We start from the raw sequence: 57,671 nt of genomic DNA on the forward strand, positions 1-57,671 counted from the left end.
TATTTCCTACGCCGATTACGATCTCAAGTTTCTTCAGAATCAGAATAGTGGCTACAACGTGGTAAATTTCGCCTACTTTTGGGGCGCGACCGAAGATGGTATCGACAAGATCTTTGGGGGACACGCGACGACCCTGTTGAAGTCCGATCCTCTCAATGATGAGATCATTATCAACAACCCGGCTCCTTTCACGGCAGGCGATAATCCCGAAACTCATCCGGTACAGCGGATCGATTTTATGGGAGGAACGGATGTGATGGCCGTTGATTTCTCTGCGGAGTATGGGGGGCGGCAGGTCTGGGGAGTGGCCGGCTTTGCGACCGTGGTCGCTCCGGATGTGAATCCCGAAGGCAGTGGCACGCCGACGACCTGGACGATCTCCGGCGACCAAGTCATTAATACCAATGGTTCTTATCTTACGGTCGAAGCACCGATTTCCGGGAGTGGACGGCTGATCAAAACGGATTCTGGCGACGCCGATGGGACACTCGTTCTGAAAAGCGGAGTCGGCGGTCTCGCAGATCCCTACACCTTTACTGGAGGTGTGCTGGTCGATGCCGGAACCTTGTCGGTGCTGTCCGATGCGGCAAATCCTGTTGGGACTGGCAATGCCGAGATCAGTGGCGGATTTTTGGAATTTGCTCCCGACGGCTCCGGTGAAAACTTGACGCTCGCTCTGGCGGGCGATGCCGGATCCACCTTCAGCTTCACCGGAGGGGGTGGGCTCGTTGTCGATAAGGGCGATCATCTCTCGGTGGAGTTGATTCTGGGTGGGAATACCGACGGAACGACCTCGAACTTTGTCCGCGGCGAACAGGGGGGCCTCATGTTGCTCCCCGCTTCGGGGATTGCCGAGTTGGGGAAGAGTGAGCGTATCCGCGTTGCGGGCACGGGAGGAAACCTGCCCCAGATGACAAACGGGATCGTCAACCCTCACGTGGTTGGTGCCGATCCGACGCAGTCTTTCGATGGATCGTTTCTTTCCTATGACGGCACGCGCGGCTTTGAAGCGCACACCGGTACGAATACGTCGGGAACGCCGCTGGGCTCGATGGGGGCGACGGATGTTGCCGATGTGACAACGAATCAGACGGTGAGCGGTTCGCAGATCATCTACGCGCTTCGGGTCGGGGACGGGGTAGAGGTCGGCGGAAGCGGAACCCTCAATGTCGGTAGCGGCACGACCGGAAGCTCCGGAGGCGTCATTCTGAACGGAGGTCGCCTCGCAAACGCCGAAACTCGTTTCGGGCAAGGCCAGGGCGTGGTCTACACCAGCTCGCGGGGAGGGCAAATTGATTCGACGATTACAACGGCCGACGGCGTTCTCTATTATGGACCGGGCATGGTGAATGTCACGGCGGCAAACACGTACTCGGGGGGGACGCTGGTTCAGGACGGTCACCTGCAGGTGAGAAATTCTTCCGGATCGGCGACGGGAACAGAGGCCGTTCTGATCAGTCGCAATGGGGTCGTTTCCGGGGATGGGTCGATTGCGGGCTCTGTTGAAGTGGAAGGGATTGTCGTTCCCGGAGTTTTTGGAACAACGGGAGATCTGACCCCTTCGACGCTCACCGTCGGAGGCGATGTATTTTTCGCAACTGATAGCATCCTCGACTGGACGCTGGTCAGCCTTACCGATGATTCACTCGGAGGAGCGGCTGGCGCAGACTGGGGATTCCTCTCCGTCGGAGGGGCACTGTCGTTTGACGAAGACAGTACTCTACGGCTGAACTTTGAGGGGGTCGCTGGGCCGGAATCCGGAAATGCCTTCTGGGCCACCCAGCGTCTCTGGAGCTTTATTTCGTTTGGCACGCTGACTGGTTTGGACAATTTGGAGATCTTTGGAAGTAAACTCGAATACGGAGATTTTCAGCTGGTTGAGGATTCGGAGGACAGTGTCGTGCAGTTGGCTTATGTTCCGAACGGGGGACTGGTGATTCCCGAACCTGCCGCCTATCCGTTGATCGCAGCATTTCTGGCGTTGGCGGCCGTGGTTTCCCGCCGGAAGCGGAGGGAGTAAAACGGGGCGTAGTGCGTGGGTATAAAACGCGGGAGTGGAACCACAGAAAGCACGGAATTCACAAAAGAGATACCTGGGTAGATTTGCGTAGGACTAGGTTCGTTGTACTGACTTTAGCCAGCACGTTGGCTGGGAAGTTGGAATTCGCGGGGCCTCTCGAAATGGCTCTTCCATGCTTCGCTTCATCCGCTTCGGAGGACTCGGCGCCTCTCCGCTGGGGAGGGGAGGAGGATGCCGGAACGGAACCGTTTGGGAATCGCACGACTAAAGTCATGCGCGTACGTTGGAGGAGTCGGTATTTCTCGACGGATCCCTCGAAATGGCTGTCGCCCTTCCGCTCGGGATGGTTTTGTCGATTGGAGAGGAACAACGAGAGTCGTTTCTACGAATCTGCGGAAGAAGTTGAATGCATCGATACCTCGAAATGGCGATCGCCATTCCGCTCCGGAGAGAGAAGGGTGAGGGCGGATCGGGAACCATAGGGGAGCGGTGATTTTTTTCGACATTCTTGCCCCGAGCGGAGAACCTATTATGCTTCTTCTTGATGCCACAGGGCCGAACAGAATACATCGAGAAATCTTCCCCTGTCATCATGCGTCAGGTTTGGAAGGATCTGCTCTTCTTGCATTGGCGGTTTGATCCTGAATGCATCGCGGCGACCTTGCCTCCCGGTCTGAAGGTGGAGACTTTTGATGGATCGGCATGGGTAGGGATTGTGCCGTTTCGAATGGAAAAGATCCGGGTGTTTGGGATTCCTTTGCCACCGGGGTTGCGTGCTTTCCCCGAGATCAATCTGCGTACCTATGTCCGGGACGAGGAGGGGCGGTCAGGGGTGTGGTTTTATTCGCTCGATGCGGCTGATCGTTTGGCGGTTTGGGGCGCGAGGACGTTCTTTCATCTCAATTATCGCTTTGCTCATATGGAGGTGACACGGGTAGGGGAGGAGATCGTCTATGCCTCCCGCCGGGACCGTGAACCTGTGGAGAAGACCGATCGCTTCCGGTGGAAGGCGCCGGAAGTCGGGCTCATGGAGGCTCGAGAGGGGTCTTTAGAACATTTTCTCCTCGAACGGTATCGTTTGTTCTCCGCGAAGAAGCAGGGCAATCAGCTCTACACGGGAACGGTTTCCCATGAGCCGTACCGATATAAGGAGGCCGAGGTCTCGGAGTGGAGTGCCCACCTATTTTCCCTCAATCAGTTCGCTCCAATGACCCGCCCACCGGATTCCTGCTTGGCATCTCCTGGATTCCCTGTCGCCATTCATCCGTTGCGCCGGGTGCGGTAAGCCGGAGGGTCGCCTGCAGAAAGGGTGAGAGCGAAACAAAATGCATGTGTGTGATGGGTAGGGGAGGATGAGGTCATTGGGATGAATTGAACTGATGGAACACCTTTAGGTTCGTAAAGTTTGTTGTAGACAAGCCACCGAATTGAATCCTAGGGTCGGTTTCCGGCTTTGCTCTGGCTTCCGTCTGTTTCTATTGGTATATGTTTTTCCTGATTCTTTTTGTCATCGCAGCTGCGGTTCTGTTTTATTTTTACCGTCGGAATCGAGACGGGGCCGAATCTTCAAGATCCGGTGTCAGTGGCAATGAGAATAGGCCATTGACGATCCAGAATGTTCGGTCCGGGGGAGTGATTCAGTTGGAGGGTGTTGGCGAAGGTCTTGAAGACTTCGACGTAGTCGTTAAATCCAGGCATCTTTACGAGGAAGACGGCTTTGTCTGGTATGAACTGGAGGGTGAAAAAGGTATTGATCCGGTTTGGATAGAGATTGAGGAAGATGACGAACTCGAGTTGAGCATATGTTTGAATAAGCTGAAGCTCAGCGAGATTGGAGTTACGGGTTCCGACATCAATGAGATTGGTGATCAGGGAAAAGGATTTATTGATTTCGATGGCATGAAGTTTATCTTTGAAGAGTCGGGAAAAGCCCGGTTTTTTCGAAACGGTGATCGTTCTTCGGGGGGGGAGAAATTTCGATATTGGGATTTTGAAACGAAGGACGGAATGCGGTATCTTAGTGTCGAACGTTGGGGAGCAGAGGAATACGTCGCTTATATCTCGGAGCCGCTCCGTTTGGGGCAAATTAAAATATTTTCTCTCTCTTGAAGGGCAAATGGCCCACTTTTTTTCTCCTAGTTCTTTAGACTCCCCACTTTTATGAGCCCATTTTTGATAGATTTTTTGACTGGAGCGAGCTTCCTAGCACTAGCCTTGGTCATCGTCATGGCGGCGAAACTCATCAATGACTTCTTTATTCCTTACTTGATTGATGTCCAACTCGCCCGGCATGACAATACCGCCCTTGCCGTTAGCTTTGCAGGTTACCTGCTCGGGGTAATCATTATTTTTATTGGTGCTTTTGTCGGACCAAGTTATGGGCTGGTCGGAGATCTCCTGCGGGTTGGTGGATGGTCTCTGGGTGGGGTTTTCTTGTTGAACCTGTCAAGAGTTATCAATGACAAGTTGATTCTCTACAAATTCTCCAACGTTAAAGAAATTATCGATGATCGGAATGTGGGGACCGGTGTTGTTCAAGCGGGCTCGTACCTCGCCTCCGGCTTCATGGTGGCTGGCGCGATCAATGGGGAGGGGGGAGGAATTTTGACAGCTCTCGCCTTCTTCTTCGCTGGGCAGACTGTACTGGTTCTATTTGGTCTTCTTTACGAGAAAATGGTTCCCTATGAGGTTCAACAGGCAATTGAAGACGATAATGTGGCGGCAGGTCTAGCATTTGCTGGCGCCCTGGTAGCCATCGGGATTGTTCTTGCTCATGCTTCAGGAGGGGCCTTTGTCGGATGGGGCGATAATTTTGTGACCTTTCTACGAGAAGCGGCTCTTGTCATCATTCTTTTTCCTTTTGTGCGGTTTTGTTTCGATAAGATTGTTCTCGCTAAGATCGATCTGAACCGTGAGATTTCAGAAGATGGCAATGTGGGTGCCGCTATTTTGGAAGCCTCATCGATGGTCGCATTTGCAACCGTTCTCGTCTTCATATTCGGCTAAATCTATCTGATCTATTATCATGCCCACACGAAGTGAATTTCGTTCCAATCACATCGATCCCGATATCGAGAGTTCCAGTCGTGGATTAACTCCCTACTCCATGGTTTTGATCGGGTTTTCCATGCTTTGTTTTCTTGGGGCTTTCTATATGAGTTTAGGGGCGGGTGCCGTCCAAAGCTTTACTTTCAATCCAGGTGAAGAGAAGCAAATTGAGCAGTTGAATGTCAAAGAACCCAATACTGTATTCCTTGTCGATGTATCGCAATCGACATCAGGGCTTACAAATAATAAGGGGTGGAGTGATGTCTCTGTGAATGTTGGGAGCCCGGAAGGTTCGAACTTGATGGCGTTCGGGAGTGATTTCTGGCGTGCGAGCGGTTACGATGACGGCCCTTGGAGTGAGAAGAAAAATAGCTTCGATATGAAAGTCACTTTTCCGATTGTCGGTAAATATCCGGTGAGTATCGAGAGTGCCAGTTCTCCTCCCAACTACAACAAGCCCGTCTTAGTGAGATTTGAGCCGAAGCGGGGAAGCACGATTCCGTTTTTTGTTTTCGGAGTCGTCGCGCTGTTGGTTGGGATTGTAATGGGGTATTACGCTAATCGGGAAGCGGTTAACACTGCCATCGCTAATAGTATTGAGTAATTTCTAAAATGTCCAAGAACGCTAAGCTTATCCTATTCAGTTGTTGCCTTCTTGCCCTTTTCGGATTGGCTTGGCTTGCTGGAGTCCGAGGATGGGGCTATGCTGGCTACGGAACTGAACGTAATGAGTCAGGTCATTACTACGGGCACCGCGGGCCGAGCTTCTTTTATTTTGGAGGAGCACGTTATTATCCGACATCGTCAGCGCGAGGCGGCAGTGTTGGGGGTCCGGGGTCGGCCGGATTGGGACCCGGTGCCGGGAAGTGAGATGTCCGTTTGCCGAGTAATTCAGCGACCGCATGGCAGAAATTGAATCAGGGAGGGACGATCCCGAGGTTTTCCCATCCCGCTTGGCGAAGCATAAGGAGACCTCTGTCCTCATTATCGCCGTCTTCGTTGCGGGACTTTGTTCAATCGTCTATCAGTTGCTGATCAGTGCGACGTCGTCGTATTTTCTCGGTGACAGTGTCAAGCAGTTCTCGCTCACAATAGGTCTTTATATGGCCTCGATGGGTTGTGGTGCATGGCTGTCGCGATTCGTTCAGTTCAATCTCATCCGGAATTTCATTTTTCTCGAAATTGGACTTGGTTTTCTCGGTGGAGCAAGCGTTCCGCTACTCTATCTTTGTTACGCGGCTTTCCCAGATGCTTACATCTATGTCATGATCTCTCTATCTCTCGCCATCGGTTTACTGATCGGCTTTGAGATTCCCCTGCTTACCCGGATTCTGGAACGCTATTATAGTTTGAAACTCAATGTTTCTAATGTTTTGAGCATTGACTATCTGGGGGCGTTGATTGCGACCTTGCTTTTCCCATTTGTACTTCTCCCGTTCTTCGGTACCTTCCGTAGTTCTTTGATTGTTGGGCTGATCAATCTCGGGCTCGGAGTGCTTATGCTGGTATTTTTCGGACGGAAGGAGTGCAGGAGCAGCTCTTCCGTTCTGGCTGTTCTCAATGGTGTCACTGCTATCGTGTTGGTGATCCTTCTCGTTGCCGCCAATATGCTTATTGGTCTGTGGTCGCAGAGCTTGTATTCAGATCGGATCATTTTTGATCAACAGAGTCGTTATCAGAAAATTGTGTTAACGCGATATGCCGACGATATTCGTCTTTTTTTGAACGGAAATCTTCAGTTCTCCTCTAGGGATGAATATCGCTATCACGAGTCTTTGGTGCATGTGCCCATGGCTGCATCTCGAGGTCATTCGCAGATTCTACTCCTCGGCGGAGGAGACGGTATGGCGGTCCGTGAGCTTTTGAAATACCCGGATGTTTCTAGGATAACGGTCGTTGATCTAGATCCTGCCGTAACCAGCTTGGCTAGAAAAAATCCATTGCTTCGCGTGCTGAACGAAGATGCTTTCGAAGATCCAAAAGTCAAAATAGTGCATCAGGACGCCATGCGTTTTTTGCAGGATTCGGTTCCAGCGAGCTATGATGTGATCTTGGCGGATCTACCCGACCCTAATAACCTTTCCCTTTGTCGGCTCTATAGTCGGGAGTTCTTTAATCTGGTAGCATCTCGCTTGACCGCCAGCGGTGTTTTCGTAACGCAGTCCACTAGCCCATATTTTGCCCGCCAAGCCTTCTGGACCATTGAGCGCACCCTCAAAGAATCAGATTTTTCACAAGTTCTTCCTTACCACGTCCATGTTCCATCTTTCGGTGATTGGGGCTTCAATCTCGCCGCGAAGTTTCCAGTTTTGCCGGATTTGATTCGAATGCCGGATGTCTCAACACGCTTTCTCGACGGAGAACTTCTTGCTCGATTGTTCCATTTTCCTTCCGATATCGACAGGCCGAAGAGAGAGGTGCAGGTCAGCACGCTTGATGACCCGAAACTTATGCACGCCTACTTGAAAGGCTGGAATTACTGGCGCTGAACTACGGAGCTATTTCGGTACACACCATGTTGCTTCTCATTATTAACAAGTTCTTTCCTCCGTCTTCTTCCCTCAGGAGACTGGCCTTTGTGCTGTTTTGGACGTTTTGCCTCAATTTTGTCTTTGGGGCAGCCTTCTACTTTGCCGAACGAAATGTACAAGAGGGATTATCATTAGCCGACAGTATATGGTGGTCCATGGTGACAATGACCACAGTCGGCTACGGTGATTTTTACGCGCAAACTAGTTTCGGTCGATTTCTGGTATCTTATCCGACGTTTCTCCTCGGTATTGGGTTGCTTGGTTATTTTCTTGGTTCGGTAGCCGATGCAGTGATTAAAGGGGCTTCGGCGCGACGAAGGGGACTTGTAACTATTATGAAACACAATCATTTTCTCATTTGTGGTCATCCATCTACTTCGAAGGTTTTACAAATAATACGTGAGCTTCGGGTGCTCGATGCATATCGCGGTGCAAGCTTCGTGCTCGTCGCGAATTCGATAGAAGAATTGCCTGGAGAATTGGCTTCTGAAGGGGTGCTTTTTGTTAGAGGGCGCCCCCAGTCGGAAGACATTCTCCGCAAAGCAGGTGTGGAGAAGTGCGATGGTGTTTTCGTCCTTGCTGAGAATCGAGATTCTGAAGATGCCGATGCACAGACTTTTGCTACTAGCGCCATCATCGAGAGTATTTCCCGCGAATGCGGTCGGGATATTCGAGTCGTTTCGGAATTGATAGGTCGTCAGAATATGAGGATGATGCAAAGAGCTGGCGGGGATGGAATTGTGGCTCATGAAGGAATCACCGATTGTCTTCTCGTGCAGGAATTTCTAAGCCCCGGTATGAATGAGATTTTTCATCAAATCATCACCAATCGTATCGGTTCCCAATTTCACATACTCAAAACACGTTTGGTAGGGAAAAAGGTTCGGGATATACAGGTCGCCGCCATTAAGCATCCTAATAGCATGCAAATTATTGGCCTTATCCAAAATGGGAATTTCATTCTAAATCCATCGAATCGGCATGTTATCGGAGTTAATGAAAGGTTGATTATCCTTGCTGAAAAAGCGGCGAACTTTGAAGATGTTGAAAATTCAATTCTCGCGAACGACCCTCCATCCTCATGATGGTTGTAAGAAAATAACCCATCAAGATTCTCTCAAAATACCAGAATTATGAACGGACCTATTATCCACACCACGCGCACTGACGGCTTGATCGATTTTCTTCAATTGCAGGGGATGGAAGTCGAAGCCCTTGAATCGCCGATTTATCGTGTAGTTCGTGATGGCGAGCTTCCTGTATACCTTAACATTGGGGAAGAGGTGCTCACGTTTGAAGTGGATCTTGGCGGGGTCTGCGAGATTGCATGCGAAGAGCTATATAGGGCGTTGCTCGACGCGAATACCGAGATCCAGCCGGTTTCGTTTGGGCTTGATAGCTCGAATCCCGAGGATCCTCGATTGGTTCTCGAGGAAAGCAGAGTGATCGGGGATCTGTCTGATCGCGAGATCCTCAGTGTTTTCGACGCTCTTGAACTCGCTGCCGACAAGGCTGAACAAATTCTCGCACCTTTCCTCAAGTAAATTATAAGCGGAACCCAGGAGACCCAAACCATGAGTATTTTTTCACGCATCTTCAAAATTGGCCAAGCCCACGCTAACCGGACTATCGATAAGTTCGAAAAGCCCGAGGTAATGTTGAATCAAGCTATCGAGGATAAGGATAAGCAGATCCGTGAAGCCAAGCGGTCGATACAGAGCTGCATCGCGACAGAGCGAGAAACCAAGAAGCAGTTGGAAAATGAGAAGGCTGAAAAATTCTCCTGGGAACAAAAGGCTCAAGCCGCGCTTCGAGCGGGTAAGGAAGAGCTCGCGGTCAAAGCTCTCCAGCGGGCGACGGAACACGAGCAAAAGGCAACGGCTTTGCAAAGTAATTGGCAGCAACAAAGAGACGCTGTCGACGATCTGAAGAAAGACGTATTCAAGATGGAGGATGAGCTTGCCGAGTTCCGTCGGAATAAAGATTTTATTATTGCCCAAAGTAAGGCCGCCGATGTGAAAAAGGGCATTTATGAGGCCAAGGCCAAAATTAGCAAAAAAGGACGTGGGGCCGATGATCTCATGGCCCGAATGAAAGCCAAAGCAGAAAGGACCTCGCTCGAAGCCGATGCCGCTCAGGAGCTCGCCGACACTTTCGAAGGGAAGGATTCTTTGGAGACGGAGTTTGAGGAACTCGGAAGTGGAGCGAGCAGTCCGGATATTCAGGCTAAACTCGAAGCGATGAAAGCTGAGATGAAAGGGGCGAAAAGCTCATAAATTTCTAGAGTCCTGGTTTCGTAGTTTATTGAGATGTCAACTGGATGGAAATCCTCATCCGTTGTTCCAGAAATGATATTGGGACATCACCTCCTTTTGGATTTGAGGGGATGTGCATCAGAGAAACTCGATTCGGTGTCCGTTGTGGAAGAATTGCTTCGAGAGGCGGCGGATACTGCAGGTGCTACTATTGTTGAGGCGACATTTCACCATTTTGCACCGCAAGGAGTTAGTGGTGTTCTCGTCATCGCGGAAAGTCACATTGCCGCTCACACTTGGCCAGAGTATGGGTATGCGGCAATCGATTGCTTCACTTGTGGTCAGTCTGAGATTCTTGAGCGCATCGCTATGTTGATCGCCAAAGGTTTTAGAGCTTCCAATTGTTCACGTAGGCTTCTGGCGCGAGGACCGTTGTCTTCGGAGGCGGATTTTTGCGATGCGACTGACCTTTCGGGAAAATGCTGAGGTCCTGGATTAGACCCTATTTTCGGCTTCGGACGTTTGTTACCTGAGAATCGGTGTCTTATGCCAAGAGCTGTTGTCGAATATTGCCTCTCTCCCGCTTTGCGAGCGTCCCCCTCTGAAAGGGAGAGCGTGGCAATCGATACGCTGGAAACTCGTTTTGAAATCTTCTTTGCATTGTTTCTCGGTGGGAGAATGGATGGCCGATGGGGAACGAAGGAGTCAGAATTAGAATCAGAAGTGGCTCGTCAATTGGGTTGGTCTAAGACTGACCGAAAATTGCTCACTTCAAGGCTCGACCATTTGGTTTCCTACGATTTGAGCCTTTTTAAAAACGCCGCCAGATGCCGTCCTCTCGGTCAAACAATCTATCGCTTGGCTTTCTGCGCCGCTGCGATTGACGGTGTGCCAAATACCGACGAGCGGCGCTTTCTCGGAAATCTGGTGCAGCGACTGTTAGGGGCTTCCGATTCTGAAGCCGAGTCGCAAATTTTATCGAAGTTAGCCGATGCATCTTACTTTGGCTCATCTGGATTGGAGCTAGGGCAGTCTAGTATAGAAGAAGATTCGAGGAGTTCCGTCTTTGGAGGATTGGGTCAAGGTGCTCCTCATCCGATTCGACAGCCTCTCAATGAAGTGATGTCCGAACTGGATGGTTTGATTGGTTTAGAGGGGGTTAAAACGGAGATTAAACGTTTGGCGAGTTTTCTTGAAATCCAGAAAAAACGTTCAGCTGCCTCTTTGCAGGTTGCCGATATCTCTCTTCACATAGTGTTTTCTGGTGCACCGGGAACAGGAAAGACTAGTGTCGCTCGCATTATCTCCAAAATATATCATAGCCTCGAATTTTTGGAAAAAGGGCATCTCGTGGAAACGGATCGTTCTGGTTTGGTCGGACAGTATGTTGGGCATACTGCTCAAAAAACAAATGAAGCCGTTGATCGTGCTCTTGGTGGAGTCCTTTTCATCGATGAAGCCTATGGACTGTCCCGATCAGAGGGTGAGAGCGATTTTGGTGGTGAAGCCGTCGATACACTGGTGAAGAGGATGGAGGATGAACGTCATCGACTTGTGGTTATCGTTGCTGGATATCCAGAAGAAATGCAGGGGTTTCTCGACTCGAACCCCGGTTTGCGTTCTCGATTTAACACTCATTTGCACTTCGAGAATTATTCCGCTGCCGAACTCTGCAAGATCTTCAAAATTTTTTGTGATAATAATGATTATCGTTTGAGCGCGAAAGCAGAGACGAAGCTGTTTGAAATTTTCAAAAAAGAGACCGAACGGGCTGGGAAAGGTTTTGGAAATGGTCGATTTGCGAGGAACTTATTCGAGCAGATTATTCGCAATCACGCTTTTCGCTTGAGTCTCAGAGAGGGACCTTTGGATCGAGAGACCTTGGAAACATTGGCCTTGGAGGATATCGCAGAGTAGACTAGGCCCGCACGCCGGCGTAAGGATTTAGATGGGCTTCCGGTCGTTCTCTATGTTGTTCGTTCGGAACTAAGTTCTATCTTTACCTTTTTTAAGGGAGAACGATTGAGGCGCGCTAAGCCCCTATTCAGCTTACCCCGATCTGATCAAACCTTGCCACCTGTCGAATGCGGTGAGTAGCGTCGGATCCATGGGGAGACATGCCACCGGAGAATTCAGGGAGAGAATTTCGCATTTTTGTTGCGGGAGGGCGTTGCTTCGGCTTTCGGGTCCAAGGACTTGGCTGTGTCTGCTGGCGACCTTGGGGATCGGTTCGACTCTTTGGGCAGAGGATGTTGATCCAGAGGATTGGATTCCACCAGCGGCCCGGGAAAACCCCAAATACGACTGGATGCAGCTGACTTCGGGGGAATGGCTCAAAGGGGAATTCTCCCATATGTATGAGGACTCGGTCGTTTTCGACAGCGACATTTTAGGTGAACTGACGATCGGTTGGGGAGGTGTGAAACGGGTGCGTTTTCGGAACCCCATGGGGGTTCGCTTGGATGATCGGACGGTCCATTACGATACCATCCGCATGCTCGATGGGGATATCACTTTGGAAAGCTCCGAGGAGACTGTGCCCAAGAGTCAGGTTGTTTCGATCACTCCGGTTTATAAGACCGAGTGGAGCCGTTGGAAGTTGGAGGGAAAGGTCGCGTTCGATTTTCAGTCGGGGAACACGGACGAGACCCGCTACACCACAACCCTATCCGCCACTCGGCGAACGGTCAGCACCCGTTTCAATGGCGACTATATCGGGAATTACACCAAAACCGATGGGGACGAGACGGCGAATAATCATCGGGCCAGTTCCAACTTCGATTACTTTTTCGATGAGCGTCTGTTCATTCGCGCGATCGACGCGGAATACTACCGAGACCGGTTCCAGAACATCAATACGCAGGTGACGGTGGGTGCCGGTGTCGGTTATAAGTTTATCGATACGAGTAAGTTGGACTGGGAAATCCAGTTCGGCCCCGCTTATCAATATACTGAATTTGCTCAGGTTCCCGCAGGGTCCGATCGGACGGTCAGCAGTCCTGCAATCGTCCTGTCCTCGACCTTGGGGTGGGATATTACCGCAGACCTTGACTATACGCTCAATTATCAGGGCACGTTGACGAACCGGGAATCCGGGCTCTATTCACAGCATATCGTCTCGTCGCTGGATTATGAACTGACCAGCGTCTTTGACGTCTTCCTGATGCTACAGCTCGACCGGGTGGAGGAGCCTCAGCAACGTGCCGACGGTAGCACCCCGAGAAAGAACGATCTGACCGTCTCCGTCGGTCTCGGGATTGACATTTAGGTCTCGATTTCCGGTAGACTAGTCGAAATGGCTGTCGCCCTTCCGCTCCGGGGATTTGGATTGCTGGAGAGGAACGACGAAAGTCGTTTCTATGACCTGCGGGTGAATTTCGGTCTTTCCGCTTGCTGAGAGAATCGGCGTTTGCGAGGAGGTTGTCTTGGGGCGGAAGCTTTTCCCTGCAGAGGAAATCGCACGACTAAAGTCATGCGAGAACGATGGAGAGAACGGTGATGTCCGTTTCTACGACTTCGCCGAGCGGTGACCTTTGCCGTTGAGGCCCTTGAGGTGCTCCACTTCGGAGAGGTCGGCGGAGATGGAGTAGGCGCGACCGAATCCGAGGACCAAACGTCCATTAGCCGGTTCGAGGCGGATGAGATGGAAGTCCTCCATGTCCTTGAGATGCTTCACGACGCGGCCAAACTTTTCTTCAAAGCGTCCAAGCATCGCCTCCCAGGCGGGAGTGCCTCGTTCGATGGTGGAGGCTTGGGCGGAGAAGGAAATGCGTTTGCGGGCGAAGATTTGGTGCGCCGCTGACTCGTCCTCAATGATCATGAAAGAGGCCTTTCCGGTCTCAAGGAGGTTCTCCGTGTGGTCGGCGATCTCACTGACGTAGATGTAGACGTTGCGATTTTCGTCCAAAACTGCCGGCGAATAGCTCGCAGTGGGTTTTCCCGCGGCGTCGACCGTCGCCAGCTGAATGCTCTGGAGGGCGCCGAGCATCTGCTCGTATTCCTCCTGAATTTTGGCGAGGTCGTTGGCTGGAGGGGTTGGCATTTCTTGAGTTTGAGTCATAATCTCAATAGGGTTTAGGGAAGTTGGCGCAGTTTGGAAAGGATTAGTTTTGGGGAAGAAGCATTTTGCTCCGAGGAGGGGAGGGGGGCCTTTGGTTCCAATCGGGAGTCTCGGGTCGATTTTGTTGATACCAGATTCTCCGGTTTATTTACCACGAAATGCTAGGGTTGAAACTTTTGTTCAGGTGGATGTCTATGGGATCCTTTCTGGGCCGTGGCGTTCTGATCTTTTTTGTTCAGTCGAGGCGTTTGGAATATGAATATAGAGAAATCTACCCCGCCCCCCAGTTCTGAAGCTGGCCTTCCTGGAAGAGTGATACGTCATCTTTCTTCGGAAAGCAGGCAATATATTGGGTCTCCAAGTCTGGCGGTCCTGCCGGATGGTAGTTATGTGGCCTCGCACGATGTTTTTGGCCCCGGAACGGAGGAGATGGACTCTGGCAAAACCCTTATCTACGAAAGTTCCGATTGCGGAGAAACGTGGGAGGAAATTGCCGTGGTTAGATCCGCGTTCTGGTCCAATCTCTTTGTTCACGAGGGTTGCTTGTATTTGATGGGGACGACTCATCATCACGGTCTTGTCGTGATTCGCCGCAGCGATGACGGCGGGCACACTTGGTCGATTCCAGCAACGCCTGAGACCGGACTGCTGACGCCCTACGGACAATTTCACACGGCTCCGGTTCCGATGCTGATTCATCGAGGACGGATTTGGCGATCCATAGAAGATGCTACGGCGAGCACGAGTTGGGGGGTGCGGTACAACCCGATGATTATGTCGGCACCCTTGGGGGCGGATTTGCTCCGTCAGGATAGCTGGTCGTTCAGTCAGATTTTCCGTCAGGAGTCTGACTGGTTGAAGGGGAGTTTTGGTGGTTGGCTCGAGGGGAATGTCCTGGCTTTGCCGGATGGTCGGATCGCCAACCTACTTCGTGTGGATATTGATCAAGGAGGAGTGGCAGCTTTGGTAACCTTGGGTTCGGACGGAAAGAGTCTGAGATTCGATCCGGATCGGGATTTCGTAGATTTCCCCGGAGGCGCTACCAAATTTACGGTGCGAAAAGATCCTGTCACTGGAAGCTACTGGGGTCTCGTGAATGCAGTCCCTTCTCATCATGCAAAGGATCTGCCCCGTCATACTTTTATCCGAAATACTCTCTCCCTTCTCTATTCCGAGGATGGGCGTCAATGGGAGTTGCGTTCGACCGTCCTCTATCACCCGGAAGCGAAGCGACACGGATTTCAATATGTGGATTGGCTCTTCGAGGGAGAAGACATTCTGGCCGTAAGTCGAACCGCCTGGGATGACGCGAGCGGTGGGGCTCCCAACCAGCATGATGCCAATTTTCTGACCTTTCATCGCATTCGTGATTTTCGTTCACTGAATCCCGAGAACGATTCGGAAATATTTTCGACCAACGGAGATTCGTCGAAATCCATTTGCATCTGATTTACGTCCGCGATCTCCAAGATTTGAATTCACCTAACCTCCTATTCCCCTATGCATTTTCCATCTCTTCCCCGTCTCTCGTTTTCTGCTTTTGCCGTGTTGATCTCTCTTGGCGGTGCGACCCTACTTTTCGGAGACAATCCGGCCATTGAGCCTGCCCCGCGCAATACCTGGATGGACCAGCATAATCGCTTGTTGCAAGTGGTGGAGCGAACTCCTGAGGCGCCTCTGATCTTTGTGGGGGATTCGATCACGCGAAATTGGAACAGTCGTGGGAGAGATGTTTGGAAAGAGCGCTACGCCGATCTCCCCGCGATCAATCTGGGGATCAGTGGGGATAAGACAGAAAATATTCTTTGGCGTCTTCAGCACGGGGCTTTGGAGGGTTTGAGTCCCAAGGCGGTCGTGGTGATGGCGGGGACGAATAATATTCATCGGGACGATGCTGAACAAATAGCGGAAGGTGTGGAGGCAATCGTAGACGAAATTCTAGAGCGTTGTCCGGACGGTCACATTCTTCTTATCGGGATTTTCCCCCGCAGCTCGAACCCTCGGGCTCCAGAGCGTGTTAAAATCAAGGAGGTCAATTCGACGATTGCGGGGTTGGCGGCCGAGCCTCGGGTCGAGTTTCTCGATATCGGAGACTTGCTGCTGAATGAGGACGGATCGATGGACCGGGAACTTTTTCCAGATTCACTGCATCCGTTGAGTGAAGGGTATGTGATTTGGGCGAATGCGATGGCTCCACAATTGGACGAATGGATCGGTCAGCCGTAGTCTGAGAATTTGTAGGGTTGGCGGTAGGAGAGGATTGGAATTTCTCGCGGGAAATCCATTGAAGGTTTTGGATCGGAGCATTCGCAGTTTTCTTTGTCTCTGTGGGGCTTCGGAAGATGCAAAGGACGAGCACTGGAGACTTGCTCTCTTCGAAGAAAGAACGAGAATAGTATGAGCGGAGATCGGAAAACGGGTCCGGCCGATTCTGTCCGTTTATGTATGGAATCGCTGGAATCACTTTGTGGCAGATTTGGAGGCAAGTTCAGTCGCCAGCGAGGTGCTTGGCCTTCGACTTCGCGTGACTACTGGCTGATTTTTGAGGCACTCCACCCGATTTCAGTCGGGTATGTGAGTCGAAGTTCGCAAATTCACAGTAGCTGGGGAATGCGGTGGCATTTTGAAAATCGGAAAATGCGTAGTTTGGACTACTATTCCTTGATTTTCATCACCCGTGGACGCGGGCTCTACTACGATCATCACACCGAGACGGATTTGGAGGTTTCTGCGGGGGATTTGATCTGTGTTTTTCCCAGCAAATCCCATGCCTATGGTCCTCGCCCTGGAGAATCCTGGGATGAAATCAATGTGGAGTTTGTCGGTCCGGTTTTCGACAGTTGGATGGGCGTCGGTCTTTTGGATCCTTCGCAGCCGATTCGCTCTTTGGCCGCTTCCGATTCTCCGGAGAATATTGATTACTGGCTTCAGCGTTTCTATGAGGTCGTTTTGCCGATCGTGGAGACCAACACCTTTGAACCCACGTTGAGCGACACGGGGAGAATGGTGGCCCTGATTGCCGAAATGAGCGACACTTGGCAGACGGGTACCTGCGACACGGATCTGACTTGGATGAATGAGGCAAAGAGACGCCTCAAGGAACTTCCCTTGAAAGAAAAGCCGGACTACGAATGGTTGGCAGGTTCCTTCTGTATAGGAGAGCAAGCGTTTCGTAAAAAGTTCAAACGACTCAGTGGGCTAACTCCGTCAGAGTATCGATCTCGTCTCCAGATCGAAGCGGCTTGTCACCTGTTGATTTCCGAAAAGCCGATTAAAGAGATTGGCTACGATTTGGGATTCGGAAGTTATTATTATTTCTCCCGACGTTTCAAGCAGCTTACGGGCATGACCCCGGGACAGTACCGCAAGAATGTGACGGCTTGATGGTTGTGCTTCCACGGGAGAGCATTCGGGGTGAAATGTCTTTGGATTGTGGGTGCTAATTTCGGTGTGCTGCTCGATACCAATTAAGACAATATAGATATTGAATTGTGTGGGGGATGGAATTTGCGGAAGAGTGAATTCTTTAGATGATGGAGGGTATGAATCGCTCCCCACGCCCTTGGGTCAAGGTTTGCCCCATCCCAAGAATTTTTCCCCTTAGGTCCTCTTTGTCTAGAGATGGATTTACCTTAATCGAGCTCCTCGCTGTAATCGCAATACTGGGTGTTTTGACGTCCATACTGATCCCTGCGATCGGCTCAATTCGTAGCGGAGCAAAGAGTTCCCAGTGTAGGTCCAATCTTCGTCAGATCCATGGTGGTGTCATTCTTTATGCGACGGAGAATGAAGGTTGGCTGCCTCCGAATGAAGACGATAGAGGCCATGGAGCTTGGTGGAAGCAGATCTATCCCGCCTATATCGATGGACCGGGAGTATTTCTCTGTCCGGCTGATGAGACGGAAGGCATCTCAGATGAGAATGCAGATCTGGCTTGGAATGGGAAACTTTCATACGGAGCCATGGGGAACGATGACCCTTACGCCAAACAGGGCGTCATGGATAAGAAGTTAAGCATGTTTTCCGAGCCGAGCATTTCCGTAATGTTGGTGGACGCTCATCGAGAGGGGCGGCAGCTCGCCAAGAGTTGGTTCTACAATTGGCCCCGTTACTCTCCTGACATTGTTCCGGCCCATGGAGACAAAGTCAATCTGGCCTTCGTCGACGGTCACGTGGAGGACCTTTCGGTCGAGGAGATTGAGCAACGGTTCGATGAGGACCGTATCCGGATTTCTTACGGGGGAATGCCCTCAAGAACTGAAAAACTAACCCGTTAATCTTAGAACCCCAAAATATCATGAATGCGACTTATACTTATTTCTCGGTGGTAATGCTCTCAGTGTTGTCTCTCCAGGCCGCCGACTTTTCCTGGACGAACGGCTCCGTGGGAGGAAACTGGAGCGATGGAACGAATTGGAACCAGAGCGGCTCGGTCCCAGGTAGTTCCGATAATGTTGTGGCTCCGACCGCTTTCGGCCAGGTTGCTATCGACACGGATGTGGAGATTCAAAACTTCACTTATGCGACCGGAGGCAGTAGCTGGTCTCTGGTCAACATCGGAGCCGATCATACCATGTCGGTGAACCAACTCTATAAGGCGGGTGGATTGTCTCTCTACTTTACCTCGAATTCCGCCACCGAAAAACTCTCTTTGGAGGTAGGAGAGTTGGTGGCGAGAGACGGGATTCTGAATTTGGGAGGAGTCAATTCCTGGCAAGCGAATGCTCTGGGAAGTCTTTCCGTGTCCGGTACTACCCATGTGTATGGCAATTTGAACGTGAATGCGGATAATGCCTCCCTCGGGTTAATTCATTTTCGCGAAGCGGGGGGGACCTTGGCGATAGCTTCATACCGGACGGGAGGTAATGCGACGAGGTCGGTTTCTTCCAGCGGTTTGACAGGAGATGCAGGGTCCCTGTACGTAACTTCCGCAAACCTTCAGAGTTCGTCGGCCAGTCTGGAAGGTCAGTTAACCGTCAATACAGATACGGATTATTCCTATTCCGGAGAGCTTGTTGATCGTGGAGGGTCCGGGACGGTTGGGGATGTCACACTTTCGTTGATCAAGGCGGGAGTCGGAACCCAAAGTCTCAACGGGTCCAACACATATAGTGGAACGACGACCGTGAACGGAGGGACTCTTCTCGTCAATGGGACGCATTCGAATGCCGGTTCGTATCAATTGAATGGCGGAACATTGGGCGGTAGCGGAACCATTTCGACCACAGACGCAGACGTAACGGTCGCCAATTGTGCTGGATTGACCCCCGGCGATAACGGTGTTGGCGTGTTGAGTCTTAACTTGGGAACCGGGACCCTCGATTTGTCTGCGGCCCTTGAGTCTCAGGACGTCTTGGCCTATGAACTCGATTCGATTGGAGCCAGTGATCGGATTGATTTGACCGGAATCTTGAACATCGGCTCGGGCGTTCTGGATCTGAGCAGCTTCTCTTTCGATTTTCTCAGCGGGGTTGAAGAGGGAAGTTACACCTTGATCAGCTCCTCTGAAATCATTGCGGGAACCTTGGGAACCAATTTGAGTGGCACACAAGATGGCTGGGAGTTGGATCTCTATCTTTCTGGAGACAATCAGAAGGTAATGATGGATGTTTCGGCGATTCCAGAAGTTTCTTCTACGGGACTGTTGATGGGAGTCGGTGTTCTTCTGTTCCTCGGTTCTAAGCGGAAGCGTTAGAAATGATCTATTCTTGTTTCGCCATTTGCGACTCTTATTGGGTGAGACGCTCGATCCCTATGTTTACTCGAATCATGTATTCATTCCGAAAAACATCTCGCATCTATCTCTCCGTTCTCGCTTTGGGTGTGGTCGGATTTGTTTCCCACACTTTTGGCAAGGAAGAGAAGCCGGACACTTCGACGGAAGTGAGAAACCTGCGAATGGGAGTCTGCACACACTTCATTCAGAAAAAGGGAATGAAGCACTGGGATCCAGAAACCTATATGCCTCTCGTTGCCAATCTGGGAGTCGGTTGGATACGCGACGAGATACTCTGGGGCCAGGTGGAACGGGAAGAAGGTGTCTACCAATTGCGGGATCACGATCGCGCCTGGATCGATCTCGTAAATGAGTACAACCTCAACGTATGCCTGACGCTGGCGGGAGGGAACTCCCTGTACGAAAATCAGTTCGATCCCGAAGCATTCGGGCGATTTGCGGCCTATGTGGCTCAGGAGCTGGATGGGAAGGTTCAGGCTCTCGAGATTCAGAACGAACCTTTTAACTGGTACGCGCGCTACTTCAACGAAGGGACTAGTCGTGGCGGGGACTGGTATGGCCTGTCGGTGGAAACGGGAGAAGTGCAGAGCTGGGTCGATCGCTACCGGGTTCTTCTCAACACGGCTGCCGATGCGATTAAAGAGGCGAATCCGGAGATGGAGGTTATCGGATTGGGGTCCTTTCCCGCGATCAATTACCGTCAGATCGAAGGCGGCTTATCTCCTTCGGTTGACGGGATCACGGCTCACCCCTACAGCTATCGAACGGTTCCGGAACTGGTCCCTTACGCCTCGAGTCCAGAAAAGTTTGAGCTTAATGGAGGGCGTGATGTCGCCGACAACGAGGGCACATTTGCTTCCTTCATTCGGATGATTCGGGAGTTTTCGGAGGAGCACGGAGGCCCCTCGCAGATTTGGTTGACCGAGTGGGGATACAGTGATTTTCGGGTCAGAGGAGGGTCGAATGGAAACTATTGGGGATTTACCCCCAGTGCGGTGGCTGCCTATGCGCAACGTCGATTTGTTGAGGGGCTGGGGTTGGATATCGAGATGAGCGCAATCTATTCCCTTATTGATGATCGATATAATCGGGATGATCGGTTGAAGGCTGAGACGAATGCCGAAAATCATTTTGGTCTTCTGCGCTCGGACGGTTCTCCCAAGCCTGTTTACGATGCGGTCCGGAGGGTTGCGATTGCTACGAATGGATTCGTTCCGAGCGATCAGATCGACTACGAGGTGACCGCCACTTCTTCGCGAAAGGACACTGCACCGATTGATTGGTGGGATGGAACTACGCTGACTGTCACGGATGACATCGCATCTTATCAGTTTGAGGATGAGAATGGGGGTATCGTCATCGCCCTGTGGTCCATGGAGCGGATATCGGATTTCTCGGCACGTTCTGCCCGCGTCTCTATCGGGATTCCTTTCGGTCAGGGTGAATCGATTCGTGTAGAAGATCTGATGACCGGAGAGGAATATTCTCCCGTTACAGAAGAGGACGGTAAAGGAAATGTGCTGATTCCGGATTTGGGAGTTCCTCCGCACCCAGTTCTCATTTATCTGGATTCATCGGAGGCTTGATCGCGTATTGATCGGGTGTGCCCCGGAATGGCTTCCCGAACGCGCGACGCTGACCCGAACCTTTTTCGGGCATGAAATTTCAGGAAAACCGCACGGGTACGACCACTCTCGGGAGATGGAGGATGGTCGAACGGGTACGGTCTCGTTCGGTGACCTTGAGAGCCCAGAGTGAGGCGGCGAAGCGGTTTCTCTGCCCGGTCTTGGCGAAGATGTTGCGGATGTGCTCTTTGACGGTTTCGAGGGAGATGGTCAGGGAACTTGCGGTCTCCTGGTTGGAGAGTCCGTCGGCGAGGAGGGTGAGGACGTCGGCTTCCCGGTAGGTAAGACCTGCACGGACGAGGGCGGCGGGATTAGCCTTGCGGCTAATGAGCTTGTCTCGCTCAAGGGCGAGCCGCCGGGCGCTCCCGAGGAGAGTCTGGGCGAAGCAGAGAAAGGCTCGATCGGATTCGTTAAAGTCCGGCCCTCCTTTGCGCTCGATGCCAAAGAAGGAGATCTCGTCGTTTCCGGCGGGAACGTAGACGGCGCAGTGGTTGTCGACCCCGAGAGGTTTTAGGGTGAGGCAGTAGGGGGCCGTCTGGCGAAAGTCCCTTTCACTGTAGAAATCGCTTCGCTGAAACGGACGGCCCCGGTTGACGCTGGGGTCCCAGTTGAAGAGTTTGAATCGGCCCATGACCTGGCCTAGGCCGGTCATGGCCTCGTTGAAACGGGGCAGATATTGGTTTGCACCGATATCGAGGGTCTGCTTCCTAAGGTGAAGGGTGCCGAAGGCAATAAATTCGTTGGGGACGAGATCGCTCAGGAAACGGTAGGCGTGTTCGGCATAATTGGCTTTGCCCAGATTCATCTGGGAAAACCGATTCGAAGCCGATTGAAATTGAAGAATCTGTTGTTCGTTCAGGAACACGCAGCGATTGTCTCGGGAGAAGAGAGTCTTATTCAGGAAATCCCTTGATCGCGGTAGGGCAAGGGGAAAGCGGGTTAGCGTGGACTTTGGTCTGGCGAAACGAGTGGGACTGCTCTTTCCCCGGCGCGTAATGACCTGATCTGGAGCGCAAGAGAATCGATGTCGAAAATGACTCCCCCCGGAAGTGGGGGTGTTCATGGGATCTCTAATTGTTAAAATTAGGTCATCTCATCGGGGGTGCGGGCAACGGTTTCCAGTCCGTTTCCGTCGCTCGGGTTCATTCATCCACGCGCAATCTCATGAAATATCTTCTCTTCCTGATCCTTCTTCCGTCGATCGGCTTTGCAGCTGCGTTTGTTCCGGACGATCCGTATTTTGATCCCTTCACTTACGACGGGGGCGAACTCTACGCCGGACAGTGGCACTTGCTCAATCAGGCGCCGGTCACCGGAGACAGTGCCGGACTTGACGTCAACATTTGGGAGGCGTGGAGTAATGGCTTTACGGGAGCCGGGGTGATCATTGGGATCGTTGACGATGGAACTCAGGGGAATCATCCAGACCTGATTGATAATTTTGAGAACGATTACAGCTGGGGTTTTGGCAAGGATGCGGCTACCAATCTCGGGGAAAGTTATCGGGGAGGTCCGGTTCGCTCTGGATTGGGGAGTGATGGAGATAGTCACGGCACCTCGGTGGCGGGTGTGTCGGCGGCGCGGGGCGACAACGGAATCGGGATGACCGGAGCCGCTCCTTATTCTGGGATCGCTGGTTTGCGGCTTATTAACGCAGAGGATCCGAGCGGGCGCAGTTTCGGGGAAATCGAGGCCGCGGCGATTCTATACCAGGGGCAGACGGACGGCAGTGGAAATTCCAACCCTTTCGTCGCCCCCTCCTGGGATTCCGTTCCGGTGCGGGTGAAGAATCATAGCTACGGGCCTCAAGAAGGTTTTCAGCTTTATCCCGGTTTTGATAAGGTTGTGAATGCTCTGGAGGAAAGCGCGAGCCATGGGGTCATTCACGTTTGGGCATCGGGCAACCAGAGGATGACAGAGAGAAACCCTTGGCCGACGGCGGATGCCAGTAAGTCGCTCTCCGGAGCTCTGCCTGAGAATATCATTGTGGCCGCCTTGGGCAGTGACGGGAAATATTCTTCCTACAGTAGTTATGGATCGAGTGTCTTCGTCACGGCACCCTCCAGTGGGATCGATGGATACGGCATAGCGACTACCGACAGGACCGGTTCTTCGGAAGGCTACAACAAAGTTCCGTCCGACCCCGATCAAGCCCTCGATTCGCCAGACGGTTATAATTATACCAGCCGTTTCGGTGGCACCTCTTCCGCCTCCCCCTTGGTCGCCGGGGTTATGGCTCTCGGTGTGGCGGCTAACCCGGATATGGACCATCGCATGGCAAAACACATTCTCGTCTCCACCAGCCGGGTTGTGGACGCGGGAGATTCCTCGTCCACCGGTCGATGGATTGTCAACGGGGCCGGAAATGCCTTCAATAATAATTACGGATTCGGCTTGGTAGACGCCGGCGCCTTCACTGAAACCGCCACCCGGGTCGATCGCGTTACCGAACAGACTTTCTACTCGACCGGTGAACAAGTCGTGAATCGATCATTTGCCTCTGAGGGAGATGATGAGATCTCCGAGTCATTTGTCGTCGCGGTGGATCCCGCCGAGAAGCAGGCGCTCGAGTATGTCATGGTCGAAATGACGATCATCGGTCTCGAGACTGATTGGAATACCTATGAAGGGGGATCGGGAGTATCATGGGGGACTTTTCTGCCTGGCTTACCTCTCCCTTTGGGACTCGCAATGAGCTGTTCTTCAACGATCGAGCCATGCCGGAGGCCGATTGGGAATTGCGTCGGGATTATCATGACGACGAGTTGGATTGGCAATTTGTCAGCAACGCGTATTGGGGCGAAGATGTTGAAGGCACTTGGATCCTGGAACTCTACAATGATACGGGCAATGACCTTACTGGCACTCTGCAGGATTACGAATTTACCGCAGCCATGGGCGAGCTCCTCCTCGTTCCAGAGCCGTCGGCCTATGCCTTTCTGATGGCTCTTGCCGTGATTCCCGTATTGCTCTCCCGGAGACGGCAGTAAATCTACCCGGTCAGCAAGGTAGAACAGGCTGCCAGTCGGTTCTTCCGCGGAATCTTTCCACAAAAAAGCTCCGCCGGACTCGCAGTCGGCGGAGCTTGGGTTTCTGGAAAAACTACAGAAATTTAGCCCTTGATGACTTCGGCGTGGAAATCTTGCCAGTCTTCGAGGTTGTTGAGGCTCACGGCATCGAGGATGCTGCCGTCGTCTTCGATTCCTGCGGCGCTGAGGATGCCCTTGCGGGTCTCATCGTCGTGGTTGTATCCGAGGATGCCGTTATTGAGTTCTTCTACCGCTGCGGAGTCGAGGGAGCCGCCTTTTTCGGAGAGGATCCAGGCTTCCAGCTGTGGGTAGGTGGGCTTACTTGCCATGAACTTGAGGAAGGATTCGTTGTCGATACCGAGGCCTTCGAGGACCATCTGGTCGAATCCGTTGCCGATGGCTGGATACTCACTGTGGAGCTTCCCGGCGATGTCGAGTGAGACCTTTTGCCAGAGGCGGGGAAGGTGGAGGACGCCGAGAGGTCCGCGTGTGCCGGAACTGATGAGAGGAATGATTTGAGTCATGATAGGATTTCTTTGGTTCTGAGGTTTTTGGGTGAGATCGCCGACCAGAGTCGGTGGCGATAAATGCTTTGGAATTAGCTGCGACCGCGGAAGGTGAGCTCGGAGACGGCGGACTTGTCCATCTGCCCCTTGCCTAGCTCGACAAGTTTGTCGTACTGGCCTTTGGTGCTGTCGTTGAGCGGGAGGGAGAGTCCGGCCTCGTCGGCCAGAGCCTTGGCGATCCCACTGTCCTTGGCGGCGTGTTCGGCCATGAACCAAGCTTCGTGGTCACGAGCGATCATGTCCTCGGCGTCGGTTTCCAGAACTCGGCTGTTGGCACCGGTCTGGGCAAAGACTTCGCAGATCATCTCAAGATCCAGCCCGAGAGCGTCCGCGAGCCCCAGCCCCTCGGCGAGGGCGGCCGTGTTGATGTTCATGACCATGTTGACCAAGGCCTTCACTTGGGAAGCCTTGCCGACGGGGCCGACGTGCTTCAAGTTGACGCTCATTTGCTCGAGAATCGGGCGGGCTTTCTCAAAAGCCTTTTCGTCGCCTCCGATCATGAGGAATAGTTTTCCCTCACGCGCTTGGCTGATGCTCGAGGCCATGCTCCCCTCAATAGCCATCGCACCGGCTTCCTTCGCCGCTGCTTCGATTTTCTGTTGGACGCTGGGAGTCAGGGTGGCGCAGTTGACGAAGAGCTTCCCGGAGGCGTCGGTTAGCAGGTTGTCGCCTTCGCCGGTGAAAATCTGGCGCATGGCGTCGTCGTTGGTAACCACCGTGAAAATAACGTCGGCCGAGGCCGTCACTTCGGCGAGGCTCGTGCAGTGCTTGGCGCCAATCTCTTTCGCGAGGGAGGCGGCTTGGTCGTGGTTGACGTCGTTGACGGCCGTGACGTTGTAGCCGCAGTCTTTGAGGCGACGGGCCATGTTCGCGCCCATCCGGCCAATACCGACAAATGCAATTTTTTCTGAGTTTTGGGTTTCTGTCTTCATAGGATTGAGTGGGTTTGAGAAATGAAATCGTAATCTATAAATCGAGAATTGTCGATTCGTTTGGCGGGAAAGAATTTCGGTCGCTTAGAGGGTTAGTTGTAACTGGCTGAGATAGGTCCGCACCGTAGCGTCGTTGCGGCGGTAATAGGTCCATTTGCCGATGCGGGTTGCGATGACCAGATCGCAGCGCTGGAGGATCGCCATGTAGTGGGAGACTGTCGATTGCGACAATCCACACTTCTCTTGAATCACGGCGACACAAACGCCGTCGGAGAAATCCTTGCCATCCTTGTGCGGACGAAAATTCGTCTCCGGATCGCGCAGCCACCGGACGATGTCGAATCGCATCTCGTTGGCGAGCGCCTTGGTGATCTCGACTAAGTTCATGACCTCAACCAAGGAGGGAAGCTCCATTTTGTCAATCGATGTATCGAGAAATGTCGATTTAAAGTGTTGTTAATTGATCTTCGTTCTTCGGTCTCTGCGACCTTTGGTGATGGCTCTCTGGAAGGTTCCAGTGCCAAATTCAGGTTGCCGTGATGTTGGAGTCCTTTACTCCGAAAGGGTCGCACGACTGCATTCGACGAGCTCATGCCAGAAAAGTCATGCGCGAACGGAAGGCTGGACCGCGGTGGGAGCGGTGGATGCGGCGAGATGATTTTGAGTGTTTTGCTCTGGATTCGAATGGGTGCTTTTCTATAGGGTATCCTGCTCTTGCTTTTCTTTTCTGCGGTTTATTATGCGAAGCGTTTACTCCCTTAAGTGGCTGATACTGATTTGGGTTTCGGGATGTTTTCTGGCGCCCATTGCCGGATGGGGAGGCGGACCACCGACTTCGCTCGTGAAGGCGGACGGATCAGTGGTTTCTGGAGAAGTGCGGGACGTAGAAGGCTCGGAAGTGTTGGTCGCTACCGGCCCGAGCGAAACCGAGAGGTTTCCTTTGGTAGATCTTGCTGAAGATTCCCGGGAGGAGGTTCTGCTATGGGCTCTTCCGTTGATTCTCGAGAATGACAACGCCTTTCAGGTTCGCTTCTATCGAAAGATAGAATCTTCTGTCGAAGATCCCGAAGTCGGAACCTTTGAGGTCGCGGTGAATAACCGGTCCCAACTGGATCTTCCTGAGGACCTTCATCTTGAGTTTGTCATTCACCGGTTGGATTTCCTCCCCCTCTGGGGATTAGATGATTCGAAGAAGTATCGGATGACCGAGGCGAGGAACGAGAAGATGGAGATTCCGTTCGACGGAATTCCGAGCGGGGAAGAGCGGTCTTATGGGATGGAGGCGGTAGAGCTTTCGGACGCCGATTTGAGTCTGCCATGGAGTGAAATTCTCGGTGAGGAGAAGAAAGAAGATCAGAGAGCCGAGATTTTGACGAAAGTCTTCCTGGAGGTGCGGTTGTTCGTGGGAGACCAGTTGGTAGGATCTTTTCCCGAGTCGGTAGCGGCGTCTGAATTGTTGGCGGAGAAGGGGTTGGGGGGTAGTCAGAAACTGCGGAGAGGAAGGCAGGGGGCGGCCCCGGTTCGTTACGCACCCAGGGCAGGTCCCAGCATCGAGATTCCTCTCGAAACCCTTGTCATTATTGACGCTGACTTTTCGACCGGCAGCGGATTCCTCGCCAAGATCAAAGGGAAACCATTTTTGGTCACCAACGCTCACGTGTTGGCGGGGGCTCAAAGTATCAAAGCTCGAACCGTGGGAGGGCGTTCCATTGCCATCCCCGATTTCTGCTACCTGGCCGGCGATCGAGACTTGGCCTTGATTCCCGTGAAGGATGAGGGAGATTTTCTGGTGGTCTCCGAGGATATCGCAAAGACGGCTGCGATTGGGGATCCCATCACTGTATTTGGCAATGAGGCGGGAGCGGCGGTCGCAACGGAGCTGCGAGGCAATGTTCGCGGGATCGGGCCGAAGCAGGTTGAGATCGACGCCTTGATTGTGGAAGGAAACAGCGGAAGTCCTGTGATTCACGATAAATCGCAAGAAACTGTCGGGGTCGTCGCGTATTATATTGAGTATGAGGTCCCGCGGGCCGACGAAGCTCGCTGGCGGTCTGAGCGGGGGATTCCGAATGCTGACCCGCGTTCGGATCTGCCACCGGAAGTCTTGGAAAATCTCCCTCCCGAGGTTCGTCGCAATCTGCCGGGGCGGGGGCCTACGGTCATACGGCGGCGATTCGCCGAGCGTTTGGACAATGCGGACTCTTGGGAGCAGATCAGCTTTGTTGACTTGTCACGCGAAGGCACGGCCTTCGAAGAATATCAAGAATTGGTGACTGGAGTTGCAGAGATTGCCGTCCAGATTATGCGCACGGGCACCCTTCCTAACGGCGGCTACGATTCGAGAGAACTGCAGCGACTCGTTCGTCGTTTTCATCGCCAGTTTGACGACGATAATCGGCCAGGATCCGCCGAGAACGAGAGGGCCCTGAATAGTCTGCGGTATCAACTGTTCTCGCTGATGGATTCCCGAAAACGAGAAACCCGGGGAAAAATCTCAACCGCCTATTTCCAGGGAGAGTTTGATCGTCTGAGTGTCTTCGGCGGTAAGGTGAGGACCTTCTGGGAAGGTTTGGAGGTCTACTAGATTCTCCGTGAGTTGGTGAGAGTCGCTCTCCCCTCGACCTCTATCTTCCCCGAGGTTGAATTTCGGGTTCTTTGGTTGGGCATCATTGCCGACTGGGATTTTTCGTTTCAGAGACTTCTCTTGCCAATTGCTCGACTCCGGAGATGAGGGGCAGGTTCCGGTGCTCCGAAAGGTGCGTGTGTGAGATGAAGTGAACGAAGAGATACTTTGCTTTGATTGGGGTGAGGAATGTCTCCGCGAATTCGTCATTGTGAACTCAAAGTGCCCTCAGGCGGGAGAAATCTTTTGCGACCCCCTGGATCGCCGAGGTTGTAAAACTGCGGTGACAGCATTGTTACCTTTGCTCGATTGACGATGTGGCGGTGAGGCGGGCTAGTCTGGTGACGCCGTAATTCAACGGAGGTTTCCTATGATTCGTCACTCTTCGCCAACACACATGCGGGCTTCTGCCCGCGAAACGCTCGGTCGCGGGTTCACGTTGATCGAGCTCCTAACCGTTATCGCAATTCTCGGTGTGCTTGCTGCGATTATTATTCCATCGTTGCGGGCGGTTCGTCTCCATTCGGTGAGGACGGCCAGCGCCAGCAATCTCCGTCAATGGTCTTCTGCCTTTCTTCTCTATTCGAGCGAAAATGGGCAGAGGATTCCCTACGAGGGTTCTTACGATCAACCTTCCTGGTCTCAGGTTCGGACTCCCAAGGAATCCAACGCGTGGTTTAACGTCCTTCCTCCTCTTGTAGAGGCTCCGGCTCTCAATGAGATGCGCTCGGGTGATGAGCGGGCCGCGATGATCAATGGTCTAACGATTCACAGCGGGCCCGGGCTCGAGGTCGACGCGAGAGAAAACCGGCGTCGGCCTTTCTTTTCCTACATGATGAACTCCCAGATCTACAGTGATGAGGACGGCGCTCCGGGGAACTCAGGGGATGCGTTGATTCGGCTCGTGTTAATCCCAAATCCATCAAAGACGATATTTCTCACCGAGACTCGCAGCTCGATTGAAGAAGGTGCTCCGAATGAAGATGAGAGTCGAGTGGGTCGGGCGAAAGGAAGAAATAACAGTATAAGCTTCCGCTACGATGACCGGAGCAATGTTGCCTTTCTCGACGGTCACGTAGCGACGGTAGATAGCGAGACACTTTATAATGCCGGGAGGGATCCATCTGTCCCCGGTGGGCAACTCGATGACTTTGTCTGGTATCCTTGGTAGAGCCGGAGACCCCAGTGAAACTTTCCTTTTTGTTCTTTTCCATCCACGGACATCTTTTTCCATGAAGCAGAAACTTATTCTACTATCTTATCTGATTTGCACAATTTGTGCCTCGGCCGGGTCTGTTCTTTTAAATGAATACAATGCGGTTGCGGACGGTAATCTACTTGATGACGGGAGTGGCAGCGATTCGTTTTTCGGAACGGTCGCTGGCAATGGGGGCGATTGGATCGAACTCGTCGTCGTTGGAGACGGAACCTCTTCATCGACTGTGGATATGCGAGGTTGGACGATCGAGCTCTTTGATGGTGACGGTGGAGCGAGCCAGGTGGTGCTTTCTCAGGACTCCTATTGGTCGAACGTCTCGGCTGGAACCATTCTCACTTTTATCGAAAACGATTCCTCGAGTGGAGGGTCGGACACCGAGTTTGAACGGATTAATCGATTGAACTCGGAGGGTTGGGCATGGACCAATGTCTATCTGGGGGATCCGGCATTAATCGATGCAGCCAACAGCAATCTCAATATCCATGTATCCAACAGCGATACCGATGTCACCGTAAAGGACTCTTCCGACAACGTGATCTTTGGTCCGGCGGGAGAGAGTATCTCCGAAGAGGGGGTCAACTCCGAGGAAGTTTTTGCGCTGCAAGCGAATCCCTCTCCTTCGATCGCTCCGACGGATGGGGCTTACAACGATATTTCGAACTCCTCCTTTGGAGGGCCCAACATCATGGAGGACGGCTCCTCCGTTCAGAGTTTTCTGCCGTTCCGCACACCGGGGTCGGCTCCGACTTTTACCATCCCGATCGCGGATGCCGAGTTGGTGGCGGGGAATGAGTTCGTCGTATCGACGGCAGCTGCCGATGACAATGGAGGAAACTTGACCTTTACTCTGAAAGAGGCACCAGAGTGGCTGAGCCTCGATGATCATGGGGATGGAACGGCGGAGATTTCGGGAATCCCGAGTGACATGGATGCCGGTATTTATTCGGTCGAACTTTTGGTGGAGGACGATCCTTCGGACGGTTCGGACTCGATGACGTTTCAGGTTCGGGTTTTTCCGAGTTCGTCTCCGGTCATCTTGAATGAATACGATGGTGGAGGGGAATGGGTAGAACTGGTGGTGGTCGGCGATGGCACGCCGGGTGCGATGGTTGACCTCCGTGGGTGGATTGTCCGCATCTCGGAAGAAGAGGAAAGTGGTATCATCGAGTTTTCGGAAGATGATGTCTGGTCTTCGGTGCAAGCTGGTACGATACTGCTTTTCAGTGAAGAGAACGCGGCGAGTGGTGGATTCGATACCGATTTAAATGCAGCCGATTACCTCGCCGATTCGGGTTGGGGATCAATCCACGTCTGGATCGGAGATGAAATCTACTTGAATGCGGCCACCACCGCTGACTCCTTGCCAGTCTCAAACGACGATTGCCAGATTGCGGTTGAGGATGATCAAGGGAATACGGTTTTTGGTCCAGCTGGCGAAGGGATCGCTTCTGAAGGAGGAGTGAACGACGAAGAACGCTTTCAGTTGAGGATCGATCCCGCTCCCTCTGTTTCTCCGATTGGCGGAAACTATGGAGATTCCGACTCGTCGACTCCGGGTGAGCCGAATGAAGTTGCTGGAGGTTCAGTTCAGAACTTTGAAGCGTTTGCGACCGGATCCGATCCGAACTCGCCGCCGTATTTTACCACCGAGCCGACGGAACTCGCGGATTACACGGTGGATATCCCGAACGAATATTTTCGCATTGTCGAAACCGATGACCCCAACCCGTCGGATAGCCTAACTCTCACGCTGATCGAGGGGCCGGATTGGTTGGAGCTCGACGACTATGGAGATGGAACTGCCGATCTTTTCGGGTCTCCGTCGGAGGCGGACGCAGGGGCTTCTACGGTGACCGTTGAAGTGTCGGATGGATCCTTTACGGCGATCCAAACCTTCGTACTTTTCGCCTTCAACGAAACCAGTCCGGTGATCGTAAACGAATTCAACGCTGTCGAGGAAGATACCCTCCTGGATTCTGGGGAGAGTGAAGATTCTTTCTGGGGAGCCGTTGAGGGCAACGGTGGAGACTGGCTGGAACTGGTCGTCGTGGGAGATGGCACCGCCGAATCGACGGTCGATATGAGGGGATGGATAATTGAGATCGCCGAAGGCTCGGAAACTCCGGAGAAGATCGTCCTTTCGCAGAATGTCTACTGGCAATCGGTGCGGGCCGGAACCATCCTCACGTTTGGAGATAGAGGATTCGACGAAGGGGGGCTCGATAGTGGAGTCTATCGCGTTTCCCGATTCACTGACGAAGGATGGGGGTGGACTCATGTTCTTGTCTCGGACTCGATTTTCGTAGATCCCGAAGGTAGTAACTTTGGGAGTGGATTTTCGGTGGGGAGCAGTGACACGCGAATTACCCTGAAGGATCCTTCGGGATCCGTCCGATTTGGTCCTGATGGTGAGGAATTTCTCGCCGCGGGAGGTGCGGGATCGGATGAGGTCTACAAGTTGGAACAAGATCCCCTCCCGACGAATGCTTCCCCACTGCTCGCGAATTATACCGATGGCTCCAGTAGTACCTTTGGTGCGCCAAACGTATGGGACAGTGGGAGCAATGAGCAGGATTTTTCCCACTATCAATCAGCGACAACACCCAATGCTGAGCCTTACTTTACTTTCATCTCGCCGCAATTTGCGAGACGAGGGGATGGCTTTGAAGCGGGAATCTCCGCCAGTGATTTTGATGGGATCAGTGGCTTGACTTTGACCTTGGTGGACGGCCCTTCCTGGCTCTCGTTGAGCGATCAGGGCGAAGGTGTAGGAAATCTAGTGGGCATTCCTCCAGAGTCCGCATCTCTGGGGATTCAGTCGATCACCGTATCGGTCTCGGATGGGCAGGCAATCGTGGAAAAAGATTTTTCGATCTTCGTTATGACGAGTTCTTCTCCGGTATTGGTGAACGAGTACAACGCGGTCGATTCGGACAATTTTCTCAATGGAGGCGTTCTGGCCCAGGATGATGACGGGGGCGTCAGTTCCGATCCCGTATTCGGTCGGGTCGAAGGGAATGGGGGAGACTGGATCGAACTGGTCGTCGTGGGAGATGGTGGCCCGGGCTCAGTAGACCTCCGGGGTTGGACGATCGCGCTTGCCGACAATGCTTCCTCTCCGTTTGTTGCGGAAGAGAAGATCGTCCTCTCGCAGGATTCGTTCTGGTCTGCGGTTCCTTCGGGCAGTATTCTCACCTTCACTGAAAAAAGAGCGAGTGAAGGAGGGTTCGATACCAATCTTGATGCTTTCGATCAAAGTGATGCAGAGGGATGGCGCTGGTCCAATATTTGGATTGGCGACGGTTCTCTCATCCAGTTCTCCGATGAGTTGACCAACGGATACTCGCGGGATTCCGAGACTGGTGAAGTAAGCGGGGTCTCTTTTTCAGCGAATGATAGTTGGATTGTCCTTTACAATTCGGACGGCGAACCGGTATTCGGTCCGGTGGGAGAAGGAATTGCTCCGGAGTCTGGTGTCGGCGGAACCGAAGTATTCGAACTCGAAGGAGATCCCACTCCGTTTACTTCTCCGCTCGTTCAGGCGGAGGATGCACCACAGATCGTCCAGGGCTACGACGATGGGTCGACCAGTTCATTCGGACGTCCGAATCGATGGGATGGAGATTCGGTCATTCAGGACTTCACCCCCTTCATTCCAGGATCAAGTGGGCCGGATCCGCTCAGCGTTTACTTGAGTGGTTTTGGCCTATCCGGCAACGATCTTTTGCCGAACTCGGACTCCGATGGGGATGGCGCCGTGCAGATCGAAGAGTTTGCCTTTGGCACCGATCCGACATCCGGTGGTTCCTCTCCGCAGCTGCTCGAGAGTGCGGAGATGGAAGAGGAAGCTTTCTTCCTGCGCTTGACCTTTCTCCGGAGGACGGGCGGATCTGTCGAGGGAGATAGTTACTGGGCCGATGGCATTGCCTACACCGTCTTGGGATCGTTGGATCTCAACTCTTGGAATGAGCGAGTGAAGGTGACGACCAATCCAGTCGATTTGCCGGAACCTCCTGCGAATTATGAGTGGTCGACTTACCAGCTCAGTGAGCCGATCTCGGTGGACAGTATCTCGTCGGCGGGCTTTCTTCGAGTCCTCGTCGGAGCAGAACCGGACTCATTGTGACGGGTTTGTTGAATGTGAAGGATTTGTAACGAGAGGTCCGTTGACCTAGGCTTTCAGAGCCTTTGAAACCAGTTCTGAAAGCCATTCGTAGTGGCTGAATAATCGTTGAACCAGAAAATTAAAAATACTGTCATGAAAAATGAACTACTGATTTCCGCTGCTCTGTGTGTTGCAGCGACGACTGCCTCCGCTCAGCTTGTCATTACCGAAGTTATGTCCAACTCCAGCCATCCTGGTGGGCCTGCCAATGGAGATTGGTGGGAGCTGACGAATACCGGAGGATCCTCCGTCGATCTGATGAACTATTATTGGGATGATAGCGGTCCCAATGGGGATGATGGAGCGCTTTTCCCGAGCATCACAATTGCTGCCGGAGAATCCATTGTCATTGTCGATGAAAATTCCGATAATATTGCGGGATTTGTCGCTGCCTGGGGCGGTGGATTCACGGCTTACTCGAAGGACGACTTCAGTGGAAATAATACGTTTTCCGGACTCTCTGCGGGTGGTGATCAGATCCAACTGTGGGATGCTGATCCGAATGTGGGGAGCGCCAACTTGGTTGCGGAAGTGGTTTTTGGCGAATCGACCGATGGGCACAGCTTTGTCTGGGGCACCAACGGGGATTACTTGGGGATCAGCCAGAATAATGTCGGCGGAGCCTTCGTCGCTCCCGGCAATGGAGCCGGGGGTGCGGGTACCGATGTTGGCTCGCCCGGATTTGCCGCAGTGCCGGAGCCGGAATTCTTCGGAGCACTCGCAGGTCTCATGGTCTTTGGTTTCGCCGCTCTCCGGCGCCGCCGGAAATAGAGTGATGTGATCTTCGGTTCTTTTAGGGAACCTTGATAAGGGTCGCCGTTAGGCGGCCCTTTTTGCGTCCCGAGTTTTATTTGAAGTCTTTTCTTTCTCGGTGGATGGCTGTTTTTGTGATCTGCCGGAGTCGGAGAGGAACGACGATGCACCATCATGATCAAACCTTCCTAAATTCGGTATAAGAACTTGTCTTGGTTAAGGGGAGATGGTTCTTCATGATTCTTTTCTCGGATGATGGATACCCTGTTGGAAAAGAATCGAAGTTTCTATGAGTCACTCTGGCGCAGAGCACGCTTGGTGACTCCTGACCGCTTCAACACTTGGCCATTGATTCAGAAAGTTGCGGAGGATGCGCCGATGCGGCTGGAAGTCGGGCCGGGCATGCGCCCACGGCTTCCGATCGCGGGCACACATTTCGTTGATATCAGCCGCGCGGCGCTGGGAGAACTGGAGAGGGCTGGCGGAGCTGTCCATGAGGCCGGAATCCATCAGCTGCCGTTCCCGGATGATCACTTCGATCTGGTCTCGGCTCTCGACATCGTGGAGCACGTCGATGCGGATGGGGATGCGGTTCAGGAACTCTGCCGAGTCGCAAAAACCGGGGCCATTCTACTCCTCTCCATGCCACTGTATATGGACTGCTGGACCCCCTTCGACGAACTAGTGGGGCACCGCCGGCGCTACGAGATCGACGAACTCAAGGACTTGCTGGATCGGCACCAGCTCGTCGTCGAACAAAGTTGCGTCTACGGCATGCAGCCAAAATCGAGCCGGGTAGTCGACTGGGCCATGAATTATCTCAAGAAGAATCCGGAACGGGCCTTCTGGTATTACAACAAGATCTTTATGCCTATTGGGCTAAGGCTGCAAAAACCACTGCGCTGGGAAAAAGGATGGTGTGATTTGAAAGGCGCCGACGAAATCTTCCTCGTTTGCCGATTGCAGAGGCAGGGCAGAATGTCTCGGTAGCATCGGCGCTTCGCCGATGACGAGGAGGGTGGAGGTCTTGTCGGGAGGCTGAATTGGGGTGAATGCGGATCATCGAGCAAGGCTCGATGCTACGGCGGTGCTCGGTAGCATCGGCGCTTCGCCGATGACGGGGAGGGTAGAGGTCTTGCCGGGAGGCTGGATTGGGGTGAATGCGGCTCATCGAGCAAGGCTCGATGCTACGGCGGGCTCCCCGGCTCCTCAACGACCCTAGCCTAGGCGGCGCCAGCCTAGGCGACGCCGGCCTTCTCTTTCGCGAGCCAGCGTTCAATGCGGGCTACGGCATCGGGGCGTTTGGGATCGTCGCGCTTCATTCGATTGAGGATGTTGAGAGCGGTTTCGGCGTAGTCGATGGCGGTGGCGCTGAAAATCTTGTCGAGTTCGGCGTGGTTGATTTCCCCTTCGCGGATCATCTTCTTCGCGTCGGCTTCGATCTCCATGGAGGCTCCTCCGGGGGCCATGGCTTCTCCTTTGCCTTTGGGAGCTCCTCCTCCTCCGCCGCCTCCTCCGGAACCGCTTTGGGATCCGTCGTTCTCTACCCGTTGGCTCCCGCCGCGGGGCTCACGTTCGATCGCGGACGGGTATTGCTTGCCATCTTTGCCGGTGACCTGACGTTGGCTCTCAATCCGGTCTTCTTTCTCCATCTGGTTGCGGCAGCGGCGCACGAGGTCCGGCGATACTTTGCAAAGCTCGGCGATCACCGAATTGGACATTTCCGGCCACTCTTCGAGAGCAATTTCGGTCGCGTTGCGTTTGTCAGCGTTGGAACGGTAGATCCCGTTGGTCGCGTTCGCCCCGAGCGAGTGACGGAGGGCATCGGTTCGCGATCCTTCCCGGACCTCCGCCGAAATGCTGTCATACTCATTGCGTTGGGCAGCGAGATAGCGGTGAAATCCGTCGGCCAGCCAGAATTTGCTGCCGTCATAAAAGGTGATGACCGGGGGGAATTGCGCCCCTTCTTCCATGGCCTCCGCATAAGCGGAAATCGCCTCATCATTGGTGGCCACCCGCGCCTGGGTGCCCCCGTAAATATCAATTTGTTTGAGCTGTAGATCGGTAACTTGCATGAGAAGCCGGATGTTCTGATCGATGACTCGCCCGATGACAACGGGAGAATGCGTTTGCAGTCATTTTTGAACCTAAAGGGACGGATTCTGCCTTGGATCCGGTGGGCAAATTTGAATCCCAACTCTGGGAATCTCGTCAGGATCAGGGCCCTGGGAACCGACATTTCGTAACCTCAGTCCAGTAGGCCGAAGCCGCCGATTGGCCGAAAAAAAGTTCGAATATCTTCCTGCTTTGAGTGGATTCGTTCCGCCTTGGTACGGTGGGAGGGCAATCGTCCCGACGGCGGCGCCTTTTGAGTCAGCGCTGCTGTTCCGGTTCTCGTGCCGCCTTCTTTTTGTCGGGCTAAGATTTTTCTTGCTAAACTTTCAGTAATTACTGAAAGTTAGGGAATGAAAGATGAAGATTTTCAGGCATTGCGAAATGAATTCATTGCTCAGTGGGGGACCTTGGGTGGGGGATGGGGGATCAACCGGACCATGGCCCAAATCCATGCGCTGTTGATGGTGAGCGTGGATCCCTTGGATACGAATGTGATCATGACGCGGCTGAAAATCAGCCGGGGTAATGCGAACGCCAATCTACGGGATTTGGTCGGCTGGGGGTTGATTCGCCGGGTGACTTATCCCGGCGACCGGAAGGAGTATTTTGAAGCGGAGAAGGATGTCTGGACGATCTTCTGCACCATTGCTCGGGAGCGGAAGCGCCGGGAAATCGATCCCGCCTTGAATCTTCTGCGTGAATCCTCATCGCAATCCTTCGAGGAGAAGGACCGGGAGCAGCAGCTCTTTGGGGAGCAGACCCGGGCGCTGGCCGACTTCCTCTCAACCGCGGATCAAATCATGGGACGGGTTGCCCGATCTGAGAAGAACAAGGTGATCCCGTTTTTGCTCAAACGATTCAAATAAACGAAAGGAAAAATGATCATGAATGGAACAATCTTAGTCGCATACTTGCTCTACATCACTCTTACGGTTGGCATGACCATCTGGGTCGCGCAGACCTTGCATCGCAACGGTCAGATCTTCTTGGTGGAGGCCTTCCATGGAAACGAGGAGATGGCCCAAGCGGTGAACCACCTGCTCCGGGTTGGATTTTACCTGGTGAACTTGGGATTCGTCTTGATGTTTCTCAAACACGGCACGCGTCCAGAGACCACCGTTGAGGCGATCGAATACGTCGCCACCAAGGTGGGGATTGTACTGATCGTTCTGGGGCTGATGCACTTCTTCAACATGTTCAACTTCGACAAGATGCGGAAGAAAGGCCGCCGGGGCGTAGTGGAGGCATAGGGTTTTTCTCTGTCTTGAATGTAACTCGATGAAGAACCTGTGAATGCTAGACAACCACCCCATCCGGCTCTGCATAGGCACGCAGGGACACGCCCGCTGTCGCGGGTCCCACCCCTTTCTTTTCCTAGCAAACTCCTCCCTTGCTTGTTTAAACCTTGAGCTTGTCGATAGGCAGGGGAGGGGGACCAGCGCCAGCTGGTGGAGGGGGTTCGACCAGTAGGGTTCATCCATCAGTCATCTAGTAGAGAAGGTTAAACTAGTTTCATCCATACTGCCCCCTTCGGATATCATCGTCATGAAAGCGCAGAGCTTGAATCACCCGGCCCTCGTCAAATCCCTCCGGAAAGCCTACTCGGCGGAGAAGGCTGCGGCCTTCGCCTACATCGGCCATGCATCTTCGCTAAAGGAGGAGAAGGAGCGGACGAGAATTCGCGAAATCGAGAACGACGAGTGGGAGCATCGACGGGAGGTCGGTGTTCTCCTCGATCACTATGGGATCCCCCGCTCGAGGTTCTACGAATGGAAATATCATCTCATCGGGAAATGCATCGGTCTCAGCTGCCATCTCATCGGACGGTTCATGCCGTATTTTTTCGCCGGTAAGTTGGAGAGTGGAAACGTCTGCGAATACTTTGTCATGATTCGCTATTTCCACGAGCTTGGGATTCACGATCACGACGATGTGCTGCATGCGATGGGCATCAAAGAAAAGGAACACGAGGTCTATTTTCTGGAACTCATCGCGGATGAGCCTTGGCTGCCCTGGTTTGAGAAGGTCTTCGAATGGGGGAAGAAAAAGACCCTGAATGATGTCGATTTGGCTGATCCGTTGCCTCCAGGGGAGGGGGATCAGTATTGCCGTTCGAGAGGCAACGGCGTTGCCGTCTCGAAAAAGCCAGAACGGCGGTGACGATCCTACCGCCCGAGTTGCGGGACGATTTGGGGAAGAAAGCGGTCGCGAGGTTTTGTCCTCTTTTGATCTTTTTGCGCTTTCTGTGGCTCGCCCGCAGTGGGTCCCGAATGGTGAACTGAGAAGGAGAAGTTGCTGGCGGGAGAATTCAGTCAAGAATCAAGCCAGCTGACGTAGCTTCGGTGTGCCTTTTGTGGGATCTTTTTATTTTCGTCATGATCTCCATTCCTTGCTGAGGATTGCGTACTGTCGTGTATCTACGAAGATGGGACTTCCATCACTGTCCTTCTCGAAGGAAACGTACTCTTTGAAGGTGCCTTCATGGCGCATTCCGAGTTTCTCGCACACGCGTTGTGAAGCGATGTTGTCTTCCTCGGCATAGGCGTAGAGTCGGCGAGCGTTCTTTGTGGAAAAAAGAAAATCAAACAATTTGTGGGCTGCTTCGGTGGCCAATCCGGCCCCTTCGAATCGCGCATTGAAGTTCCAGCCAACGGAGAATGTATCCTGCTCCTCTCCACGGGTCGCGAACAGGTCACCGATAAGCTCGTTTGTGCTCTTCAGACAGACTGCGATGTTGTCTTCATTCTGGCTGCGCTTACTGGCCTCCCGTTGTGCAGCGGCGCTGTCCTCGAGCTTGAGAGAAAGAAAACAGCTTACTCTGGGCTCATGCAGGTAGTCGAATAGAGCGGACGCATCTTCGGGCACGAAGTTCCTGAGCAAGAGCCGTTTTGTTTCGATTGTATTCATGGGGGATTAGGGGAAGAGCCAAAATCTTTCGCAAAAAGGATGGAGAGTCTCCATGCGCTGCTGATTGGTTTATGATAGTCAGTTGATATTGGTGTCAATAGCACCCATTGGAGGTCTCGATTTTCGTGCGGATTTCTAGATTTCGATTTCTTCGAGTCTGCTCATCTCCATGTATTTTTCTGGGATCGGATCAGTATTGCCGTTCGAGAGGCCACGACGTTGTCGTCTCGAAAAAGCCAGAATGAGGGTGACGGTTGCGGGAATAGATGTAATTGGAGCTCTTATCAATTCTCCTAAGGTATTTTGAGCGTCAGTTGTTTAGGGAGTGTGGCAATTTGTGTGCGCGAACTATCTGACTGAGCTCTATTGTGTCCTGAGGGAGCTCAACTTGTCGATGGTTCGGCCTGCGGCAGATGGAGTGGGTGATTGTCCGTTATCGAGAACCGATTATCTACGCTTTTGATGAGTCGACTTTTTGGGGTGGAGTGCCTGTGGACTCCTTTGGAAATAGTTCAGCCTTGAGTTTTATACCCTTGAGGGGCGAATCGGGATTCTTAAAACGGTTTTTGAGCACTTCCACTACGGCTTCTCCCCACGCGTCATCCTGTGCTCCGGCCTCGGTAACCGATGGGACTAACAGGGAATTCTGCTCATGCCTGCCAAATGAGGCTAGACTGCAGTCTTTGGGGATCGATAGACCGTGATTATGTAGGGCGCGCATGGCACCTACGACACCCGCGGAACTGGCGCAGATGAGTGCCGTGAAATCGACTTTCCCCTTTGTTTTTTGTAAGTGTTTTTCGAGTCCTTCTTTTGCCTTCACGGTGCTGCTTTCTCCGTACTCCGTGTCGCAGGGGATGATGATGCCAGGTTCGAGTTCGAGCATATCAAGCATCGTTTGGAAAATATCGCAGCGATTGTGCATATTAATGGAAGCAGGTTCGTTCACCAGGAAAGCGATATTGCGGTGTTTCAAGGCTTTGAGGTGTTTGATCAGCAAGCTGAGATAATGATGTTCGTCACCGGTAACGTACTCCAATTGGTATGGACTCCCCTCTCGGCCGTAGAGCACCGTTGGTTTCCCGCTCTCCAGAATGCTGTTTAGCCATCTGGGCGTCGATGCGACTAGGCTCGAAAGGACAACGTGAGCATGGGCCTCTTTGTTTGGAGTGATGTCCAAGCTGCTGTTTCCGCTATGATAGTTTTGGACGATAGTGCTCCATCCAGCTTTTCCTAATGCTTTGGCCAGAGAAGCTTCTTTGGTGTCAATTGAGACCTTCGGGTAGAGATCTCGGTGAAATTCTATATATCGAGTGCCTTTCTGCGAGTTGACGAAGACTCCGCTGCCGTGACGTATGGTGACCAGCCCTTCTGATTCCAGTTCGCGCAGGGCTATGTTTAGCGAATGCAAGCTTGTTTGAAACTGCCGGATTAGGGTTCGGATCGAAGGAAGTTTTTGGCCTGGCGGGAGAGTTTCGATCTTTGAGCGTAGGCCCTGAATGAGAAATTCTGACTTTTTCATAACTGTTCGATACACTTTGTATGGAAATCTGTAAAATATATTTGACTGTTTCTTTTGTATTTTTTCTTCTGAGGCATGAAAAATATCCCAGCCTCCTCTCGTTCTATACTCTCAACCATCTGTGTGATTCTGACTTTAGCTTTAGTTTCCTCAGCATCAGTTTGTGCGCAAACTCCTCTGGCATGGTGGGGGTTTGAAGGTAACACCACAGGCACCAATGGTTACGATTTGACCCCGGTCGGCACTTCAGCCAGCGCGTTCGATCCTCCTGCCTCCATGAGCTATGAGACTGCCTCGGGGATTAATGCGGAGAATTCAGGTAGTCAGACCATCGGCTTTGACGGTTCCAGTGTTTTAAAAACCAATGACCCGGCTCTCCGTCTTGGGGGATCTCAAACATTCTGGCTTCGTGTAAATCTCGAGACCATGCCCGCCAACATAGCCTTGATGACTCGCTCGCGTGCTCTAAACGGGAGCCGGGGCATCTCCTTGCAGTTAGTGAATGGAAAGGCTGCCGCCTATGTTTCCTCCGATGGTGATAGTTACGAAGTGGCACTGACCGATAATAGCTACACCTTGCAAACCGGTACATGGTATGACATTTCGCTAGTCTATGATGCGTCGAATAGTGTGGCGCTGTCGATCTATAGCCCCGAGACGGGGAATCTGATCAGCGCAGCTGAGACGACTTCCGATGTGCCCGCATCTATCTCGACGACGAACAATATCGGTAGCGGATATTTTCAAGTCGGAGCCATCAATAATGGTAGTGCCGGAAGCACATGGGCTGTTCCGGACGGAACACAGATTGAATCAGCGGGTGTGTGGGATTCTGCTTTGAGTGGGACGGATATCGCCCGGCTTTCTTCCATTCCTGAACCTGCCAGTTTTGGTCTGCTGATAGGAGTGTTGGGGGCCGCATGGTGTGTTCGCAGACGCTAGCTTGCTCACGTTAGCTCAACCGGACCCCACCTCATCCCTCCATGAAATATTTCCTTCTAGGATTCGTCCGGCTGGCTGCGATATTTTCAATAAGCCCTCTCTGCGCTACGACTTATTATGTAGATGGAGTAGTAGGCGACGACAGCCTCGACGGTCTTGATCGCCGTCAAAGTCTTCGATCCATTCAGGAGGCCGCAAGTCGGGCTGTGCCAGGTGACGAGATATTGGTTGCAAAAGGGGTATATTATGGCCCTATCGAACTCGGAATTAAGGGCACAGTCGATCAGCCGATCAAACTGACTGCGGAGAGTCGGGAAGAGGGGGCTGTTGTCATTACCAGTGCGGATTATGACCTCCGAGAGGGCCTAGAGCGATGGAACCTGGTCGACGAGAAACTGGGGCTTTATCAAGCGGGGTTAAACCGGCCAACTTGCCGGGTTCTGTATTCGGGTGTAGATTTGCAGCCCTATCATTCGTTGGATGGCTTGGAATCCTTTGTCACGAAAGAAGGAGATCCGGGGCCGAGGCACGGATATTTCTACGACGAAGCCTCTGAGAAAATCTATGTTCGGCTCCATGCTTCCGGGGAATATGGTTCGACTGACCCGAATGAGCATACCATGGCAGTGGGACCAAGGACGGGTGGGGGATTTGCAGGGAATGCCTACAATGGGCCACTGTTCTACAATCTGGGACTTTTGGAGCGAGGAGAGAATCACGTTATTATCGATGGATTCACCTTCGAGACGCCGGGTTTTACCGGAGTCTACTGTAATGGTAGTCACGTGACGGTAAGGCATAGCTGGTTTTTGGGTTGTCGCAGTGGTGTCTCCGGGAGGAAAGAGTCTTCGGACGCTACTACCACCTCTAACTACATTACGATTGAGTATTGCGATTACTCGCAATACCCGGCCTTTGAAGATGCCTTGGAGCTGATGCGCTCGGCGAAAAAAGGTAGCTCAAAGTCGCTTCCGATCTATTGGTGGTCTCGCAAGGGGAATGGTGCCGGGAGTAATATGACTTACGAAACAGGCATGACGAATCTCACTGGAAAGGGCTGGGTTCTGCGCAATAACTACATCCATGATGCTTTTGAGGGATTGTCCACCTGGGCCGTTCGTTGGAGCATGGATCTGGAGATTTACGAGAACGTATTCGAAAGGTTGGTAGACAATGCCATTGAGAGTGAGGATCACGCCTCGGGTATGGTTGTTCGAGACAACTTAATTGTGAACGTAATTGAGCCGCTTTCCTGGCAGCCTCTGGGTGGTAAGCCGTGGCCAGGACCTGTCTTCATTTTTCGTAATGTCATTCGTTCCGATGCATGGTTGAATGAATTGGTTGTGAACTCTTCGGGCTGGACCCCTGGTTGGTTTAAGGCTGGAGCCCCTTCCGGTAATTGGGAGGCTCCATGGAATGATCATATGAAAGGGCTCTCACGCGATTCGGTTCGTGCCGCTGGAGAAGGGGTAGTGGTTTTTAACAACAATGTTTTCTTTCCTCTGGGCTATTTCCTGACTCGGGTTCAGCCATCAAGTAGACAGTTCGAGAACTTCTTCTTTTATAACAATCTTGTTCTGGCTAGTGCTTTTGGCAAAGCGCCTGATGAGACGATGCCCGTTGCGGAGTTCATGCACAATGTTTGGATTGAGTATATACCTAGTGATGAGGCAGGGGAGAGCTCAGTGCAGGGCAGTGTATTCTCGGGCGAGGGAGGGATCGCCTTGAGTTGCGTTGGGAAGAGTTGTCGGGAGTCTTACGAGCAAAAGTATTTTCTCAACGGTTCCTGTTGGGTGGGGCTGAGCGGGTCTCCGGTGCCTCAGGCCGCATTGGTCTATCCAGGTGCCGATTCGATTCACGAGATTGGCGCATCATTTGATGGCAAATCTTGGGAGTCACCTGTCGTTGGACCTCAGTGGTAGATCGTGATGGACTATTTTGCATCTTCCAATCAGATCCACCGAACCAGCGGGAAAATGAGGCGGAAAAACGGCTTCTCGTTAGTTGAATTGCTTGTCGTGATGGCGGTTGTCGGGCTGTTGGTGGCTATCACTGTCCCTGTTATTCATTCCATGCGTAAACGCTCAGAAAATACGGAGTGTGCTTCGAAGCTTCGTACTCTCGGTCTCGCTGGTTTGAGTTGGATTAACGAGAACAACGGGAACATGCTTGATTCCATGTTTTGGCGTGCTCCCGTAGAGACGAATTCTGGAACGCTGTTGCCCTATCTCGGTTTTACCAATGACCAACTGGGAACGGAACAACCCACTCCGCTTTCATGCCCTGCCTCTTTCGCAGAGGTTGGTCCGAATCCTGATTGGAATCGGAGTTATTCGATCAATATTTACGCTTGCGCATCGGAAAATAATAAGCGCAAGGAAGATGGGCTCTACAGCCGTAATGTGACTAACATTTTTCAGATTGAGCAGCCCTCTAGAATGGCATTCTTTATGGATGGAAACTTTCTTGCCTCGGGAGCCGCCGAACGTAAGGCCGGAGTTCAGAGCGTGTCCATCCCTTGGAACGAAAACACTAAGACGGGGTTCTACAACCAGCACCCAGGGAATACATTCAATGTTGTTTTCATGGACGGGCACGTGGATTCTCTGACTTTAGAAGATTTGCCTACGGGCTCCGACGTTGAGAAACGCACAAGTCCTTTCTTTGGGAGTCTGAGGTAGGTGGGGTTACTGCCACTCCTCTACACTTACCGGCGGTGGCGATCCTACCGCTCGAGTTGTGGGACGATATTGGGGAGAAAACGGTCGCGATCGTAGGGTAGGTCTTCTTTGGGAGGGATGTCCTCGATCCATTCGCTTCGGAACTCCTCATCGGCGTAGTAGCGTAGGTAGCACTCGGGCAGATCCGTGTCCTCGTCGCTGAATTCGCAGATCGAGAAACGGCAGTTCCATCCGGCACTGACGGGTAAATCGACCGTATTCGAGCGAAGCACCTTTTCGACGAGAGTTCGGTAAAGCTCCTCGTCCGAAAGGTGGTCGGTGTCGTAGATAAAGACCCGCATTGAGGCCAAGGTGAAAAGAAGGAGCCATAGATTCTCGGAGAGATCGATGGGGTTCGACAGGCGGCTCAGAGGAGCCGGGGTAAAATTGCGGTGTTCTTTCAGCAGATCGGCCAGGGGAAACTGGGGGCCGGATTCGATATTCTCAAGATGCTGGAGATGGGCGTCCGGCGAATCGTCGGGTAGATCCTCCGCCGTGTGCTCGGCAATGGGCTTCCCGGTCAGCTCCGCCAGCTCCATCTGCAGCTGAACAATACGAAGAGCTTTTACGATTCCCGATGCGAGTTCGGGGGAGTCGGGTTCCGATTCTTCGCTCATGGGTTTGGAAAGACTGGGAGAATGGGAGTAAGCATCCAATGAAAATGCATGATCCGTCTCTATAGTCCGAAGGAAGCTCTGACAATGTTAAATCGCTCTGATAATGGATCGGTCGGAGTCGGGCTTGCTGGGTGGGAGGGGCACTTGATTCGGCGACCCTCAAGACCATGGGTTCGGGAAATGCCTTATTTCATGCGGCGGCGGTGAGCGAGTGTGAGAACGAGAGCGGCCAAGCCAGCGATCGCCCCGAAGGTCGAAGGTTCGGGGACGGCTCCGACTTCGAGGATAAAGCTGTCAGTGGAGTACCCCGGGTTGCCCGTAAAGGTGCCGTCGCCCGAACTCCAGAGTCCAGCGCTGACAAAGCCTGAGGTGGAGTTCAGCACCAGAGAGCCGGTCTCCTCGGGCGTCGTATAACTAAACCCCACAAAATAGGCCTCGGAGGAATCGTAGTAGGCACTGTCGGCCACAAACGAAGTTCCGCCAACTGTTCCCGAAATCCCTTCATCCCCGACCACGGCAATAAAGATGGCGTGCACCTCATTCGCGAAGCTTAAATCATATCCCCAATCCCAGTCGAAGGCGATCAGCGAACCTCGGTTGCTTCCCGGCCCCGCGGCGGTGCCGGAAATCGCGTAAGCCCCGGTGCTATTGTTGTATTCCAACGTAATGGCTGCCCCAGCGCTGGAACAGAAGAGACCTAAAGATGCGAGTCTGAAGGCAACGGACGTTTTCATTGCGATCATTTTGTCTAAGCCTCGATATTTGCCAAGCTAATATACGATTTTTAGAGGCCTAATCAGGTCTATTCGGTGAACGGCTCTACGGATGGCTCAAGCATCAGCATCTTCTCGGCGTAGCGCTGTCCGAGGAGGATCATGCTGTCGTGGTCGAAGTGCCATCGGTCCATGGCGGTCAGGCCTTGATTGGAGACGACGGCGGTGTGCTCCACTACACTGGGTAGCTGGAGGATCAGCTGATTGAAGAGGTAGTCGCCGGAGGTGTTGATCTGTCCGGCAATGAAGGGAATCTCGGGGGCATCCAGGTCTTCACGGAAATTGCGGATGAGCTGGCTGATTTTGTCGAGATAGGCGGGGTCGTTGGCGTTGGCCTCGCCTTGATGCCAGAGGATTCCTCGAAGCGTGCCATCTTTCAGTGCGATCTTGGTCCGGCGAAGGGCTTCCTGGTAGTATTCACTGTCGCGGGACCATTCTTCTATTTTACTCCCTCCGCGAGCATTCACGACCAGCCCCAGTTCTCGTTCAGGTTGGGCCTCCCTCATTGCCAGAGAGAAGCTGTATCCGGGGTTCATTTTTTGCATGCTTAGATCCTTGCGGATCGTTGAGTAGCGGTTCAGGGGGTTGCTGGCTGGTTCCCATAGGTCTTCGCTATCCAAGAGAAAGACACCGGGGATTTCATGTGCATCAACTGGCGTATACGGTGCACGTCCAGCCATGTTCGATTGACCGATCAGCAAATAGAGATCGAGTTCCTTGGCGGTAACACTCGCGAGCGGGAGGAGGGCGATGAGGAGGATTTTGAATGATTTCACAGCGATTTTGATTCGGTGGGGTTTTCCGGGTCAGAATCCGATTTCGCGCAACCAGCGTTCTGCCAGTGCCCTCCATTGTTCGACGGCGCCTTGCCGCCGAAAGTCGAGGGAGCAAATGCCCAGACCGTGAGAACCTTTGGGAAATACGTGAGCTTCGTGGGGGATTCCTTTCTCCTGGAGTCTTAGGGCCATGCGATAAGCGTTCTCGACAGGCACTGTGGCGTCTTCTTGCGTGTGCCAGATGAATGTGTCCGGGGCTTTCGAGTGGATCCTTTCGGGCCAATTGAGCTCCTCGGAGATAGAGGAGTTGGCGAACCCATTCCCGAGCAGGTTGTGCATGCTTCCCCGGTGGGCAAAGGGGCCCTGGGTATTTAGGACGGCATAGGCCAGGATGCAGGCGTCCGGTCGGGCCGGTATGGTTTGCAACGTCTGATCAGGATCGAGGAGCCAATCTTCTCGATCGAAGCCATTCGCGGTGCAGGCCGCGAGGTGCCCACCCGCGGAGAACCCAATGACTCCGATTTTCGATTCGTCGAGATTCAGATTCTCCGCTTGCTGGCGAAGCCACCGAAGCGTGTAGAGAGCCTGTTGTTGGGGGGCGGGATAGATCGTTTGATTCCGGTTCCCGCGGCTGACCGTGTAATCCAAAACAACGGCGGAGATCCCGATCGAGTTCAGCCAGGCGGCGACCGGAGGTCCTTCCGAGTGAACGACATCCTCATATCCTCCGCCGGGTAAAACGAGAAAGCAGGGAAAGCGCTCCCCATCCTCGAGGAGATGAAGGCCCAGGCGTGCCTGCGAGAGCACGAGATCGTCGGGGTGGAGTTTGTGAGAAGACTCGTTAGACACTGGTGGCAAGCTCGGGGAAGTTTGTGGAGAGAGGGGGATAGAGTGTATTATTCCGGATGACTTCGGAATACCAAATCGCACTCAGCTTGGGAGTCCGTTTGAGCGTTTCGTAGTCCATGTGGATGATGCCGAAGCGGATGCCGTAGCCCTCACCCCATTCAAAGTTGTCCATGAAGGACCAAAGGAAGTAGCCTCGCACGTCGATGCCGTCTTGGATGGCGCGGTGAAGTTCCTTCAAGTAGCTGCGGACCAAGTCGCGACGCTGTAGATCGAGGCACTCGCCGTTCTCGTTGAGGGGTTCGTCGTGGTAGCCGCATCCGCTTTCGGCGATGTAGATCTTTTGGTCCCCGTAGACGTCGCGGATGTGTCGCGGCCCCCAGTAGAGGGACTCGGGCGTGATCTTGAGCCAGTCGACGGAAGCGGTGGGATAGTCCGGAGGGAACGGAACTCGTTCCCGCTGGCCATCCGCGCCGGCTCGAACGTAGTAGCCCCAGTAGATATTCAGGCCGATGAAATCACACTCCGCGGTAATGAGCTCGAAGTCGCGTTCTTGCACGGTGGGGACGTTCTCCTCCCCAAATTTTTCGATGTACTCGGTCGAATATTCGCCCCGGTAAATTGGATTGAGAACGCGCATGCTATCTTCAATGAAGCAGGCCTGGGCGGCGTCGATGTCCCCTTGCGATTCGCTGAGGGGAATCGGGACGAGTGGGTTGTCCACCAAACCGACAATACTGCCTTCCTGGCCGTATTCGCGAACGGACCGCACCGCGTGGCCGTGGCAGAGAAGGGCATGGTGGAAGGTCTGATTGACGGTCTTAAGATCACAAACGATTCCGGGGGCGTTGCGTTCCATCCCGTAAGCGCGCTGCGTGAAGGCCACGATTTCGTTTAAGGTGAACCAGTGCTTTACGCGACTGCTGAAGGCCTTCACCACCGTTTCGGCGTAGCGGGCGAAGGCGTTGACGGTTTCGCGGGACCGCCAGCCTCCGAATCGTGCTTCCAGCGACTGGGGAAGGTCCCAGTGAAACAGGGTAACCCAAGGGGTGATGCCATTGGCCTCCATTGAGTCAAAGAGGCGGTGATAGTAATCGAGCCCGGCCTGGTTGACGTCGCCATCTCCCTCGGGGTAGATGCGGGGCCAGGAAATGGAGAGACGATAGTGCTCAATCCCAAGCTGGCGCATCAACGCGAAGTCCTCCGGGAAGCGATGATAGTGATCGCAGGCAACGTCCAGATTGTCTCCATTCTTAATCTTTCCCGGCACTTTCGCATAAGAGTCCCATACGGATTCGCCCTTACCGTCCGCATAGGCGCCTCCTTCGATCTGGGCGGCGGCGGCGGCGACTCCCCATTGAAAGGTTTCGGGAAAAGCGTATCGTGTAGCGTGGTGGGTGTTTGCGGTCATATCGATGAGGGGATGGGTTATTGGTCGTTGGATGCGACTTTGGGCTCGGGAGCGGGAAGGGTGGCGGCATGCGGCAGCACACTTCCGTCCCAGGTGGTGATGTGATAGTTTGGGAGGCCGATGTACGCAGAGGCTTCCTGATCCGCTGACCGGGAGTTCAACTCCAAACGGACGCGATAGGAGGCTTGGGAGGGTTGGAAGATGGTCTTTGCCTCTTGAATCGGTCGATGTACGGCTGGTACGAATTCGCTTTCTGTGGGACAGTCCAGAATCAATTGCTCATCGAGATAGAATCGGCAGCCCTCGCGGGCGAGGGCGACGAATCGGCAGCCGTTTCGCGATTCCGGTCCGACGGTCCAAGTCCATTCGGCACCACCGGCTTCCAGGACTTCCCGCGGTAATTCTCCGTTGGCCCAGGGGACCGGTGACGTCTCTCCGCGGGGGAGGATCCCAATGGTTCCGGGGAGGTCGTTCAAATTCACCACCGGAATTGCCGGTAATGCTGGGAGCGGTGTCAGTGACTGTTTGGCAAACTTTTTCTGAAGCTTCAGGGTGCGGTCGGTGAGGTCTGCGAGAGTCTCCGCTGCCTGGATGCCGATGATCCCGGGGCCGATGAAGACTCCATCACCAATCGGTGTTTTCCATCGCTCGTCGATTCCTTCCGGGCCGATCATCATGCCCAGTGTGGCGCCGACGGTAGCAGCGGTGCAGTCGGTGTCGTAGCCGCAGTTTGTTCCGAGAAGGAGCGACTTGTCGAAATCACCATCCCCGTAAAGCAGTGCCCACCCGATGAGCGCGAGATTCAAAGGAGCGTGGGTGAAGTTCTCCTGCCCATGCGTAGCCACGATCTCATGGTAGGCGTTCCATTCGCGGTGCCCGTGTGCATGGAGGTCGAAAGCGAGTTGGAGGGCTTTTGCGGTTTCGGATTGGGGGTCAATGGCTTCGAGAGCTCTTCGAAGAGCGTTCCGGAGTTCGACGTTGTCGAGGATCAGTGATTGAAGCACGGCGAGAAAAACCTCGCCGGCAATCCCCTCCCGGCCGTGATCGAGGGAGGCGTCGAGCCTCGCGTAGGCAGCGGCGTGTTCAGGTTTTCCGGCGCAAAGGATTGCCCAGATCTCGGAACGGATCGGAGAGCCCATGCTGGAGCCAAACCAGTTCTCGAAGGTGCCGACGGCTGCGGTTGGGACGCCGCGGCGTAGATTCCAACGGCAGCGGCCGTATTCATCCCACATGTAGTGAATGTGGTCGATCCATGCTTGCCGGAAATCCTCCTGAGTGAGTTCGAAGCCCTTCTGTTCGAGTAGGTGTAGCCACACGAGTTGAAGTTCGAGATCATCATTGGGCGGAGCGATTGTCGGAACCGGATCGTAGTAGGTGAAATTGAGTGGGCCGATGTCGCCTTCTGCGGAAAGGCCGATCGTGCCTCCAATGGACTTGCCGAGCCAGCAGCCTGCGACACTTTCTTGCAGTGAGAGAGTTGTTTGCTTTTGTGTCATGAAGCGATGCTTAGTGTGATGCGAGCGCGCTCGTCGTTGCCGGCAGTTTGGCTTTGCCTGCGATTAAGTGGGAACGCACGGATTCGTAGTCGATTTGGTTGGCTGGAAGCTTATTCTCGACCGCGACTGCGGCCATCGTTCCGGCGGCCTGACCGATGGCCATAGCGATTGGGCTGACGCGAAAGGCGGCCATGGCTTCGTGGGTGGCACTGATACAGCGTCCGGCGACGATCAAATTATTGGGCTGTTTCGGCAGGAGGCAGCGCATCGGAATTTGGTACTTTGTGTTGTCGGCTAGATGATTGGAATTGGTTTCGACTTTATCGGGCGAGTGAATGTCGATGGGATAGCCACCCAGTGCGATGGGGTCCGGGAATGAGGTCTCGTTGAGCACATCCTCTGCGGTCATCGTATAGAGTCCTTCAATACGTCGTGTTTCCCGGATGCCTATCTGAGCCGCGCCGTCCATCTGGATCGCATTCTCAAAGCCTTTACAGTGTGTCTTGAGGAAATGGAATATCTGCAGATTTTGTTTGCGGCCAATGACTTCCGCTTTGCTCAAGTCATATGGATTGGTTCCGTCGAGTCCTTGGATACGTGAAGTATTCACAATGACGACCCCAGGTGTGGCCGTCTCGAAAAACAGAACAAACTCACGGGGCACATCCACTTCACCGCGTGCTTTGGCTGCTTTCCAAGTCTTGGTATAAGCTTTGAGACTGACGCGTGGCGTTTCTTTGAGTCGGCGGAGACCTTCTTCGGCTCCCAGATCGAATTCAAAATCGTCCGGATCATCGAAAACGCTTTGGCGAACGGCGGCCATGTCAACATTGCCGATTTTTAAATTCATGGTCATCGGCTGCGTGGCGTTGTCACCCGGTCGTCCCAAGGCAAATTTAGCGCCGAGAGCAGCCGATAAGTCACCGTCACCTGTGGCATCGATGAAGACCTTCGCCTCGTAGCGTTGTAGGCCAGCTTTATTGCAGAGTGTGATGGTGCTGACTTGACCCGAATCGTCCTTTTCGGCGCAGGCAAAGTGTGTGTGGTAGAGTAGGTCGGCACCTGCTTCCAGTAGCATACTTTCCAGCTCGATCTTGAGTGCCTCGCTGTCGAAGGGAGTGACGGTGCTGCAGTAAGTGACGCTATCCGGGATGTGGCCAGGGCTGGCGTTTTTCTGCATCAGGCGTTGAATGAGTTCTTCCGCCTGTCCCATGACGACTTGCTCTCCAGCTGGGTTGTGAAAGCTCATCATGGGACCCACGCCCATGGCCGTGAGAGAGCCGCCAAGGAAGCCGTGTTTCTCAACGACAAGCACTTTCTTACCCTCACGAGCCGCTGCGATTCCGGCGTGCGCGCCCGATGGGCCGCCGCCCATCACGATGACGTCGTAATGATACTTTGGTAAATTTGTGGAATCAGACATATTCAATGATTAATGGAAGCGGCGAGCGATTTCGCCTTCATGCGCTTCCCTCCAATGCGAAGGAGGGCTCCGATGGTCAGGACAAAGCCCGCAACGAAGAGAATGCAGAGACGATTGAAGAGGTCGTTGGGGGCCAGGAGAATGAGGAGGATGAGGGCACCGACCGTGCAGACGGCTTTGGAGATGACAAAGTATTGCTCATAGTCGACCTCTGCCTCTCCCACCTCGTTCTGATAGTCGATTGGAGTGTGCATGTTTATGAAGAAGGCCCGGACATCGGCTTGGGACTTTTCGCTGGAGCGTTTCGACAGGATCAGGCAGACGATGGCTGCGACGGTGCCGAAGAGCATGATCCAGATCGCGCGTTCCTGAACGGTCCAGGCGTTCTCGAACATTTTTTCGTCGATGAAGGACCAGATTGACGGGGCGAGGCAGGCGAAGAAAATGGGGAAGTACGACCACTTCGGCAGCCTCTTTAGCCAGAGTCCCAGAAACATCGGAAACGACATCGGAACGCCGATGACCGAAGCCACGGTCAGGCTCGCGTCGAAAAGGGTGATCTGGCTGTAGAAGACGAAGAGTAATGCGTAGCAAACGATAAGAGTGCCGAGAAAGATGGTTGCGATGTGGCAGATCCGCATTTCGACCTTTTGCGAAAGGGGTTCGGTGCGGCCCAGGGCTCCCCGCAAACGGGGAATGATGTTGCGGACGATCGCCCCCACTTGGCTGTTGAGTCCGGTATCCATGCTGCTCATCGTAGCGGCGAACATGGCGGCGATCAGCATGCCCAGCAGCCCATTGGGCAGGAGCTTCATGGCGATGAAGGCGTAGGCGCTTTCTGCAGGCTTATCGAGTCCGGAGTTGAGAATGTCGGCCTCAAAGAGAAAGCGGGCGATCATCGGCGGGATAAACCAAACGGCACTTCCCAGAGCCATGAGGACGAAAGCCAGCCAGGAGGCGCGTGAGGCTTCCTTGCCATCGCGGGCGGAGATGAAGCGACCCGCAGCAGAGAGGCTGAGTTGGGAGTTTACCTGCATCAGGAAGATCGCGACGGCCCAAAGCCAGGTGTATCGGTTCCCGGGAAAGGCACCGCTTTCCTTGATGAATTGGAAGTCTTCTGCGAAGCGGGGGTCCTTGAAGAAAGAGAGAAACTCGGGGATGCCGCCAATGGCCCGCAATGACAGAAAGCATACCAAAAGGGTAATGGAGAGCATGACCATGGCCTGCACGAAATCGGTCGCCATGACCGCCCACTTTCCGCCCGAGGTCGAGTAGAAGGTGACGATGACCGCAATCGAGATCATGACGGGAATGAGGGGCAGCCCCATCACCGTGCTGGCAAAGAGGGAAAGGGCGTAGAGTTGGATCGCTGCGGTTATGGGACCGATCAAGACTCCGAAGCAGGCGCCGAACTGCTCGACGGGCACTCCAAATCGCGTCCGGATGACATCCGCGGTTGTGTAGGCGCGGGTCTGGCGCATCCACGGCCCGATGAAGAGACCACCACAGGCGAAGCCGGCACAGTTGGCGGCGTAAATGACGAGCAAGGAAGGGCCTCCCTCGAAAGCGGCGGAAGCATTTCCGGTGAAGGTGAAGGCACTGATCGCTGACATGAGAATACTCGTTCCGATCAGCCACCAGCTTCCTTGGCCACCTCCGCGGACAAAGTCACTTAAATTCGTGGTGAACTTCTTGAAGTAGGCCCCAAGAGCCAGAAGAACCCCGAGGTATACGGAGAGGGTAAGATATTCGATGATCATTGGCGGACGCTCGGTTTAGAACCAATCGAAGAGTCTTTCGAAGAACTCTTTCTGCTCCTCTGCCTCTCCTTTGGGTTTGTCGTGAGCGGTGGGTTCGATTGCTTTGGGGCTGAGGCGGGTGATGAATTCGGCTTGGCGGGTGGGGGCGGTTTCGATGTAGAAAACGGTGTGTGTGGCGGGAGGCTGTCCGGGGGCCTTTGCGATGAAAAGAGTGAAGGGGCCTTCATATTGAAAGGTGAGGTTCAAGATCAGTCCGCCCTTAAAGGTGACCGGGAGGGTGATGGAGTCTGTTACTGGTGAGGAAAACAGTTCGGACCAGTATTGATATTGTGGGGGCCGTCCAGCGGTGAAGGTGTCGGGATCGACTGGTGCGAATGAATCGCCGGGATCGACGCTGCCCTCAAGGTGTAGAGTCATGCCAAGCACCTCCGGTTCGGCGGAGTTTTCGCTTATTTCGACGATTGTGGTATCGATTAAGGTGTCGCCGTGGATGCTTAGTGTGCGTTGGGCGGAAGCGTTTTCACGGTACTCCGGTTGCGCCGCGGTGACCGATGCATCCGCTTCATCGAAGTGCAGTAGCGTTCCGCGTTTCCAAGGGATTTGTCCCAGCCCGTTAATGAGGGGAACATTTTGCGCAAGTCCCAGACGGTAGTATCCCGTATACATGGGGGAGCTGTAGCCGACGGTGCCCGCATCCTGAGAGATCATGGTGTTTCCATAGGAGGCGGACCAATTCAGTGCTTCCGCCTGAGCATGAGAGCGATTGAGTTGTCCGTAGTGAAAAAAGATTTGCCAGAGGCCTTCCTTGATGAGGGCGAATCGGGAGGACTCCAAGTTCCGGGTTACAACTTCGGGGAGTTCCGGTAGGGTGGGCGCGTCCGAGGGAAGAATGGCGGCGGGTGGATCGATCAAGGTCTCCCAGCTTTTCTGTTCAAGAGCATTGTTCAGCCCAAGGTAGGTCGGCAAAATTCGGTAGGTGCGGGTGAGCCATCCCGTGGATGCGCCCGGGATGTTGGTGTTGTCCGCAGGGTTGGGGAGTTTATTGTTGGGGAAGCGGAGAGCCAAGGGGGCAAGCATCATGTTTTGCGAGATCTCCGCTTCTTCCTGGAGCAATTCTCCTTGTCCGAGAAGCCCTGTGAAGGTGAAGAGGGAGTTGGAGGCCATCATGATGAAAGAGTTGTATCCCATTGATTGCTCATACCAGAGGTAGTCAGAGGTGACGCCTCGTGAAAACTGGGCTCTCAGACCATATTTCGAATCGACAGCCTGCTTCCAAAGATCCTCGTCATCGTAGAGGAGGGCTATTTTGGCTTCGGTAGCGCGCTGCCAAGTCGCGATGTTGTGAATGGTTTGGTAGCTTTTGCTGAGGAGTTTAGCCTCAGGTTTGAAGAGGTTCTCGAACCAGTTCTGGCGGCGTTCGGGACCGGCATAGTCAAAGACGAGGCGGGCGGCGTCGATTTGCCGGGATATGATGACCGCATCGTCGAGGCTCTGATAGCCGAGATGGGAGTGTTTTTTCTGGTCGACCCCGTTTCCCCACGAGTCGTAGTGATCGGCATAAAAATCGAGTTGGGAGGCGACCCATTCGGCGTATTCCGGGTCCTCGGTGATATGATACACGTAAGCCGCCTCAATCAGCATTGAGGCGTGATTTTTTCGGAAGGCGCCCACCCAGGCGCGAAACAGGGTCGGGGTGATCTCGACGCGGTCTCCGGTCTTGCTCACGAAGAAGTCGATGTCTTCCCCCGGGACATCCTTGGTCCAAACGAGGAAGGAGTTGTCCTGGGGGCTGATGAAAGCGTGGTTCCAGCCAGCCTCCCATCCTGCGCGGTCTTCATTGTTGGCGATCCAATCGTCGACTTCCGCTTTCTTCTCCTCAAACCACTGACCCCATTCGGGGTCTTCCTGGATGAGATAGCGAGCCTGTTCCCAATTCTCTTCAGGCTGACGGAAGGCAGAACCATCTGGTTGCAGCACTTTGAGTTCTGAGAAATCAGCACTCGGCTTTTTTTTTTCAAATGCGATTAACGTATTCGCATCACCAGTCCAAGCCGGCGCTTTCGTCGAGGCCTGGGTACTGGGGTTTGCCTCCACTTCATCTCTTGAAGCTGGTTTCAGGACAAAATTATCAAAGGCCGCCTTAACTAGGTTGCCATTGAAAGAGTGAATCCAAATGTCCACTGAATTCGCGTTGTCCGGAGCGGTGGCCGCGAGTGAATGGGATTCCCAATCTTTTGCGGTGATGGTTCGCAGGATTTCGATATTGTCCTTCGCTTGAATCCTTCGGCCGATAGCATCGTAGAACTGTAGATAGACTGCGATGCCCGCACCATCGATAAGCTTGGCATCGAAATCCAGTTGGTAGGAATGGCCTGATTGGATGCTGATTTTCTCGGATCGAACGTCGCTGCCGCGCTGATTGTCTTGATCGTCCACGAGTAAGCCGAGCGTGCCGCTTTTTGCTGCTGACGGATCAACTTGGCTCATTTTGTCACGAATGATCCATCCTTCGCTGTTGTTTTCGAAGTCGGGGTTTTTGAGTGGAAGGGGTGCTTCCTGGGTCAACTCGAAGTGGTCGAAGTAAGCTTTGACTCGATTTCCATTGAACGAGTGAATCCATATTGCGAGTTTGGCAGTGCCTTCGGGGGCGGTTGCGCTGAGCGAATAGCGATCCCAGCCCTCTGCTCTTTGGGGAACCACTAGCAAATTCTCGTTTTTGAGTTTTGAGTTTGTGAGTAGTGTCCCGCTTTCGTCGAAATATTGGATATATACGGCGATTCCCCCTCCGTTGACTATTTTCGCATCAAAAGAGATGCGGTAGAGCTCGCCCGCATGTGCTGGAATGCAGGCAGAGCGCACGTTGCTCCCGTTTGAGCTGTCCTGGTCATCGACGACGAGGCCACGGTGTCCCTGATGAGCGGCTTCTGTCTGGACCGAGCTCATGCTGTCCAGGATGGACCATCCCGAGCTGCCTTCTTCGAAGCTCGGGTTTGTTAGACTTAGGCTGCTCGCGACTGCTGTGGATGCGAATCCTAGGAGCGCATAGAATGGGCTGTATTTCATAGGAGGATATCTGCCAATTGCACGATGGGTTAGTGCATCGCCCTTTGTGGTGATGCTTTATTGCTATCATGGCTTTCGAGCTCGGTATTTCGAAAGTTCGACGAACTCTGCCGGTGATGTCAGTGCAGTTAGCTTTTTCTGCGGCGACGAACTGACGCAATTGCTGCGAGGCTAACGATTCCGAAGGCGATCGCTGCCTGGCTCGGTTCTGGGATGGCATTCACCGTGATGTTGTCAAGCCGGATGACGTGATTGGAATTGAGGCTGCCATCGCTGGTGACGTAAGTGTATAGGCGAAAGGTGATCGTGGAGTCGATGTCTTGGAAGCTGCTGATGTCGGCGGAGAATTCACCCGTTCGGTTCGATCCTGAATTCGCATCAGTAGAAGGTGTTGAAATGCTGCCTGTGCCGATGTTGGAAACGAATCCATCTTGGCTGGAGCGGAGGAGGTAATGAGCTTCGAATGAATTTCCTGGATCCGAGCTACTAATGACTTGAGCAGTGATATCAGCAGTAAGGGTTCCAAAGTCAGTAGCTGAGCTCGGAGTCAGCGTGAATTCAAAGTAAGTCTGTCTCGTGTCGACGGCAATGCTTTCACTGGTGCCGAGGATGCGATCGCTTCCACCCGGTGCTTGAAATACCCGAGCAAAGAGGTCTTGTCCGCCTGAGGAACGAGTATAAGTGTTGCCGCTGGGTGAAAAACCACTGAAAGATCCGTATGAAACAGCAGATGCTGT

48 protein-coding genes and 1 pseudogene (2 of these 49 cut by a window edge) are annotated in these 57,671 nt (G+C 53.3%); 31 read left to right on the forward strand and 18 right to left on the reverse strand.

Going from position 1 to position 57,671, the window contains the following annotated elements; all coding sequences use genetic code 11:
* From H5P30_RS16415 to H5P30_RS16470, 12 genes are all read left to right on the forward strand, one after another.
* Positions 1-2,020, forward strand: the 3' portion of a protein-coding gene (locus H5P30_RS16415; RefSeq protein WP_185694000.1) for an autotransporter outer membrane beta-barrel domain-containing protein. Its footprint begins 401 nt before the window's first position; the window shows 2,020 of its 2,421 coding nt (coding positions 402-2,421); the start codon falls outside the window, past its left edge; its stop codon occupies positions 2,018-2,020.
* 544 nt (positions 2,021-2,564) lie between these two features.
* Positions 2,565-3,305: a YqjF family protein gene (locus H5P30_RS16420; protein ID WP_185694001.1), complete on the forward strand. Its 741-nt coding sequence runs from the start codon at positions 2,565-2,567 to the stop codon at positions 3,303-3,305.
* Between the two features lie 200 nt (positions 3,306-3,505).
* Complete coding sequence (locus H5P30_RS16425) at positions 3,506-4,129, forward strand: DUF4178 domain-containing protein (protein WP_185694002.1); 624 nt, start codon at positions 3,506-3,508, stop codon at positions 4,127-4,129.
* A 51-nt stretch (positions 4,130-4,180) separates the two neighbouring features.
* Positions 4,181-5,026, forward strand: a complete 846-nt coding sequence (locus H5P30_RS16430; RefSeq protein ID WP_185694003.1) for a DUF350 domain-containing protein — start codon at positions 4,181-4,183, stop codon at positions 5,024-5,026.
* Between the two features lie 19 nt (positions 5,027-5,045).
* Positions 5,046-5,672 carry a hypothetical protein gene (locus H5P30_RS16435; protein WP_185694004.1) on the forward strand — a complete coding sequence of 209 codons (627 nt, stop codon included), beginning with the start codon at positions 5,046-5,048 and terminating at the stop codon, positions 5,670-5,672.
* Between the two features lie 298 nt (positions 5,673-5,970).
* The gene (locus H5P30_RS16440; RefSeq protein ID WP_185694005.1) at positions 5,971-7,557 is read left to right on the forward strand and encodes a polyamine aminopropyltransferase; all 1,587 of its coding nucleotides are present in this window, start codon (positions 5,971-5,973) and stop codon (positions 7,555-7,557) included.
* A gap of 26 nt (positions 7,558-7,583) precedes the next feature.
* Entirely contained in the window at positions 7,584-8,684 is a 1,101-nt protein-coding gene (locus H5P30_RS16445; protein ID WP_185694006.1) for a potassium channel family protein, read from the forward strand.
* A gap of 48 nt (positions 8,685-8,732) precedes the next feature.
* Positions 8,733-9,143 (forward strand): hypothetical protein, encoded by a 411-nt coding sequence (locus tag H5P30_RS16450; protein WP_185694007.1) that lies wholly within the window; start codon positions 8,733-8,735, stop codon positions 9,141-9,143.
* 30 nt (positions 9,144-9,173) lie between these two features.
* Positions 9,174-9,875 carry a PspA/IM30 family protein gene (locus tag H5P30_RS16455; RefSeq protein WP_185694008.1) on the forward strand — a complete coding sequence of 234 codons (702 nt, stop codon included), beginning with the start codon at positions 9,174-9,176 and terminating at the stop codon, positions 9,873-9,875.
* A 72-nt stretch (positions 9,876-9,947) separates the two neighbouring features.
* On the forward strand, positions 9,948-10,340 hold the full coding sequence (gene speD, locus H5P30_RS16460; protein WP_185694009.1) for an adenosylmethionine decarboxylase: 393 nt from the start codon (positions 9,948-9,950) through the stop codon (positions 10,338-10,340).
* A gap of 129 nt (positions 10,341-10,469) precedes the next feature.
* Positions 10,470-11,771: an AAA family ATPase gene (locus H5P30_RS22550; protein WP_185694010.1), complete on the forward strand. Its 1,302-nt coding sequence runs from the start codon at positions 10,470-10,472 to the stop codon at positions 11,769-11,771.
* A 190-nt stretch (positions 11,772-11,961) separates the two neighbouring features.
* Positions 11,962-13,122: a DUF481 domain-containing protein gene (locus tag H5P30_RS16470; RefSeq protein ID WP_185694011.1), complete on the forward strand. Its 1,161-nt coding sequence runs from the start codon at positions 11,962-11,964 to the stop codon at positions 13,120-13,122.
* Positions 13,123-13,362: 240 nt separating this feature from the next.
* On the opposite strand, the gene H5P30_RS16475 is transcribed toward H5P30_RS16470, so the two are convergent.
* Positions 13,363-13,914 carry a HugZ family pyridoxamine 5'-phosphate oxidase gene (locus tag H5P30_RS16475; RefSeq protein ID WP_185694012.1) on the reverse strand — a complete coding sequence of 184 codons (552 nt, stop codon included), beginning with the start codon at positions 13,912-13,914 and terminating at the stop codon, positions 13,363-13,365.
* Between the two features lie 429 nt (positions 13,915-14,343).
* Here H5P30_RS16475 and H5P30_RS16480 point away from each other — a divergent pair, with 429 nt between their 5' ends.
* From H5P30_RS16480 to H5P30_RS16505, 6 genes are all read left to right on the forward strand, one after another.
* Positions 14,344-15,363: a sialidase family protein gene (locus H5P30_RS16480; RefSeq protein ID WP_185694013.1), complete on the forward strand. Its 1,020-nt coding sequence runs from the start codon at positions 14,344-14,346 to the stop codon at positions 15,361-15,363.
* 51 nt (positions 15,364-15,414) lie between these two features.
* The gene (locus H5P30_RS16485; protein WP_185694014.1) at positions 15,415-16,140 is read left to right on the forward strand and encodes a GDSL-type esterase/lipase family protein; all 726 of its coding nucleotides are present in this window, start codon (positions 15,415-15,417) and stop codon (positions 16,138-16,140) included.
* Between the two features lie 384 nt (positions 16,141-16,524).
* Complete coding sequence (locus H5P30_RS16490; RefSeq protein ID WP_343075449.1) at positions 16,525-17,298, forward strand: helix-turn-helix domain-containing protein; 774 nt, start codon at positions 16,525-16,527, stop codon at positions 17,296-17,298.
* A 227-nt stretch (positions 17,299-17,525) separates the two neighbouring features.
* Complete coding sequence (locus H5P30_RS16495) at positions 17,526-18,191, forward strand: prepilin-type N-terminal cleavage/methylation domain-containing protein (RefSeq protein WP_221774390.1); 666 nt, start codon at positions 17,526-17,528, stop codon at positions 18,189-18,191.
* Positions 18,192-18,211: 20 nt separating this feature from the next.
* A complete protein-coding gene (locus H5P30_RS16500) occupies positions 18,212-19,609 on the forward strand; it encodes an autotransporter-associated beta strand repeat-containing protein (protein ID WP_185694016.1) in 1,398 nt (465 codons plus the stop codon).
* 74 nt (positions 19,610-19,683) lie between these two features.
* Complete coding sequence (locus H5P30_RS16505; protein WP_185694017.1) at positions 19,684-21,237, forward strand: hypothetical protein; 1,554 nt, start codon at positions 19,684-19,686, stop codon at positions 21,235-21,237.
* Between the two features lie 79 nt (positions 21,238-21,316).
* Here H5P30_RS16505 and H5P30_RS16510 read toward each other — a convergent pair whose 3' ends face one another.
* Positions 21,317-22,081 (reverse strand): helix-turn-helix domain-containing protein, encoded by a 765-nt coding sequence (locus tag H5P30_RS16510; protein WP_221774391.1) that lies wholly within the window; start codon positions 22,079-22,081, stop codon positions 21,317-21,319.
* A 359-nt stretch (positions 22,082-22,440) separates the two neighbouring features.
* On the opposite strand from H5P30_RS16510, the pseudogene H5P30_RS16515 reads away from it, so the two are divergent.
* Together H5P30_RS16515 and H5P30_RS22760 are read left to right on the forward strand one after the other, a co-directional pair.
* A pseudogene (locus tag H5P30_RS16515) lies at positions 22,441-23,658 on the forward strand (S8 family serine peptidase); the annotation flags it as partial.
* A 263-nt stretch (positions 23,659-23,921) separates the two neighbouring features.
* On the forward strand, positions 23,922-24,266 hold the full coding sequence (locus H5P30_RS22760; protein ID WP_354587749.1) for a proprotein convertase P-domain-containing protein: 345 nt from the start codon (positions 23,922-23,924) through the stop codon (positions 24,264-24,266).
* A 122-nt stretch (positions 24,267-24,388) separates the two neighbouring features.
* Here the strand turns inward: H5P30_RS22760 and H5P30_RS16520 are convergent, their stop codons facing one another.
* From H5P30_RS16520 to H5P30_RS16530, 3 genes are all read right to left on the reverse strand, one after another.
* Entirely contained in the window at positions 24,389-24,829 is a 441-nt protein-coding gene (locus H5P30_RS16520) for a DUF5069 domain-containing protein (protein ID WP_185694019.1), read from the reverse strand.
* A 74-nt stretch (positions 24,830-24,903) separates the two neighbouring features.
* Positions 24,904-25,803: an NAD(P)-dependent oxidoreductase gene (locus H5P30_RS16525; protein ID WP_185694020.1), complete on the reverse strand. Its 900-nt coding sequence runs from the start codon at positions 25,801-25,803 to the stop codon at positions 24,904-24,906.
* 84 nt (positions 25,804-25,887) lie between these two features.
* On the reverse strand, positions 25,888-26,217 hold the full coding sequence (locus tag H5P30_RS16530; RefSeq protein ID WP_221774392.1) for an ArsR/SmtB family transcription factor: 330 nt from the start codon (positions 26,215-26,217) through the stop codon (positions 25,888-25,890).
* A 325-nt stretch (positions 26,218-26,542) separates the two neighbouring features.
* Between H5P30_RS16530 and H5P30_RS16535 the strand changes: the two genes are divergently transcribed.
* The 5 genes from H5P30_RS16535 (at position 26,543) to H5P30_RS16555 (ending at position 35,553) form a co-directional block, all read left to right on the forward strand.
* Positions 26,543-28,387, forward strand: coding sequence for a S1 family peptidase (locus H5P30_RS16535; RefSeq protein WP_185694021.1), 1,845 nt, complete (start codon positions 26,543-26,545; stop codon positions 28,385-28,387).
* Between the two features lie 409 nt (positions 28,388-28,796).
* Positions 28,797-29,597 (forward strand): type II secretion system protein, encoded by an 801-nt coding sequence (locus H5P30_RS16540; protein WP_185694022.1) that lies wholly within the window; start codon positions 28,797-28,799, stop codon positions 29,595-29,597.
* 61 nt (positions 29,598-29,658) lie between these two features.
* Positions 29,659-33,771, forward strand: a complete 4,113-nt coding sequence (locus tag H5P30_RS16545; protein WP_185694023.1) for a putative Ig domain-containing protein — start codon at positions 29,659-29,661, stop codon at positions 33,769-33,771.
* Positions 33,772-33,903: 132 nt separating this feature from the next.
* Positions 33,904-34,581: a lamin tail domain-containing protein gene (locus tag H5P30_RS16550; RefSeq protein ID WP_185694024.1), complete on the forward strand. Its 678-nt coding sequence runs from the start codon at positions 33,904-33,906 to the stop codon at positions 34,579-34,581.
* A 234-nt stretch (positions 34,582-34,815) separates the two neighbouring features.
* Positions 34,816-35,553, forward strand: a complete 738-nt coding sequence (locus H5P30_RS16555) for a class I SAM-dependent methyltransferase (protein ID WP_185694025.1) — start codon at positions 34,816-34,818, stop codon at positions 35,551-35,553.
* A gap of 248 nt (positions 35,554-35,801) precedes the next feature.
* On the opposite strand, the gene H5P30_RS16560 is transcribed toward H5P30_RS16555, so the two are convergent.
* Positions 35,802-36,638 (reverse strand): ParB N-terminal domain-containing protein, encoded by an 837-nt coding sequence (locus tag H5P30_RS16560; protein WP_185694026.1) that lies wholly within the window; start codon positions 36,636-36,638, stop codon positions 35,802-35,804.
* A gap of 390 nt (positions 36,639-37,028) precedes the next feature.
* On the opposite strand from H5P30_RS16560, the gene H5P30_RS16565 reads away from it, so the two are divergent.
* The 3 genes from H5P30_RS16565 to H5P30_RS16575 all read left to right on the forward strand — a co-directional run bounded on the left by H5P30_RS16565 (position 37,029) and on the right by H5P30_RS16575 (position 38,838).
* Positions 37,029-37,544 (forward strand): GbsR/MarR family transcriptional regulator, encoded by a 516-nt coding sequence (locus H5P30_RS16565; protein ID WP_185694027.1) that lies wholly within the window; start codon positions 37,029-37,031, stop codon positions 37,542-37,544.
* An 18-nt stretch (positions 37,545-37,562) separates the two neighbouring features.
* On the forward strand, positions 37,563-37,928 hold the full coding sequence (locus tag H5P30_RS16570) for a hypothetical protein (protein WP_185694028.1): 366 nt from the start codon (positions 37,563-37,565) through the stop codon (positions 37,926-37,928).
* Between the two features lie 295 nt (positions 37,929-38,223).
* Complete coding sequence (locus H5P30_RS16575) at positions 38,224-38,838, forward strand: hypothetical protein (protein ID WP_185694029.1); 615 nt, start codon at positions 38,224-38,226, stop codon at positions 38,836-38,838.
* Between the two features lie 213 nt (positions 38,839-39,051).
* Here the strand turns inward: H5P30_RS16575 and H5P30_RS16580 are convergent, their stop codons facing one another.
* The gene (locus tag H5P30_RS16580) at positions 39,052-39,585 is read right to left on the reverse strand and encodes a GNAT family N-acetyltransferase (protein WP_185694030.1); all 534 of its coding nucleotides are present in this window, start codon (positions 39,583-39,585) and stop codon (positions 39,052-39,054) included.
* Positions 39,586-40,036: 451 nt separating this feature from the next.
* Positions 40,037-41,107, reverse strand: a complete 1,071-nt coding sequence (locus H5P30_RS16585) for a GntR family transcriptional regulator (RefSeq protein ID WP_185694031.1) — start codon at positions 41,105-41,107, stop codon at positions 40,037-40,039.
* A gap of 276 nt (positions 41,108-41,383) precedes the next feature.
* Between H5P30_RS16585 and H5P30_RS16590 the strand changes: the two genes are divergently transcribed.
* From H5P30_RS16590 to H5P30_RS16600, 3 genes are read left to right on the forward strand one after another with little or no spacing between them, the layout of a single operon-like run.
* Complete coding sequence (locus H5P30_RS16590; protein WP_185694032.1) at positions 41,384-42,049, forward strand: PEP-CTERM sorting domain-containing protein; 666 nt, start codon at positions 41,384-41,386, stop codon at positions 42,047-42,049.
* Between the two features lie 41 nt (positions 42,050-42,090).
* A complete protein-coding gene (locus H5P30_RS16595; RefSeq protein WP_185694033.1) occupies positions 42,091-43,971 on the forward strand; it encodes a hypothetical protein in 1,881 nt (626 codons plus the stop codon).
* A gap of 54 nt (positions 43,972-44,025) precedes the next feature.
* Complete coding sequence (locus H5P30_RS16600; protein WP_185694034.1) at positions 44,026-44,730, forward strand: prepilin-type N-terminal cleavage/methylation domain-containing protein; 705 nt, start codon at positions 44,026-44,028, stop codon at positions 44,728-44,730.
* A 44-nt stretch (positions 44,731-44,774) separates the two neighbouring features.
* Here the strand turns inward: H5P30_RS16600 and H5P30_RS16605 are convergent, their stop codons facing one another.
* The 10 genes from H5P30_RS16605 to H5P30_RS16650 form a co-directional block, all read right to left on the reverse strand.
* Positions 44,775-45,386, reverse strand: coding sequence for a hypothetical protein (locus H5P30_RS16605; protein WP_185694035.1), 612 nt, complete (start codon positions 45,384-45,386; stop codon positions 44,775-44,777).
* Positions 45,387-45,571: 185 nt separating this feature from the next.
* On the reverse strand, positions 45,572-46,120 hold the full coding sequence (locus H5P30_RS16610; protein WP_185694036.1) for a hypothetical protein: 549 nt from the start codon (positions 46,118-46,120) through the stop codon (positions 45,572-45,574).
* Positions 46,121-46,188: 68 nt separating this feature from the next.
* Entirely contained in the window at positions 46,189-46,935 is a 747-nt protein-coding gene (locus tag H5P30_RS16615) for a sialate O-acetylesterase (RefSeq protein ID WP_343075448.1), read from the reverse strand.
* Positions 46,936-46,965: 30 nt separating this feature from the next.
* Positions 46,966-47,784: an alpha/beta hydrolase fold domain-containing protein gene (locus tag H5P30_RS16620; RefSeq protein ID WP_185694037.1), complete on the reverse strand. Its 819-nt coding sequence runs from the start codon at positions 47,782-47,784 to the stop codon at positions 46,966-46,968.
* Positions 47,777-49,192 (reverse strand): GH1 family beta-glucosidase, encoded by a 1,416-nt coding sequence (locus H5P30_RS16625; RefSeq protein ID WP_185694038.1) that lies wholly within the window; start codon positions 49,190-49,192, stop codon positions 47,777-47,779. The genes H5P30_RS16620 and H5P30_RS16625 overlap by 8 nt, the downstream gene beginning before the upstream one ends.
* 17 nt (positions 49,193-49,209) lie before the next feature.
* Positions 49,210-50,688, reverse strand: a complete 1,479-nt coding sequence (locus H5P30_RS16630; protein WP_185694039.1) for an ADP-ribosylglycohydrolase family protein — start codon at positions 50,686-50,688, stop codon at positions 49,210-49,212.
* Positions 50,689-50,698: 10 nt separating this feature from the next.
* Complete coding sequence (locus H5P30_RS16635) at positions 50,699-52,111, reverse strand: FAD-dependent oxidoreductase (protein WP_185694040.1); 1,413 nt, start codon at positions 52,109-52,111, stop codon at positions 50,699-50,701.
* Between the two features lie 2 nt (positions 52,112-52,113).
* A complete protein-coding gene (locus tag H5P30_RS16640) occupies positions 52,114-53,871 on the reverse strand; it encodes a sodium:solute symporter family protein (RefSeq protein ID WP_185694041.1) in 1,758 nt (585 codons plus the stop codon).
* A 15-nt stretch (positions 53,872-53,886) separates the two neighbouring features.
* Positions 53,887-56,934: a carbohydrate binding domain-containing protein gene (locus H5P30_RS16645; protein WP_185694042.1), complete on the reverse strand. Its 3,048-nt coding sequence runs from the start codon at positions 56,932-56,934 to the stop codon at positions 53,887-53,889.
* A gap of 128 nt (positions 56,935-57,062) precedes the next feature.
* A protein-coding gene (locus H5P30_RS16650; RefSeq protein WP_185694043.1) for a hypothetical protein crosses the window boundary here: on the reverse strand, positions 57,063-57,671 show its 3' portion. 138 nt of this gene lie beyond the right edge of the window; the window shows 609 of its 747 coding nt (coding positions 139-747); the start codon falls outside the window, past its right edge; the stop codon is at positions 57,063-57,065.

It is taken from the genome of Puniceicoccus vermicola (genome assembly GCF_014230055.1).
In the GTDB taxonomy this organism is placed as follows: Bacteria; Verrucomicrobiota; Verrucomicrobiia; order Opitutales; family Puniceicoccaceae; genus Puniceicoccus; species Puniceicoccus vermicola.

Coding starts and splice junctions, on each gene's coding strand:
- H5P30_RS16470 (WP_185694011.1), top strand. CDS start 11,962: ATGGGGAGACATGCCACCGGAGAATTCAGGGAGAGAATTTCGCATTTT.
- H5P30_RS16550 (WP_185694024.1), top strand. CDS start 33,904: ATGAAAAATGAACTACTGATTTCCGCTGCTCTGTGTGTTGCAGCGACG.
- H5P30_RS16420 (WP_185694001.1), top strand. CDS start 2,565: ATGCCACAGGGCCGAACAGAATACATCGAGAAATCTTCCCCTGTCATC.
- H5P30_RS16580 (WP_185694030.1), bottom strand. CDS start 39,585: ATGAATACAATCGAAACAAAACGGCTCTTGCTCAGGAACTTCGTGCCC.
- H5P30_RS16645 (WP_185694042.1), bottom strand. CDS start 56,934: ATGAAATACAGCCCATTCTATGCGCTCCTAGGATTCGCATCCACAGCA.
- H5P30_RS16590 (WP_185694032.1), top strand. CDS start 41,384: ATGAGCTATGAGACTGCCTCGGGGATTAATGCGGAGAATTCAGGTAGT.
- H5P30_RS16595 (WP_185694033.1), top strand. CDS start 42,091: ATGAAATATTTCCTTCTAGGATTCGTCCGGCTGGCTGCGATATTTTCA.
- H5P30_RS22760 (WP_354587749.1), top strand. CDS start 23,922: ATGGGGGACTTTTCTGCCTGGCTTACCTCTCCCTTTGGGACTCGCAAT.
- H5P30_RS16480 (WP_185694013.1), top strand. CDS start 14,344: ATGGACTCTGGCAAAACCCTTATCTACGAAAGTTCCGATTGCGGAGAA.
- speD (WP_185694009.1), top strand. CDS start 9,948: ATGATATTGGGACATCACCTCCTTTTGGATTTGAGGGGATGTGCATCA.
- H5P30_RS16540 (WP_185694022.1), top strand. CDS start 28,797: ATGATTCGTCACTCTTCGCCAACACACATGCGGGCTTCTGCCCGCGAA.
- H5P30_RS16545 (WP_185694023.1), top strand. CDS start 29,659: ATGAAGCAGAAACTTATTCTACTATCTTATCTGATTTGCACAATTTGT.
- H5P30_RS16555 (WP_185694025.1), top strand. CDS start 34,816: ATGATGGATACCCTGTTGGAAAAGAATCGAAGTTTCTATGAGTCACTC.
- H5P30_RS16475 (WP_185694012.1), bottom strand. CDS start 13,914: ATGACTCAAACTCAAGAAATGCCAACCCCTCCAGCCAACGACCTCGCC.
- H5P30_RS16630 (WP_185694039.1), bottom strand. CDS start 50,688: ATGACACAAAAGCAAACAACTCTCTCACTGCAAGAAAGTGTCGCAGGC.
- H5P30_RS16525 (WP_185694020.1), bottom strand. CDS start 25,803: ATGAAGACAGAAACCCAAAACTCAGAAAAAATTGCATTTGTCGGTATT.
- H5P30_RS16625 (WP_185694038.1), bottom strand. CDS start 49,192: ATGACCGCAAACACCCACCACGCTACACGATACGCTTTTCCCGAAACC.
- H5P30_RS16500 (WP_185694016.1), top strand. CDS start 18,212: ATGAATGCGACTTATACTTATTTCTCGGTGGTAATGCTCTCAGTGTTG.
- H5P30_RS16635 (WP_185694040.1), bottom strand. CDS start 52,111: ATGTCTGATTCCACAAATTTACCAAAGTATCATTACGACGTCATCGTG.
- H5P30_RS16565 (WP_185694027.1), top strand. CDS start 37,029: ATGAAAGATGAAGATTTTCAGGCATTGCGAAATGAATTCATTGCTCAG.
- H5P30_RS16450 (WP_185694007.1), top strand. CDS start 8,733: ATGAACGGACCTATTATCCACACCACGCGCACTGACGGCTTGATCGAT.
- H5P30_RS16575 (WP_185694029.1), top strand. CDS start 38,224: ATGAAAGCGCAGAGCTTGAATCACCCGGCCCTCGTCAAATCCCTCCGG.
- H5P30_RS16455 (WP_185694008.1), top strand. CDS start 9,174: ATGAGTATTTTTTCACGCATCTTCAAAATTGGCCAAGCCCACGCTAAC.
- H5P30_RS16520 (WP_185694019.1), bottom strand. CDS start 24,829: ATGACTCAAATCATTCCTCTCATCAGTTCCGGCACACGCGGACCTCTC.
- H5P30_RS16560 (WP_185694026.1), bottom strand. CDS start 36,638: ATGCAAGTTACCGATCTACAGCTCAAACAAATTGATATTTACGGGGGC.
- H5P30_RS16600 (WP_185694034.1), top strand. CDS start 44,026: ATGAGGCGGAAAAACGGCTTCTCGTTAGTTGAATTGCTTGTCGTGATG.
- H5P30_RS16510 (WP_221774391.1), bottom strand. CDS start 22,081: ATGAATCTGGGCAAAGCCAATTATGCCGAACACGCCTACCGTTTCCTG.
- H5P30_RS16490 (WP_343075449.1), top strand. CDS start 16,525: ATGCGGTGGCATTTTGAAAATCGGAAAATGCGTAGTTTGGACTACTAT.
- H5P30_RS16505 (WP_185694017.1), top strand. CDS start 19,684: ATGTATTCATTCCGAAAAACATCTCGCATCTATCTCTCCGTTCTCGCT.
- H5P30_RS16440 (WP_185694005.1), top strand. CDS start 5,971: ATGGCAGAAATTGAATCAGGGAGGGACGATCCCGAGGTTTTCCCATCC.
- H5P30_RS16530 (WP_221774392.1), bottom strand. CDS start 26,217: ATGGAGCTTCCCTCCTTGGTTGAGGTCATGAACTTAGTCGAGATCACC.
- H5P30_RS16570 (WP_185694028.1), top strand. CDS start 37,563: ATGAATGGAACAATCTTAGTCGCATACTTGCTCTACATCACTCTTACG.
- H5P30_RS16425 (WP_185694002.1), top strand. CDS start 3,506: ATGTTTTTCCTGATTCTTTTTGTCATCGCAGCTGCGGTTCTGTTTTAT.
- H5P30_RS16430 (WP_185694003.1), top strand. CDS start 4,181: ATGAGCCCATTTTTGATAGATTTTTTGACTGGAGCGAGCTTCCTAGCA.
- H5P30_RS16585 (WP_185694031.1), bottom strand. CDS start 41,107: ATGAAAAAGTCAGAATTTCTCATTCAGGGCCTACGCTCAAAGATCGAA.
- H5P30_RS16535 (WP_185694021.1), top strand. CDS start 26,543: ATGCGAAGCGTTTACTCCCTTAAGTGGCTGATACTGATTTGGGTTTCG.
- H5P30_RS16435 (WP_185694004.1), top strand. CDS start 5,046: ATGCCCACACGAAGTGAATTTCGTTCCAATCACATCGATCCCGATATC.
- H5P30_RS16445 (WP_185694006.1), top strand. CDS start 7,584: ATGTTGCTTCTCATTATTAACAAGTTCTTTCCTCCGTCTTCTTCCCTC.
- H5P30_RS16605 (WP_185694035.1), bottom strand. CDS start 45,386: ATGAGCGAAGAATCGGAACCCGACTCCCCCGAACTCGCATCGGGAATC.
- H5P30_RS16485 (WP_185694014.1), top strand. CDS start 15,415: ATGCATTTTCCATCTCTTCCCCGTCTCTCGTTTTCTGCTTTTGCCGTG.
- H5P30_RS16610 (WP_185694036.1), bottom strand. CDS start 46,120: ATGAAAACGTCCGTTGCCTTCAGACTCGCATCTTTAGGTCTCTTCTGT.
- H5P30_RS16640 (WP_185694041.1), bottom strand. CDS start 53,871: ATGATCATCGAATATCTTACCCTCTCCGTATACCTCGGGGTTCTTCTG.